This window comes from Alteromonas alvinellae (assembly GCF_902705805.1).
In genome coordinates this window covers 1-43,918 of the sequence record NZ_CACSIH010000046.1, presented here as the reverse complement: position 1 = coordinate 43,918, position 43,918 = coordinate 1, and the positions used below count along the sequence as shown (strand labels likewise).

At 43.1% G+C, this 43,918-nt stretch carries 39 protein-coding genes and 1 pseudogene; 21 read left to right on the top strand and 19 right to left on the bottom strand.

The window, feature by feature from the left end:
* The 3 genes and pseudogenes from ACX5KA_RS03625 to ACX5KA_RS03615 form a co-directional block, all read right to left on the bottom strand.
* A pseudogene (locus tag ACX5KA_RS03625) lies at positions 1–567 on the bottom strand (hypothetical protein); the annotation flags it as partial.
* Positions 568–655: 88 nt separating this feature from the next.
* On the bottom strand, positions 656–1,048 hold the full coding sequence (locus ACX5KA_RS03620) for a hypothetical protein (protein ID WP_168481885.1): 393 nt from the start codon (positions 1,046–1,048) through the stop codon (positions 656–658).
* Positions 1,049–1,100: 52 nt separating this feature from the next.
* On the bottom strand, positions 1,101–1,409 hold the full coding sequence (locus ACX5KA_RS03615) for a hypothetical protein (protein ID WP_110289538.1): 309 nt from the start codon (positions 1,407–1,409) through the stop codon (positions 1,101–1,103).
* 108 nt (positions 1,410–1,517) lie between these two features.
* Between ACX5KA_RS03615 and ACX5KA_RS03610 the strand changes: the two genes are divergently transcribed.
* The 9 genes from ACX5KA_RS03610 to ACX5KA_RS03570 all read left to right on the top strand — a co-directional run bounded on the left by ACX5KA_RS03610 (position 1,518) and on the right by ACX5KA_RS03570 (position 10,795).
* On the top strand, positions 1,518–1,844 hold the full coding sequence (locus ACX5KA_RS03610; protein WP_110289537.1) for a hypothetical protein: 327 nt from the start codon (positions 1,518–1,520) through the stop codon (positions 1,842–1,844).
* A gap of 614 nt (positions 1,845–2,458) precedes the next feature.
* A complete protein-coding gene (locus ACX5KA_RS03605; protein WP_458730430.1) occupies positions 2,459–2,983 on the top strand; it encodes a pyocin activator PrtN family protein in 525 nt (174 codons plus the stop codon).
* Positions 2,983–3,279, top strand: a complete 297-nt coding sequence (locus ACX5KA_RS03600; RefSeq protein WP_110289535.1) for a hypothetical protein — start codon at positions 2,983–2,985, stop codon at positions 3,277–3,279. Before ACX5KA_RS03605 ends, ACX5KA_RS03600 begins: the two co-directional genes overlap by 1 nt.
* Positions 3,280–3,424: 145 nt before the next feature.
* The gene (locus ACX5KA_RS03595) at positions 3,425–4,456 is read left to right on the top strand and encodes a type IV toxin-antitoxin system AbiEi family antitoxin (RefSeq protein ID WP_458730429.1); all 1,032 of its coding nucleotides are present in this window, start codon (positions 3,425–3,427) and stop codon (positions 4,454–4,456) included.
* Complete coding sequence (locus ACX5KA_RS03590; RefSeq protein ID WP_458730428.1) at positions 4,440–5,294, top strand: nucleotidyl transferase AbiEii/AbiGii toxin family protein; 855 nt, start codon at positions 4,440–4,442, stop codon at positions 5,292–5,294. Before ACX5KA_RS03595 ends, ACX5KA_RS03590 begins: the two co-directional genes overlap by 17 nt.
* A gap of 551 nt (positions 5,295–5,845) precedes the next feature.
* Positions 5,846–6,397, top strand: a complete 552-nt coding sequence (locus ACX5KA_RS03585; RefSeq protein ID WP_039216337.1) for a hypothetical protein — start codon at positions 5,846–5,848, stop codon at positions 6,395–6,397.
* A gap of 3 nt (positions 6,398–6,400) precedes the next feature.
* Positions 6,401–8,164, top strand: coding sequence for an OmpA family protein (locus ACX5KA_RS03580; RefSeq protein ID WP_458730427.1), 1,764 nt, complete (start codon positions 6,401–6,403; stop codon positions 8,162–8,164).
* A gap of 15 nt (positions 8,165–8,179) precedes the next feature.
* Positions 8,180–8,665: a Rab family GTPase gene (locus tag ACX5KA_RS03575; RefSeq protein ID WP_458730426.1), complete on the top strand. Its 486-nt coding sequence runs from the start codon at positions 8,180–8,182 to the stop codon at positions 8,663–8,665.
* Positions 8,666–8,674: 9 nt separating this feature from the next.
* Positions 8,675–10,795 carry a putative bifunctional diguanylate cyclase/phosphodiesterase gene (locus tag ACX5KA_RS03570; RefSeq protein WP_039216340.1) on the top strand — a complete coding sequence of 707 codons (2,121 nt, stop codon included), beginning with the start codon at positions 8,675–8,677 and terminating at the stop codon, positions 10,793–10,795.
* A 73-nt stretch (positions 10,796–10,868) separates the two neighbouring features.
* On the opposite strand, the gene fghA is transcribed toward ACX5KA_RS03570, so the two are convergent.
* A complete protein-coding gene (fghA, locus tag ACX5KA_RS03565; protein WP_039216341.1) occupies positions 10,869–11,711 on the bottom strand; it encodes an S-formylglutathione hydrolase in 843 nt (280 codons plus the stop codon).
* A 113-nt stretch (positions 11,712–11,824) separates the two neighbouring features.
* Here fghA and ACX5KA_RS03560 point away from each other — a divergent pair, with 113 nt between their 5' ends.
* Genes ACX5KA_RS03560 through ACX5KA_RS03550 form a run of 3 tightly spaced genes read left to right on the top strand, consistent with a single transcriptional unit; the run spans position 11,825 to position 14,985 of the window.
* Positions 11,825–12,739 (top strand): acyltransferase, encoded by a 915-nt coding sequence (locus ACX5KA_RS03560; protein WP_458730425.1) that lies wholly within the window; start codon positions 11,825–11,827, stop codon positions 12,737–12,739.
* Positions 12,736–13,629: an acyltransferase gene (locus ACX5KA_RS03555; protein ID WP_039216343.1), complete on the top strand. Its 894-nt coding sequence runs from the start codon at positions 12,736–12,738 to the stop codon at positions 13,627–13,629. The genes ACX5KA_RS03560 and ACX5KA_RS03555 overlap by 4 nt, the downstream gene beginning before the upstream one ends.
* 3 nt (positions 13,630–13,632) lie before the next feature.
* Positions 13,633–14,985 (top strand): mechanosensitive ion channel family protein, encoded by a 1,353-nt coding sequence (locus ACX5KA_RS03550; protein WP_039216344.1) that lies wholly within the window; start codon positions 13,633–13,635, stop codon positions 14,983–14,985.
* A gap of 75 nt (positions 14,986–15,060) precedes the next feature.
* On the opposite strand, the gene ACX5KA_RS03545 is transcribed toward ACX5KA_RS03550, so the two are convergent.
* The gene (locus ACX5KA_RS03545) at positions 15,061–15,252 is read right to left on the bottom strand and encodes a hypothetical protein (protein ID WP_014950735.1); all 192 of its coding nucleotides are present in this window, start codon (positions 15,250–15,252) and stop codon (positions 15,061–15,063) included.
* Positions 15,253–15,598: 346 nt separating this feature from the next.
* On the opposite strand from ACX5KA_RS03545, the gene ACX5KA_RS03540 reads away from it, so the two are divergent.
* On the top strand, positions 15,599–16,429 hold the full coding sequence (locus ACX5KA_RS03540) for a DUF2884 family protein (protein ID WP_458730424.1): 831 nt from the start codon (positions 15,599–15,601) through the stop codon (positions 16,427–16,429).
* A 166-nt stretch (positions 16,430–16,595) separates the two neighbouring features.
* Complete coding sequence (locus ACX5KA_RS03535) at positions 16,596–17,408, top strand: NAD-dependent epimerase/dehydratase family protein (RefSeq protein ID WP_458730423.1); 813 nt, start codon at positions 16,596–16,598, stop codon at positions 17,406–17,408.
* 113 nt (positions 17,409–17,521) lie between these two features.
* On the opposite strand, the gene ACX5KA_RS03530 is transcribed toward ACX5KA_RS03535, so the two are convergent.
* From ACX5KA_RS03530 to ACX5KA_RS03520, 3 genes are all read right to left on the bottom strand, one after another.
* Entirely contained in the window at positions 17,522–18,943 is a 1,422-nt protein-coding gene (locus ACX5KA_RS03530) for a sodium-dependent transporter (protein WP_061095884.1), read from the bottom strand.
* 310 nt (positions 18,944–19,253) lie between these two features.
* A complete protein-coding gene (locus tag ACX5KA_RS03525; RefSeq protein WP_458730422.1) occupies positions 19,254–19,979 on the bottom strand; it encodes an SDR family NAD(P)-dependent oxidoreductase in 726 nt (241 codons plus the stop codon).
* Positions 19,969–20,364: a thiol-disulfide oxidoreductase DCC family protein gene (locus ACX5KA_RS03520; RefSeq protein WP_202941886.1), complete on the bottom strand. Its 396-nt coding sequence runs from the start codon at positions 20,362–20,364 to the stop codon at positions 19,969–19,971. Before ACX5KA_RS03520 ends, ACX5KA_RS03525 begins: the two co-directional genes overlap by 11 nt.
* Before the next feature lie 224 nt (positions 20,365–20,588).
* Here ACX5KA_RS03520 and msrA point away from each other — a divergent pair, with 224 nt between their 5' ends.
* Positions 20,589–21,134 (top strand): peptide-methionine (S)-S-oxide reductase MsrA, encoded by a 546-nt coding sequence (gene msrA / locus ACX5KA_RS03515; RefSeq protein WP_318487685.1) that lies wholly within the window; start codon positions 20,589–20,591, stop codon positions 21,132–21,134.
* Between the two features lie 101 nt (positions 21,135–21,235).
* Here msrA and ACX5KA_RS03510 read toward each other — a convergent pair whose 3' ends face one another.
* Positions 21,236–22,357 carry a hypothetical protein gene (locus tag ACX5KA_RS03510; protein ID WP_202941885.1) on the bottom strand — a complete coding sequence of 374 codons (1,122 nt, stop codon included), beginning with the start codon at positions 22,355–22,357 and terminating at the stop codon, positions 21,236–21,238.
* A gap of 271 nt (positions 22,358–22,628) precedes the next feature.
* On the opposite strand from ACX5KA_RS03510, the gene ACX5KA_RS03505 reads away from it, so the two are divergent.
* Positions 22,629–24,491 (top strand): metallophosphoesterase family protein, encoded by a 1,863-nt coding sequence (locus tag ACX5KA_RS03505; protein WP_458730421.1) that lies wholly within the window; start codon positions 22,629–22,631, stop codon positions 24,489–24,491.
* Positions 24,492–24,641: 150 nt separating this feature from the next.
* Here the strand turns inward: ACX5KA_RS03505 and ACX5KA_RS03500 are convergent, their stop codons facing one another.
* Entirely contained in the window at positions 24,642–26,372 is a 1,731-nt protein-coding gene (locus tag ACX5KA_RS03500; protein ID WP_458730420.1) for a DUF5666 domain-containing protein, read from the bottom strand.
* 122 nt (positions 26,373–26,494) lie between these two features.
* Entirely contained in the window at positions 26,495–26,983 is a 489-nt protein-coding gene (locus ACX5KA_RS03495; protein WP_458730419.1) for a helix-turn-helix transcriptional regulator, read from the bottom strand.
* A gap of 461 nt (positions 26,984–27,444) precedes the next feature.
* On the opposite strand from ACX5KA_RS03495, the gene fldB reads away from it, so the two are divergent.
* The 4 genes from fldB (at position 27,445) to ACX5KA_RS03475 (ending at position 30,963) form a co-directional block, all read left to right on the top strand.
* Positions 27,445–27,981, top strand: coding sequence for a flavodoxin FldB (gene fldB / locus ACX5KA_RS03490; protein WP_202941880.1), 537 nt, complete (start codon positions 27,445–27,447; stop codon positions 27,979–27,981).
* A gap of 55 nt (positions 27,982–28,036) precedes the next feature.
* Positions 28,037–28,816 (top strand): CLCA_X family protein, encoded by a 780-nt coding sequence (locus ACX5KA_RS03485; RefSeq protein WP_458730418.1) that lies wholly within the window; start codon positions 28,037–28,039, stop codon positions 28,814–28,816.
* A 142-nt stretch (positions 28,817–28,958) separates the two neighbouring features.
* Positions 28,959–29,369, top strand: a complete 411-nt coding sequence (locus ACX5KA_RS03480) for an ExbD/TolR family protein (protein WP_014950746.1) — start codon at positions 28,959–28,961, stop codon at positions 29,367–29,369.
* 181 nt (positions 29,370–29,550) lie between these two features.
* Complete coding sequence (locus tag ACX5KA_RS03475; RefSeq protein ID WP_014950747.1) at positions 29,551–30,963, top strand: collagen-binding domain-containing protein; 1,413 nt, start codon at positions 29,551–29,553, stop codon at positions 30,961–30,963.
* Positions 30,964–31,002: 39 nt separating this feature from the next.
* On the opposite strand, the gene ACX5KA_RS03470 is transcribed toward ACX5KA_RS03475, so the two are convergent.
* The 8 genes from ACX5KA_RS03470 to ACX5KA_RS03435 form a co-directional block, all read right to left on the bottom strand.
* Positions 31,003–33,426: a cellulose synthase subunit BcsC-related outer membrane protein gene (locus ACX5KA_RS03470; protein ID WP_458730417.1), complete on the bottom strand. Its 2,424-nt coding sequence runs from the start codon at positions 33,424–33,426 to the stop codon at positions 31,003–31,005.
* The gene (locus tag ACX5KA_RS03465; protein ID WP_458730416.1) at positions 33,423–34,529 is read right to left on the bottom strand and encodes a glycosyl hydrolase family 8; all 1,107 of its coding nucleotides are present in this window, start codon (positions 34,527–34,529) and stop codon (positions 33,423–33,425) included. Before ACX5KA_RS03465 ends, ACX5KA_RS03470 begins: the two co-directional genes overlap by 4 nt.
* Positions 34,523–36,799 (bottom strand): cellulose biosynthesis cyclic di-GMP-binding regulatory protein BcsB, encoded by a 2,277-nt coding sequence (locus tag ACX5KA_RS03460; RefSeq protein ID WP_458730415.1) that lies wholly within the window; start codon positions 36,797–36,799, stop codon positions 34,523–34,525. The genes ACX5KA_RS03465 and ACX5KA_RS03460 overlap by 7 nt, the downstream gene beginning before the upstream one ends.
* Positions 36,796–39,021, bottom strand: a complete 2,226-nt coding sequence (gene bcsA, locus ACX5KA_RS03455) for a UDP-forming cellulose synthase catalytic subunit (protein WP_039216358.1) — start codon at positions 39,019–39,021, stop codon at positions 36,796–36,798. The genes ACX5KA_RS03460 and bcsA overlap by 4 nt, the downstream gene beginning before the upstream one ends.
* On the bottom strand, positions 38,999–39,571 hold the full coding sequence (locus tag ACX5KA_RS03450) for a hypothetical protein (protein WP_458730414.1): 573 nt from the start codon (positions 39,569–39,571) through the stop codon (positions 38,999–39,001). Before ACX5KA_RS03450 ends, bcsA begins: the two co-directional genes overlap by 23 nt.
* A 304-nt stretch (positions 39,572–39,875) precedes the next feature.
* Complete coding sequence (locus ACX5KA_RS03445) at positions 39,876–40,364, bottom strand: YgjV family protein (RefSeq protein WP_458730413.1); 489 nt, start codon at positions 40,362–40,364, stop codon at positions 39,876–39,878.
* Positions 40,365–40,378: 14 nt separating this feature from the next.
* A complete protein-coding gene (locus tag ACX5KA_RS03440) occupies positions 40,379–41,140 on the bottom strand; it encodes a tRNA1(Val) (adenine(37)-N6)-methyltransferase (RefSeq protein ID WP_458730412.1) in 762 nt (253 codons plus the stop codon).
* 140 nt (positions 41,141–41,280) lie between these two features.
* Positions 41,281–41,904, bottom strand: a complete 624-nt coding sequence (locus ACX5KA_RS03435; RefSeq protein ID WP_014980341.1) for an NAD(P)H-binding protein — start codon at positions 41,902–41,904, stop codon at positions 41,281–41,283.
* Positions 41,905–41,974: 70 nt separating this feature from the next.
* Here ACX5KA_RS03435 and ACX5KA_RS03430 point away from each other — a divergent pair.
* On the top strand, positions 41,975–43,918 hold a 1,944-nt coding region (locus ACX5KA_RS03430), incomplete at its 3' end, for a S9 family peptidase (protein ID WP_458730411.1).

Sequence of the window (43,918 nt, the reverse complement as noted above, 5' to 3'; positions counted from 1 at the left end):
GGGTGATCGGAATGGGCCGGAACATGCAACTTTCTTCCTTGAGTTTAACGCTTCACTATTTTCAGAAATATCACTGAGCAATTCGTTAAGTATTTTCTGAGTATAGAAAGGAGGTTTAATCAGTAAACCTTCAAGTGTGTTTCTTAATAATGATCTGACTGTCTCTTTATTGGGTGTATGAAGCTCCCGCTTCTGATTAAGAACAGGATGTGCAGAAAGATGTCGTTGCTTCTGTAGATATCTCAAGTTTTCATGCTCGGCACCGTCAATTAACTTTGTTGTTTTGTAAACCTCGTCAATCAATGTTATTTCCCAAGCTGAGGACTTATCATCTTGTTTCTGAACTTTTGTCACTTTCTTTAGAATTTCTTTAGCTTGTGAGTCATCGTATAAGTCCACCAAATGCTCCAACTTATAGATGATATCGCAGACAGCTACCGACCACAGCATCACAACTGACGAGCGATAATTTTCATTCTGATATGATGATAGAACCTCTGAAAAATAGTCCCGAGTTTTGCCAAAATGAATCCTTTCTGAAATCTTCTCTAATGAAAACTCGATCAATCTTGTTTCTCCAAATAACCTTAGGGGCAGTATAAGCGTAAAATGCTAATTATATCGAAAAAGGCGACCTGATAAAGGTCGCCTAGAGTTACTGCGTCAGCTTTTTCCATCTCGCCTTACACGCGTATAGCCAGGTTTCAGAATCCAATCCGAAAATCGCTTCGATCTCATCTGAAAAATAGCTCAAGAACGTTTTTATATGGCTATGATAATGCAATAGCACCTTCAGTGCCGAGGCATTTTCTCTGTACTTGCCGCCCCCATCTGTTAGTTCTGCTTCTACAGCTTTGCTGATTGAGATTCCCAACCAGCGCCCCACCTGATCCCTATGCAGATAAATGTATCTATCGTAACTTACAGCTATCTGATCATTGTCCTCGGTCACGGTTGCTAGCAATAAAATTGTAGAGTCGTCTCCAACAAACGGTGAGCGGGACTGCCGTACATATTTTCTTACGATGCTGTGTTTGCTGTCTTTCATGTAAATATTCCTCTTTTTGACCTCAGGAATAATTAGGTATTCGATAGGGAAATTATTCGCCCCCCTTTTCAAACTCAAAATTCATTTGCCCAGAGAAAAAATCAATATCATCTTCTGTCCATTCCGCATAAAACTCCGGTTCGCTCAGTACAACGCCGATGAGTTCACGTATCACGGGAAAATATGCAGGATTCGACACAATGTGATTTTGCAAAATGACATTCATAATAACGTCTTCGATATGCTGATTGTTTCTGTACTGACTTCCATCGAACTCATCTCGATAAGCCATAAATGCATTTGCTAGGTTATTAAAAACATCGGATACGATTGCAGAGCATAGGTATGTATTCGTAGTCATGAATTTTCCTTTTTATTGTTATTCATAATTACTTAGTCTCTCTATCAGAAAAATTTCCCTACTACTGACTTATTAAAAGATAAGACTAACTAGGAAAGGAAATAAGACATGACGCATCTATCAGTTGTTGAACAGCCAAAGCATTGCATCTCAGATGATGAGGACTACATTGCTTTATACGAGAGCGAAGGCTCATATATCTATTACGTGAGAAATTATGCAGCTCAAACTGAGTTTCTGCTGCTCAGCTTGGATTTGATGATGAGTTTGGACGAGAAGTTCAGAACCGTGGCGGGCGTTTATTTCACACCGCACTTCTCGGTTCTGAAACATTTTGAGTCAGAAGTCACGCAGCACGTTCTCGAAAGCGCCGCGTTGCCTCATTTTCATTATTTGTTCAACTGTAGCGTTTCAAAGTTCATCAAGAGACTTTGAACTACTGAAGCCAGCAATTTGCTGGCTTTATTTCAAAAGGGCCAATCGAAATATAATTTATACCCCTCTGGAGGATTCTTGAGTTTGCTTAATATAAACTCTTCCAACTCATCTCCACTATCAGTAAATAGAGCTGCATAGTCAGGCACATCAGTCATATAGCGTTTATGTTTCCTGCAATCAATACATTCACTGTTTTTTGTATTTCTGATCCAGCCCTGCATATGTGCTTGGCTTAGTTTCACTTGAATCAAAACTGGATCTGGGATGTCAACACGTTGCCGCTCAAGACATTTCTCACACTGGTAGGCTGATTTAAAAGTTTCGGCTCCCTCACTTTCCGCAAGCCTTTTACGTTTACCATTTTCTAGCTGTGCTGCACGATTCAGAATTTAGACCTCACAAACTTACGACAAAAGCCCTGTCACCATACCAATAACTTATAAGACGTTACCTGCCATGTAACGGCAGGATTCAGACTTTTTAATTCCGTTTAACTTTTTTCAAAAAAGCTGAATTCTCGTCTAACCGGAACAACTGAAGTTACCTCAGTCTGAGTAATAATTCACGCATCAAAACCAACTATTTCATCAACATTCTGTGGATAACTTGATATGAATACTTTGTATACCTTGATTAACGAGTTCGGAGTAGAAGACATTCCTCTTCGAAATGAAACTATTAAGAGTTGGCTGGGAGAAACCAACGTAGCTCACTTTCAGCAACGACTGAACAAAGAGCCTTCCTACAAACAGATTCGATCAGAATACAAGGGCTGCATTAGCCTTTTTGGCCTTGCCAAGCTGATAGATTTAAAACGAAAAAAACCGAAAAATGAAGTAATGGAGACAACTATGAATTCTACTACCCTTAGCCTACTTGCCCAGTTTGGTAGCGCAATCATCCCATTCACCGATGTAGTGGAGAAGTACATCGAAGTATCCTACGACACTGCTATCAAGCAAGTTAAAGCTGGCGACATCGAACTTAATATCTTTCGCCTTGGCAACCGTCAGAGCAGCCCGTACTTGGTACATGTTGATGATCTTAGCGCTTTGCTTGAGAAAAAACGTAAGAATGCGATGGAGTCGCTTAAGGAGTGTGCCCGAGAATTGGCTTCTGCAAGAAGGAAACGTTAATGGCGTCATCCTTCCACGAATGCTCAATTAAGCGTTTTGAAGCAATGATTTCCCCTTACCCCAAGCTCGCCATATTTTGGCATTTCAATGGTTCGCTCAGCGAACTCACACTTATTGATGATAGCAAGGTTTACATGAACCAAAATGAGCGCCTTCTTTTCCGCTTTTTTAAAGCGGTATGGACGCAAGATGAGAAAGATATTGCTGCATTCAATTATATTGAAGCTGCATACATGTTTGAGGAAAAAGAGCAAAAGCTCTTACTAAACTTTCTAAAGGCTCCCTTTCTGCCCTAAAAAATGATGGACATGGATGTCTTCTTGTTCATTAAGAGTCAGCGTTCATAAAAAGTGAACATTTAAAAATAATGAACAAAGGTTGCAATTCCGTTCATTTTTTCGTACCGTTCAACAATAGTGAACATAAAAGATAAATGAACAAATGGATAACTTACTAGCTGAAGCTGCGAAACTATTAGCCGCGAATACCAAGCTAAATGTCACTTATACGCATCACAATGCCCGAAGTGCTGAGGAAACGGACGGACAGCTGACGATCACTCACGGAAACCAGAAACATACTTGGTGTGTGGAAGAAAAGGAGGGGCTTACTCGCCACAGACTACACAAGCTTCAACTAGAAAAAATAGTTTTTAACAACAAAAAAACACTTATAGTCACAACCTATATCAATGAGAACATTGCCGAGCTTTGCCAGGAATTGCAAATCGATTATCTCGATCTGGCAGGTAATGCGCACCTCAACATACCTCCCTTTTATATCGATATTAGAGGCAAGAAACCACCTCAAGAGCATCAAATACAACACGCGAGAAAGCTAACAGGAAAGGCGTTTCAACCTAAAGGCATGAAACTGGTCATGATGTTGTTATTGAAGCCTGAGCTTGTTAATCAGCCAATGCGGGTACTTGCGGAGCAAGCTGAAATTGCTTTAGGCACGGTAAAACAAGTTTTAGATGACCTTAAGCAACTCACATTTGTTCTCGAAAAAGGGAAAAAGGGACTCGTCCTCAACGAAAAAGATCTGCTTCTAACGCGATGGCTGGACGCTTATCCACACAACATGGAAGCAAAACTGGAGCAAAAGCTATATGTGCCTCAGAATATAGAGCAGCTTCGTAACGCACCACTAGATAAGTACGGAGCACTCTGGGGCGGAGAGGTCGCCGCTGATGCCTATACTCATTACCTTACCCCCAAAACATACCAGATATATGCTGATACTGAAGCACATAAAACCCTATTAAAAACGTTCAGGCTACGCCGATTACGTGCTGAAGAGACAGACGTTAATATACTGAAAATTGTAGAGCCGCCTGTGGGAATCGATAAAATTAGGGGTGAGTTACCTGGCTATATCGCGCCATTGCTAGTCTACGCTGAACTACTCAACAGCGATGACCCTCGCAACCTTGAAACTGCCAAAAGGATCTACCATGACCACCTCGCTTGATGTATCCGAAAAACTGCCCAAAGGGCTTGTCGAGGTATATAGTCAAATCCACGGTATTGCCGCAGAGCTAAGTGTTCCGTTGCTAATTGTAGGGGCTACTGCACGGGATATTATCTTAGTTCACGGCTATAACGCTGCTATCGAGCGCGGTACGAAAGATGTGGACTTTGGTATCGAAGTGCAGAATTGGGCGCATTACGAAGTGTTACGAACTGCACTGATAGAAGCGGGATTCACACCGCACTCAAAGAAGGCACATCAACTAGACACGACTGACAGTGATGGCTTGCCTTGGGAAATCGACTTGATCCCGTTTGGTGGGGTCAGTGACGATAACGACCAGATCGCTTGGCCGCCAAAACAAGATTTTGTTATGAGCGTGCTAGGGTTCGATGAAGTCTATCAAAACGCATGGGACGTTACCCTGACAAAAAATCCTGAACTTAGTGTAAAAGTAGCACCTCCGGCAGGCATCTTATTGCTAAAACTTATCGCCTGGACTGAACGAGGCCGTGAGTATCAAGGAAAAGACGCCATTGACATCTATTATGTCATAAAACACTACAGCAAAATTCCTCCTATAACAGATGCGCTTTACGACCAAGATTACATGGATGCGCAGGATTACGACATTATGAATGCCACTGCAATGTTGTTGGCGGACGAAGTCGCGGCCATTGCAAAGGAGAAAACTATGACCTACATAAAGCAGGCTTTGCTAAACAACAATAGAGTCTTAGAGCGCCTGAAGGTTGATATAACAAAGTACACTGTCGCAGATTATGACGAAACAAACATACTCATAGAAGTTATAAAAGATAGGCTAAATGAGGGATAAAACCATCGGTTGTTTCTGGATATTTCCGTCAATATCCTTACACTGAGGAACACAATAGGAATACAACGAATGCCACTTTTTAACGAAATCTCCATATATATCAACGCGTTTTAAAATTAGGCGTGACTATCCAGCATTGGAGCGACAGAGAATTTACGATTTAATGGGGTGATAGACACGACAATAACCTCAAAAACAATTGGTACCTTTAGACCTCGCTTACACGAGAGCGGCGTATAGTACCTATGTTCAATAAAAAAACAATGTTGCTTTCTATTATTTAAGAGGCTTAATCGCCCCTCATAAAAGCAGCCTGATTTGCCATACCTTTATTTGATAATCATGAATAAGTTAACTTACTGAAAAGAAAATGTTTTTGCTTAAGGCGTTTTTACAGATATTCGCCATTATTATGCTTTTTGCGTATTTCCAAGTTAGCGATTAGTCGCTATTGTATAAAGCAACAATAAAAATTATTAGCACAGACAAAAATGTGATAGCAGTATGTAGGTATGTACAATCCTAAACACTGCGCCTTCCGGAGACATTTTATGGCGGACAAGAAGCCGAAGGATCAGCACGCGCAAGACGTTTCTAAAACAGAAAGCGCTCCTCAACCCGCTGATGAGCTTGCACAACTTAGAGAAATACTATTCGGTCAAACAAACCGTGCTTTTCGAGCAGATCTTTCTGCCTTGGAATCACGGGTGAACGACAGTTTTACAAAACTAAACGCACATCTTGATGACCAGTTCAATGATATACGTAAGCTTATCGATCAGCAGATCACCGAACTTTCAAACCAGTTAGCCAGTGCTAATGACAACCATAGTAATGTGCAAGAGCAGTTACAGCACACTACAGATAAGCTACAAAGTGAATTAGAAATAGCCGAAACTGCTGCCAAGAATGACAACGACGCGCTAGAGGCGCATGTAGTTAAAGAACTGGAGTCACTGGACAACTTGTTTAGCAAACGTCATCAAGAGTTGTTAGAAAAGCTACAGCAGGTTACTAGCGAACTTTCAGAGAGTAAAACCGACAGGAAAACACTGGCAAACTTACTTTCAACCATGGCAACCAACCTCGCGACCGATCATTAATTAATGAGTGACAAGGTGCCGCCGTCTGAAATGCCGGACAGCTCTCTTGAAAAAGTCAGAGAGCTGCTTATTGGTCGAGATGACAAGTTCGTTCAAGAGAAGCTGCAGCGCGATGCCAAAGGCATCGTGACTAATGTTGTCTCCGAAGCGCTGTTTGATCGAGAAACAAAAGATGGTTCGGTTAACAAGGTACTCGTTCCCCTTGTAGAAAAGTCGCTGCACCGTTCTATAGAAGCCAATAGCGAAAAGATTGTCGGCACACTTTATCCGTTAGTCGGCACGCTGGTAAGAAAGGCGGTGTCTTCATTTCTTGTAGAATTTGTCGAGCGCACAAACGCGCTAATTGAAAATAGCTTCAGCCCTAAAAGTGTATCGTGGCGTTTTAAAGCGTGGCAATCAGGAGTCAGATATTCCGAATACGTTGCATCGCAAATCTATCAATATCAAGTTCAGCAACTTCTTGTCATACATCGAGAAACCGGCACCCTACTGCATAGTATTTCATCTGATCCAGAAAAAGAAAAAGATGCCGACCTAATTTCATCAATGCTGGTAGCCATTAATGACTTTGTTGCCGACGCTTTTGGTGTTACTGCTAACGAGTCTGACAACGAGCTGGGCGAGATAAAAACCGAAGACTTTACGTTATTAATTAAAATTGGACCGCAAGCTTTGCTTGTTGCAGCTGTTACTGGGAGCATCCCGCCAGAGGTACGCGGAAAACTGCAGCAAGCCCTAGAGGAGTTTCATCGATTTTATCAGCAGCCGTTAATTCATTACGATGGTGACAACGCTCCGTTTGATGGTTGTGAGGCTATTCTTTCTGATTGCTTGATCAGTGAAAGAAAAGAAGGTGAAGGTAAAAAATCAAAACGCATAGTAGGCGCTGCGGTGATAGTAGTTATCTTTGCCGCACTAGCAATATTGTCGTTTATGCGATTGTCACTTAGTATTTTAAAAAGTGATTTGCACGAGCTTACTCCTCCCCCAGGTATCATAGTAACAGACACCTATATTTCTAACGGCAACGTGCACGCCAAAGTGCTGCGCGACCCCGTAGCCATCAACATAGAAGAATGGCTAAATGAAAGTGCCATTGATGCGGACAAAGTCACCATTATTGAGGAGCCATTTGTTTCTTTAAAACCGAGTGTAGTCGAGCGCAAACTTGAGAGGCTAATTGACGACTATCCACTTAGTGAATCAGAAAGCATTTCAGTTGAAAAAGGTGATAATCGCCGCTTTGTTATCTCAGGCACCGTATTTACTCCTACCGCAGTTAACCTTACTCAGCAAATAAGCGCGATACCAGGTATTTCAGCGATTACCGTTGATACAAATACACTTGATGTACAAGCGGCTTATGAAGTCGATGATGCAGTCCTTCAAAAAGCTGCGTTAAATCGACTAGTTAACAAGGTTTCTTCACAAAATGTACTTTTTGCTACTAACCAAGAAGCGCTTTATGAAGTACAGTTAGCAAAACTAGAAGCACTTGCAAACGACATAAAACAATTACTAACGTTTGCAGACAAGACAAGTACTGTGGTTAGTATTGTCGTGATGGGCGCCAGCGACAATTCAGGGTCAAGCGCCCGCAACCGCGCTTTGAGCCAAAAAAGAGCAGAGAATGTTGTGAATTCATTAATTTCACTAGGCATAGAAAGTGATATTCTTATACCCGTAAGCTTAGGAGAGCTACCATTGCAGAAAGCATCAATGGGGCGTTCAGTTATGTTGAATGTTTTAATATCCAGTGAGCAGTAGTAAGGAAGCTATGCGGTGATACAGAAAAAAGTTTGTATTTTAGGGCCCACTGGCGTTGGCAAAACAAGTCTGGTAAAGCAGTTCGTTGAAGGTATTTTTTCTGAAAAGTACAAGACGACTATTGGCGTGAAAATTGACAAAAAACAAGTCAATAAAGAGGGACGAGGTGTTCAACTTCTGCTTTGGGATTTAGAAGGCATCGACAGATACTGTGGCTTTAACCCTCGCTACCTTCGCGGAGCCAGTGCTTATATCATTGTAGTTGACCAAACCCGCTCTCAATCCCTACTTGAGGGTATCGAAATTCTAGATCTTGCCAAAGAGCATTACCCCGATATTCCCGCATTTTTTGTTGTGAACAAAACCGATCTTCCTACAAGCTGGCATTGGAGTGAAGAAGAGTTAAATAACTACGCACAGAGGTTTGCTTCACTTACCAAAACAAGTGCGAAAACCGGTGAAAACGTAGAAAAGTTGTTCAGTACAATAGCGTTTTGGTAGGAGAATGGCATGGATATCCATTTGTTGAATGCGTTGGGCATAACTAACTGTGCGTTGTTTAAATATAACCCCGAAGATGACATCACGTGTTTAACACCGGAACTTCCATGGTTGGCAGACGTGGTTTCACTTGACGACAACAACAAACTGCAAAGAAAGCACATACCCTCTATTTTTTTAGACGACTTCTTTATTGACGTTGATGAAGTATGGAAAGGCGACACCTCGTTTACACTTTCTTCAGGCTTTTGGACCGAGCAAACCGAAGATGAAGTTTTGCGTCTTGAAGCCTTGGCTATAAATAGCGCATCAGGCTCTCGCTATCTTGTAGTGAAGAACGTTGAAGAGCAGTTCGACGAAAAACAACAAACGCTGCAAGCTGCTAGAGAATTACTGCTAAGCCACCATGAAATTGTGGGGCAGCACGAATATATTAGGCATAGATTGAATAGTGTACTGCGCAAGAATACCCGCCTGCAAAAGTTAGTACCGCCCATCCAGCAAGCTATTCATAATATAGAAACTGGCGTTGTTATTTTAGATAGCGAGGGCGCGTTAATTCTCGACAACAAAGCTTCTCACAGACTGCTTCTTTGCAATAGCACTACCCCAAGCTCTATTCGCATAGGAGAACTGATAGAAGACATTGATGCTCCATCGACTTTCCTGCCTGCATTAGTTCAACGAAAAGCGCCGTGGCAGGGAGAGATATACTGGCAACCGGTAGATGATTATAAAGTTTGGCTTCAGGTAACAATCCATCCGGTACTGCATGGAGATGAACTCACTCACTGGGTTTACTTGTTTACCGATATTACGCACATACACAATAGAGAAGAAAGCGTATTGACTGCAAGCGGCATGGATTCACTAACAAAAGTGGCCAACCGCAATTTATTTACCGATACGGTAAGGCGACTAGTACAAGAAGACACCCCGTTTAAGTTATTTATTATTGATATCTGTGACTTTAAAAAGATAAACGAAACACTTAGCTATCAATCCGGGGACGAAATATTAAAGTCTTTTGCATTACGCCTACAGACCTTTATTGGTAACAGCGGGTTTATTGCAAGGATAGGCAGCAACGAGTTCGCGCTTGTAAAACGACTAGATACCTTTACAGATGTAAATGGCGCTGACTACGTCCACCAGCTGCAGAGCAAAGTAACTCAGACATACACCGTACTTAACGGTAGCGAGCCAAATTTAGGCGTAAATATTGGCGAAGCAAGTTTTCCTGAACACTGTTCTTCAGCGGAAACGTTACTTCAGTGTGCAGATATTGCTCTTCAAGCGGCTAAATATCAAGGTCGAAATGTTGCGCTGGTATACAGTGACGAATTGCACAAGCAGCATCATGCCATTCACGAGCTTGAAACAGAGCTTCGCAATGCCATTAAAAATAATGAACTTAAACTATTCTTACAGCCCATTGTCGACCTATCTTCTGGGAAAGTAGTGAAATGTGAAGCACTGGCAAGATGGATAACACCTGAGGGTAAGTTTATTTCACCGGAAATATTCATCCCTCTAGCGGAAAAAAGCGAGCTCATTTTCCCTTTTGGCGAGTGGCTTATAAATGAAGCTTGTGATGCCATTGAAGCGCTAAAGGCATCTAATTTGGATATTAGATTGGCAATTAATATATCGGGCCGTCAAGTATCAGATTTAGCCCTACTTACACAAATAAAAAATGCGCTAGAGGATCACCAGCTACCTGGGTCCAATCTGTCTATAGAATTAACAGAGAGCGTTTTTGTCGAGAGCCTAGACACAGTGTCTGTCTTGCTTAATGAGCTAAGAGCTATGGGTATAACTGTGTCGATTGACGATTTCGGTACAGGTTTTAGTTCACTTGTTTATCTAAAGAAACTGCCAATTGATGAACTTAAAATTGATCGCTCTTTTGTGAGTGAACTTGAGAACAACACCGACGACCAGGCAATTGTGCAGGCTATTCTTGGGTTGGCAAGTAATTTGAACATCAAAATTATCGCCGAAGGCATTGAAACTCAACAGCAGCAGCAATTTTTACAAAACCATCACTGCACATACGGACAAGGTTATTTATATCAGCGTCCTGTGGAGATTTCTGAATTTATCTCGCTTGCACAGAAGCTCAGGTAAGCTCAGGGCCTTCTTTTTTTACAAACAAAAAAGCCGGAGCAATTTCCGGCTTTCTTCCACCTACACTTGGCGCTTAAATCAAGCCCATATGCCCAGCATGAAACTCTAAATGTTCTTCAATAAATGATGCAATAAAGAAATAACTGTGGTCATAACCTTCATGCATATTGAGCGTAAGTTGCGTATCTGATTGCTGCGCAGCATGAACCAGAGACTGAGGCTTTAGCTGTTCGTGCAAGAACTCATCCTTTGTTCCCTGCTCAACCAACAAAGGCACGCTATGGGTTTTGCTCGCTAATAGCAGAGATGCGTCGTAATCTTTCCACGTTGTCTTGTCTTCACCCAAGTAACGCCCTAATGCTTTCTCACCCCAAGGACAATCTGACGGATTTGATATAGGGCTAAATGCCGATACCGATACAAATTTATTGGGGTTTCGCATACCAATGACGAGCGCGCCATGCCCGCCCATTGAATGTCCGCTAATCGCACGCTCTTTGGTTACGGGGAATTCGCTTTCGATAAGCGCTGGCAGTTCATCAACAATGTAGCTATACATGTTGTAGTGTTTGTTCCACGGAGCTTGAGTTGCGTCTACATAAAAGCCAGCTCCTAAACCGAAATCGTAAGACCCTTCTTCATCATCTGCTACACCATCACCACGAGGAGAAGTATCCGGTGCAACAATGGCCATACCCAATTCTGCTGCAAGCTTCATTGCCCCCGCTTTCTGCATAAAGTTTTGGTCGGTACAGGTTAGCCCTGATAGCCAATATAATACCGGCACCGGCTTTTCTTTAGAGGCAAATGGGGGAAGAAAAATTGCAAAAGTCATATCGCATTGAGTGGATTCCGCTTTGTGGGTATAGCGCAAATGCTGTCCCCCAAATGCTTTATTTTCGCCAATAAGTTCCATTTCAGCTCCTTAAATTCATAAATTTGCACCTTTATTGTGGAATCAGTAAAGGCTCTATCGGATTTTAGATCAAGTTCGTTTACACTAAGCCCCTAATTTTTGAGGTAAGTACAATGGTAAAAGCCCTGTTGCATCATATTGTTGGCACTATTTCGGTTATCTGCTATTTCCTGAATACAGTTTTGTGGTCAACGCCTATATTCATACTAGCAATTTTTAAGTTAATCCCTTTTGCCCCATGGCGTCGCTTCATCTCCTATTTGCTTGATGCATGTGCCACTGCGTGGATTGGTGTTAATAATCTTAATCAGCGCATAAGTGGGCGTACCAAGTGGCAAGTTAACGGACTTGAAAAGCTTACTCGAGATGACTGGTACCTCGTTGTTGCTAATCATCAATCTTGGGTCGATATCCTCGTTCTTCAACGTGTTTTTAATCGAAAGATACCTTTCTTAAAGTTTTTTCTTAAAAAAGAACTGATCTATGTACCAATACTAGGCCTTGCTTGGTGGGCGCTGGACTTCCCATTTATGCGCCGTTATTCAAAATCATTTTTGGCTAAGAACCCTCATTTAAAAGGGAAGGATATGGAAACCACACGCAAAGCGTGTGAAAAATTCCGGAATAAACCAGTAAGCATAATGAATTTCGTTGAAGGTACCCGTTTCACGCAGGCAAAGCACGATAAACAAGCTTCACCTTTCAATCACTTACTAAAACCAAAAGCAGGCGGCGTTGCTTTTGTTTTATCGGCCATGGGAGAGCATTTACATAAGCTTATCGATGTAACCATAGACTATCCGAACGGCGTACCATCTTACTGGGACTTCGTATGCGGTAAAGTACGCGACATTCGGGTGAACATTAAGGTTATGCCTATCAAAGACATTATGGAAAATGGGGTATTTAACGACAGTTATTTTGACGACCCACAAGTTCGTGCCCGTTTTCAAGCATGGCTCAATGAGCAATGGCACGCCAAAGATCAACTATTAGATTCACTTAACGCAACTCAGAAACCATTATGATACGTGTAGTACTCGCGCCCTTTATTTTTATATTGCACACCACGCTGCAAATTCTTAATCTCGCCCTATGGGGCGGCCTTATCATTGTTTTAGGCTTGGTAAAACTGCTGTTACCAAATGGAAAAATACGGACTGCATGGAACAAAGTAATGCATGCGCTTATGTTTAGCTTTGGCCGTATTAGCGTGATATTGATTAGGTTGTTCAATAAAGTTGATATTGAGTGTTCGGTTCACGGTGAGCTTTCAAAGAACAGTTGGTATTTGATTATCGCCAACCATCTGAGTTATTTAGATATTATTCTGCTCATCGAGTTCGCCACACACCGCATTCCAGCACCAAAATTCTTTCTTAAAAAAGAGCTTATATGGCTGCCATTTGTAGGACTTGGAGCATGGGCTCTCGATATGCCATTTATGCATAGATACACCCGTGCCTATCTAGAAAAACACCCAGACAAAAAAGGTAAAGATTTAGAGACGACTAAAGCCTATTGTGAGAAATTCCGAACGGTTCCGACTACCGTAATAAACTTCGTTGAAGGAACCCGCTTTACTACGCAAAAACACTTGTCTAAGCAAAGCCCGTACGAAAATCTACTTCCACCAAAAGCCGGTGGGGTCTCTTTTACACTGTCTGCTATGGGTGAACTCTTTACTAATGTGTTAGATATCTCGCTGCTTTACCCGGAAAATAGACGTCACCCGATGATGGCAATGCTTAGCGGTCAAATGACTAAAATCGTCATCGACGTGAACGTAACTCCTGTACCCGAGCTGCAACAAGAATCAGAACGCACTGAGTCTGAGTTTCGTCTTTATTTTCAAAATTGGTTAAATGGTCTATGGGAAAATAAAGACAACCGTATTAAGAAACTGTTGGAGTCGTAAATAATGGAAGTTAGTGCTTCAGTACGCGATCACTTCATACATTTGGTAAAAGACATTTTTCCAAATTTAACCACCGAAGATCCGCTTTACAGTGTCATTGCACTGGGGTCTATTTTGTTCGTTGCCGCACTTATTTACATTGTAGCGCGCCTGTTAGTGCGCCCTCAAATTGCTAACTGGGTGTATAAGTCGAACAATAAGTGGGATAACGCGCTGCAAGAACATGGCTTCTTTAGACGCTTAATGCACCTCTTCCCTGCTCTCTTTATTTACATTGCCACCCCGGTACTTATTGATAACGAAGCTGTGATGCACGGAATGGTGATTAAAAGTGCTCAATTGTACATGCTGTATAGCGGGTTATTGGCCCTGTACGCCATGCTGAGCACGGTAGAAGACGTATACAATGCATCTGCGCTTTCACGGCGCGCACCAATAACAGGCTTCATTCAGGTTACTAAGTTAGCATTTGCTATTGTCACCATACTATTAAGTATTTCCTTAATTGTAGACAGAAGCCCACTACTTATTGTGTCTGGCTTGACCGCCATTGCCGCTGTTTTACTATTGATATTTAGAGACACCATTCTAGGCTTTGTTGCCGGCATTCAAATAGCCGCTAACCGCATGTTTAATACGGGCGACTGGATTGCCATGCCTAAGTATGAAGTAGATGGTGAAATACTCGAGATAGGCCTTACCAACGTCAAAGTACAGAACTGGGATAAAACCATTTCTACGCTGCCGACTTACAGCCTCACTACAGAAGCAGTTAAGAACTGGCGCGGTATGCAAGAGTCTGGCGGACGCAGAATTAAGCGCGCCATTTATATTGATGTGCACTCTATTAAGCTTTGTGACAACGATATGCTAGAGCGCTTTTCGAAAATTCGCTATATCAACGAATATATCGATAAGAAAAAAAATGAGCTCCGCGCTTATCACCGAGATTACTCCATTGATGAGTCGGATCTGCTAAACAGCCGCCGCCTTACCAACATCGGCACTTTTAGAGCTTACTTAGAGGCTTACCTGCGCAAGCACCCGGATATTAACCAAGAACTAACCCTAATGGTTAGGCAGCTACCGCCTAACGAGCTTGGTTTACCTTTAGAAATTTACTGCTTCAGTGCACAAAAGGAATGGGTGAGGTACGAAAAAGTGCAGGCGGATATTTTCGACCACGTTATGGCTATGCTGGATTTGTTCGACTTACGCGCATATCAACGTGATGGACATTTGTCATTGCTTGCTCATCGTGAACACAGCGCTTATGGAAACAGTAACGAAAGTCATAGTACGCAAAAAGATGCTCAGGAAAAGAGCGAGTCTAATCAAAAAAGTAACGACGAATAAAAAGACTCAACATTAAGGCTTAATTTACGCGAAAAAAAACCGGCTGATATAGCCGGTTTTTTTAATGCTTATCGCTTAAGCCAATGCGTAGGCCATCAGTAAGCAAAGTACTAAACCTGTAACGCCAAAAAAACCGTACTCGATTTTTTCCTGCATACCTTCAGCACCTGCTTTAGCAGTCATAAAGCCCATAACGATGCTGCTTAGCCCTAGCGTAAAGGCAATTAGCGCAACACCAAACATAATTGCATTAATCCAATCAGCCATTGTGATAACCCCTTAAAAATATTAGCGGTATTATGCACCAATAAATAAGATTTAACCATGCTTGGATTGGCTTTAATGTACCGCTATTGGTATTAATTGATCTTAGTCAAAACTACTAATTAGTTGGTAATCTCACTAAATAGTGTATTTAACAGAGCATAAAGAAATCACCAAATATAACTAACTATTTGAAAGATATAAACTTTAAATATTGGCAAGGCCATTGCTCTACCTTAGGTATAACAGCGAGTATCGTTAACGTCTATCTGACAGTGACACTACAACGCATTGCAGTTTGCTTCGAGCACTTTCGTTAACGCGTCACACGTAAATTAAGGAATGAACAATGTCTAAGAAACTATTACTTTCAGTTACCCTTACCAGTGCTTTAATGAGCGGCCATGCATTTGCGCATGACAGCAGCTATCAAAACAACAGTTGTGACATGGAGCTTGATGGTCATATTCAATATTACCAAGGTGATCTAACGGTACAGATGGACAATGGCTCAGTGATGACGATTGACTCCCATCACAATATGACCATTAACGGCGAATCAGTATCGCTTGACAGCGAACAACAGCGCTGGGTAAGTGAATATTACAACAACATTGATATTGCCATCCCTATGACCTTGAATATCGCCAGTGAAGGGCTGCAAATTGCCAACGTGGTAGTAACTGAAGTATTTACTGAACTGTTAGGCGGCGATCAAATGGGTGACGATTTTCGTGAACTGTTCGACTCCCTTGAGACCAAACTAAACACTTCATTCTATGATGACGCAGGGAATATTCGCGTTGATTCAACTAAATTCGATGAGCCAGGTTGGTTTGACGAAAGCTGGGAGCAAGAATTCGAAGCACAAATTGAGTCTTTAATCAGTGAGTCTATGGGTAGAATACTTATTGCCGTAGGAACACAAATGTTGTGGGAAGGCGGTGATATGTCTGAGTTTGAGCAAAAGATGGAGCGCTGGGGTGAAGATTTAGAATATCGCTTAGAAAACCAAGCGGCTGCGCTAGAAGAAAAAGGTGATGCATTGTGTAAGGTACTAAAAAAAGCGGATTATGCCGAAGGCAAGATGCAGGCATCCATATCGGGGCTAGATGACTTGAACCTGCTAGATATTGATCAAGACAACCACCATGACCACAACGACGAAATGAAAATGTAGTTGGAGCATTTAGCTAACTAAACGCGCAAAACGAAACGACTTACTACTCTAACCACTCACCTTAGAAAACCGACTGTAACCCAGTCGGTTTTTCATTTTTTCAGTTAACGACAACCGCCCTCCAATTAATGTACTCTTAAGCCCTAAACAAAGGGGTATTTAATCGATGACTCAAAATGTAGTAATTAGTGGCTACGGCTGGTTAGCCAGCTATGTGGGCAAAGCACTTTCAGGTAAGGTCAATATTGTTGGCACCACTCGAAGCCAACAGAAACGTCTCGCGTTACAAGACCAAGGTATCACCGCAATTGAATATGCCCTGGGCGAAGATACATCAGCGCTTTGTAACCATTTGCCAAACGCTACCTTGTTGCTAAATATTCCCCCTGGCAGGAGAAACAAAGATCTCGCGTCATACACCAACAATATGCTGCAGTTGATAGACGCAGCCATCAGCGTAAAGGTGGCGCATATCGTGTTTATCAGCACCACGTCGGTTTACGGCGATGCAACAAATGAGGTAGTGTCCGAAGTCAGCACTACACAGCCGCAAACAGCCTCGGCCAAAGCCCACGTGACTATTGAAGACTATTTATTGTCTAAGCGAGGTCAGGTTGATATCAGTATTGTTCGCCTAGCCGGTTTAGTAGGCCCAGACCGTCACCCCGCCCGCTCGTTAAGTGGAAAACAGTTAGATGCAGGAAATAAGCGAATAAACCTTGTACATGTGTACGATATTGTATCTGCGCTGACGACCATCATTTGTGGCAAGCCGCTTAACGATGTTATTCACCTTTGCAGCTTGTCTCATCCTAAGCGCGGTATTTATTACGTGGATGCAGCGAAGGCGATGGATATTGATGCTCCTCGCTTTTCTGATACTGAAGCGGAACCTGCTGGCAAAGTGATTGACGCCGCACAAAGCTGGGCAAGGCTAAATATTACACCAGAGTATAGCGACCCCTATCGCATGTTTTAGGCTTTCACTTAGTGAAAATACATACTCTGACATAAACAAAAACGGCAAGCTTTAGGCTTGCCGTTTTTAAGTTGAGCTCACTGCTAGCTCACGTCATTGCTTGTAAAACCTGACTATCCGAATAGGCTCAACCCGAAGTATTTTACCGCTACCGTGTTTACAAAAATCACGAGTAAAATAAGCGGAATAAAGGTTTTAAGCGAAATATCCACGTACTTTTCAAACCAGCTGCCTTTGTAACCACTGCTGCCCTCTTCCAAAGAAGCATTGAAGTTTGCACTCTTCCAACGATAAATAACAAACAAACAAATTAGCAAGCCGTTTAAAGGCAAAATCGTGTCGTAGAACACATCGTAAATGACATCAAATAGTGATTTATCTGCGCCAGCGTAGTGCATAAAGGACGTAAGCATATCAACTTTACCGAATGACAACGCACTTAGGATGGCTAGCAAAATCATAATGCTTCCTAGCGACCCAAGCGCCCATTTACGGCTTACACCTTTTTCATCCATAAGCGCCGCAACAGGTACTTCAAAAATAGACACTAGCGACGTAATTGCCGCAAAGAACACTAATAAGAAAAACAAGCTAGCGACAATCGATGCGCCCATATATCCAATAGAGTCTTGTAATGCTAGAAAGATACTAGGCAGATAAGTAAAAATCATGCCCACTGACGATTCACTTAAATCATCAGGGTTAATGTCTGGGTTAAAAGAGAAGATGGCAGGAAGGATCATCAAACCCGCTGTGAACGCCACGGCCGTGTCTGTTAACGCCACCAGCTTGGCAGCGCTCGGTACATCTGCACGCTTATCAATGTAGCTACCGTAGGTAATAAGAATACCCATACCCAAAGATAGAGAGAAAAAGGCCTGCGATAGCGCACCATTCACCACTTCAGCAGTAATTTTTGAAAACTCAGGAACGATGTAGAACTCAACACCAGCCATCGCATTTTCGCGGGTTAATACGAAGATAACGAGACCGATTAGCATCACGAAAAGCGCAGGCATGAGCAGCTTTGCCGCTTTTTCTATCCCTTCTTTTACCCCGCCTTGAAGGATGAGGTAGACCACACCAACAACGGCTGCCATGTATACAAAGATGGCTTCTGAGTTAATAAACAGCCCAAAGGTTTCTGGGTTAGCTAACTTATCTAGATTCCCGCTTACTGCTTCGAACAAATAGCCGAAAAGCCACACGGTAATAACCATGTAGAAAACGGCAATCATGAATGGCGTAGCAATAGCTAGCCACCCGGCGACTTTCCATTTCTTTTCATTACCGCTTATATCACTGTATGCACCAAGCGGGTCTTTGTTAGCATGGCGACCTACTGACATTTCCGCCAGCATTACCGGTAAACAAATGGCAAAAACGAAAATAGCGTACATTAAAAGAAATGCACCACCGCCATTTTTAGCTGCACCGACAGGAAACCCTACCAAATTACCTATGCCTACCGCAGAACCTGCAGCAGCCAAAATAAAACCTATGCGCGATCCGAACTGTTCTCTGGCCCCGCTCATATCCCTTCCTCTTGTTGAGTTATTGTTATAGCAGTTCGCCGTATCACGCTTTGTGATACACAAACACGTTGTGTACTCACAATTCAAGTTGGTTGTCGTTACTTACTATTCGTAAGGATCAAGCCGAGCGAACTGGTATTATTTATTATCAGGATGGCGTTTGTTGTTATGACTCACGTGTGGCGTCAACGCGTTGTATTGCTACCTCTATGGGCTTATCAATACGCTGCACCATTCCCAAAATAGCATGGTAACAGCAGTGAAATAAAAAGTCTTGATGTTGGACTTGCTGAAATGATGTTAGACCGTATCACCAAGTTACCACTTCGCCATTCCAGTCGATAAAATGACAAGTTTGGTCTCGATTAAGCGCCGAAAGGTGATGAATAAGCTGTTTAGCGGTAAACTCAGGCGTGAACAGTTTCTTGGCAGCGACGTTTTTTTGAAAAGGCTTAGAAAGCCCCGTATCAACCGTCCCAGGGTGATAACAAACAAGCATCACGTCTTTCAATCTACGCTTGTATTCTACCGACGCCGTTTTAACCAACATGTTGAGCGCCGCTTTCGACGCGCGGTAGCCGTACCACCCGCCAAGTCCATTATCTGAAATGCTCCCTACTCTCGCGCTTAAGCAAACAAGGGTTGAGCCTTCTTTACTCATAATATTCACCAAATGCTTGAGCCACATTGCGGGAATAATGCTGTTAATCGAAAAATAAGCCGCTAAGGCCTGCTCGCTGATATCTTCCAAACGTTTCTCAGGATGAATGCCATCGCTTTCGCGGTGTAGAAAGCCTGTTGTGATAACTACCGTAGTTAACACAACCTGCTGTTCAGCCAGCTGTTCAACAAATTCGCTTATGTGCCTATCGTCCTGTTCGGCCAGCTGATGATAGGTTACATCCCCAGAATGACTGGTGTCAGATATAGGGGCGCGACTAACCGCTAACACCCTAGCACCTTCACTGCTATATTGCTCAATAAGCGCGGACGCAATCCCCCCCGACGCGCCCACTATTAGGACGTTATTTTTCACTGGCTTCTCCTGGTATGCAGCGATCGCACTGGCGTTTTTTACCTGTTAACAGGTATGAAATGGTGTATCTATGCTTTGCGAATACATTGTAGAAAGCATCGGCCACATGACGAATAACAGGCCAGCGAAGCGGTGCATATAGCCAACCCATGCCCACGGTTTTCCATGCTTCATGAGTGACATCAAGGCCAGTTATCAACGTCCCATCTTCGCGAAGTCCGTGAATTCTTGCATTGAGTGCATGCCAATCCATGGTTGGATAACGGTTCGAAAAATCGGGGGCCTGAATATCTACCAATGTTAATTTGTTGTGCTTGTCTCTTTTTCTTAAATGACGCATTTCAGCGATACACAACGGACAATACCCGTCATAGAAAATAATCACGACTGAATACCTCTGCCAAATTTTGAACACGCTTATACGCATTCTTACCAGTTGCAAACTGCTTGAAAGAAAGCAGCTAACCTCACATGTTAAAACCTTTCACTCAGCTCGCACATTATTCTTATTTAATATTCGTTTATACGATAAAAAAACACGCTTGGATGACTTGTGTTGTGACCTACCCGCACCCACACTACAGTCAGAGATTAAGAGAGGTTTTTACTATGGCAAATTTACAAGTCGCCACGTTGGCAGGCGGATGCTTTTGGTGTATCGAATCAGCGTTTAATAGCGTTGAAGGCGTGGAAAAAGCAATTTCTGGCTATGCTGGAGGAGAAAAGGCCGATCCAACCTATGAAGAGGTATGCAAAGGAAATACTGGCCATGCTGAAGTGGTACAAGTGACGTTTGATGCCGACAGCATTAGCTACCGAGAGATACTAGAAATTTTCTTTGCGCTGCATAACCCTACACAGCTGAATAGACAGGGCAATGATGTAGGCACACAGTATCGCAGCGCGGTTTTCTATCACGACGATACACAAAAAGCTGAAGCAGAAAAAATTATCGCAGAAATTACAGAAGAAGAGGTTTGGCCCGACCCAGTAGTGACTGAAATAGTAGCTGTAAATAACTACTACGACGCCGAAGACTACCACCAAGATTACTTCAAAAATAATCCACAGAACCAGTATTGCTCTATGGTAGTGGCGCCTAAGCTTGCGAAGTTTAAAAAGACCTTCGCTTCTCGACTTCGCAGCGACGCATAGATAAAACCGCGATATTAAGCGCGCTTTCAACAGCGTGAGCCAACAATAAAAGGGGTTGCTTAAAAGCAACCCTTTTGTTTTTCAATCTATTCGTTTTCTTATTATTCAAACCAAACGCTGTTAATTTCTAATGGGAATAATAAAGGCGCTAAGTCTTCATAACGCTTCTTATGCGCTTCACACGTCGCGTTTTTAAGGTAGTTTTTTTCCCAAGGATCGTTAATGATCCACAAGGTATTTTCAATGGTCACTAGTCCTTCCATCGACGAATTATCCATTGTGTACTGTTCACAATTCTGGTCGCCGGCAACGTCGAAGGTAATAGGGATACGCTTTGTTGGCTTACTGCCACTCACATCAATTACCCACAGTTCATTGTCGTTTCTTGCTGCGCCAAACAAATAGGATGCGCCCGTTGAATGAGTATATAACGCCAGTCCATTGATAGGGTGATTGCCTGAAGTAAACGAAGGAAGTTGAAGGTTAGGCTCGCTCACTGTGGCAAAATCATTCGACGAGAAAAAGTCTTCATCAACAGTCAATGTAAAAATTCTTGGCTGTCCTGCTTTATCTTTCTCTAGCGCCAGATATAACGTGCCGTCTTCAGCCATCGTCAACCCTTCAATGCCGTCGTTAGGAAAATTACCTACTTCAAAATCGTTGGGAAACTGAAGAGGTCGCACGTCCGACATTTCAACCGAGCCATTGTCTTTTCGCGTCAATTTTACCAACAAGGTGGGGTAATCTGTTGACCCTGTTTCCTCGTATTTGGTTTCACAACGAGGGCTTAATGCGCCGGTACGGGTAGCATCTTCGGTAACCGTATAAATTACGTTGGTGTCTCTGGGGTCTACGGCTAACGCTTCTAAATCAGGTTGCTCGCTTAAATAGCTATAAAAGCAGCTTCGGCGCACGGTATTGGAAAATGAAAAACGTTCGCTCGATGCGCTCAGCGTTGCGGTATCAGGTGAAATGCTATGAAGTTTCAACTGTTGAGTAGTATCAGCGCTAGCATCTGCGATAGTGACAAGTTGACCGTCTAACACCACTAACCCTGAGGTTTGAGGGTCAAACATAACGTTGCCTTTTTCATCAAGGATCCATTTACCCACAGTGACTTCTGTTAAGTCTTGAGGTTCAGGAGTAATAACCACGTCTTTCGGCTCGCTACAGGCGCTTATCAGTAAAGTGGTTAGCACAGCACTGGTTAAATATTTTAGCATAGTGTGAAGTCCTCTCTCCGTTTATTAAGATGAGAGCAAAAGGTAAAACTGAAAAAATTGTAAGGGAGTATATCGAGCATACCGTTTATTCACAAAAAAGAGTAAGGTTATGCGATAGACATCAGGTTTGCTGAGTACATATATGATTTGGCAACGTTAAATAGCCGTGCTGTCATCATGTTTTCAATTAATGTGCAGCATATTTAGTTAACACGCTTACGTGTATTAATATTGACGAAAATTAAAGGAGAGCGTCATTTCTACGCAGCACTTGCCCCAAGTTATTGCAGGTCCAATAGTACGAAAGGTGACATCTACAGAATGTCATATTTGGGTAGTAACCAGTAACGCCGATTCACCTACGCTAAATCTATCTGCAAATGAAGTCGTCAGCGGCAGTTGTCAACGCGAAACCGTACGCGTAGGTAAGTACGCATTTATACACTTGCTCTCTTTCACTTCGTCAGAGCCCTTCGAAGATACTGCGCGGATAGGTTACTCGCTATCATTTAGCGACGACGCTCAGCAGGCTTCATGGGAAGATGAACAACGCGGGCTTCTTTACGATGGACAGTCTTCCTTATGTTTCCATTACACCGAGACTCCCGAGACCATATTGCACGGCTCATGCCGCAAGCCTCACTTTCACAGTGATGATGCCCTAGCACAAGTAGATGTACTCCATAAAAATGCGTTCAAAAAGCAAAATGATTTTCCCGATCTCCTGTTGATGACGGGCGATCAAATTTACGCTGATGATGTCGCAGGTCCTATGCTTAAAGCCATACATAGCGTGATTGACCGTTTAGGCCTTTATCATGAAGCACTGGAAGGAGCAGTAGTAATCAACACTAATGAACTTGCCACACATGAACATGGGTATTACGAACGAGAGCAGCTTCTTCCTCAAATTGCGACCAATACGGTACTGTCTTCAATATTCTTTGGTGCTAAGAAAAAACCGGTATTCACATCAGTAAACGCGCAAAACCATTTGATTGGCAGTGCGGAGATCATCGCTATGTATTTACTAGTGTGGTCCGACACGCTTTGGGCTGATATCAATATAGATAAAGATGGGATCCCCCCAAAATACCACGCTATTTTCGACAAAGAACACGAGGCGCTTAACGGCTTTGTAAAACAGCTACCGCAGGTACGTAGGGCGCTGGCACACATTCCTACCTATATGATCTTTGACGATCACGATGTTACCGACGACTGGAACTTAACCCGGGGCTGGGAACAAGAAGTCTATGGAAACCCTTTATCAAAACGCATGATCGGCAATGCGCTTATCGGCTACTTGCTTTGCCAAGGCTGGGGAAATGCACCAAAAAAAGTAGCGCCATTAATTGCTAAAGTACAAGAATCAATGGGAGAAAGCGGTTTAAACTCGCACGATGAAATCATTGATGATCTTTTGGATTTTGATCAGTGGCATTACCGTTTAGATACCACACCACCTATTGAGGTTTTAGACACCCGCACGCAGCGTTGGCGCAGTGAATCTAATATGAATAAGCCCTCGGGGCTAATGGACTGGGAAGCACTGTGTGATTTTCAGCATTCTATAATTGGCAAAGAATCTGTCATCGTTGTCTCTGCCGCTCCCATTTATGGTGTAAAGGTTATCGAAGCCATTCAAAAGGTGTTTACGTTTTTTGGCAAGGCGCTTACTGTTGATGCTGAGAACTGGATGGCCCACAAAGGCACCGCGAACGTTATATTAAACATATTCAGGCATTACAAAACGCCTCCAGAGTTCATTATCTTATCTGGTGATGTGCACTACTCGTTTGTTTACGATGTGCGTCTGCGCTTTAGACGTCATAGCCCACATATCACCCAATTTACTTGCAGCGGACTAAAAAATGCATTTCCCGACGGACTGATTAAATGGCTTGATAGGTTAAATCGTCTGCTATATCGCTCTGCATCGCCGCTTAATTTATTCACACGCCGTAGAAATATGTCGGTTAAAGCGCGCGAACCAAGCACCGGGTATGGTGAATTATTCAACGGATGCGCTTTGGGTGTATTAAAAATTTCACACAAAGATACCGAAGTGCACTGCAAAGCTTTGTTGAGCAACGGTAAAGAGGTAGTGTTTCCGCTAGAAAAGAGAAATTAGTCAACATTTACTTAGCAATTGTTGATAGAACAAGTAATAAAAAACTCGGATATACAAAGTGCTGTGTATATCCGAGGTCATGTTTTCATCTTAAATTGTATAATTTAGAGGTCTAGAAACGCTATTTAGATAGAACGTTCTACTTGTAGACTAATCATTGTCAATTTCAGCTTCATAAGCGTTTATCGCAGTGCTTGTTATCCAGCTCCCTTCAATTTCAACAACTTGATTTACCTGAACTGCATTCATAAATTCAACAAGTGATACTCTTCTGTCGTAAAGCTCAAGTTTTGTTGCTTCTTTTAATTCAATCGTATACGAATTCAGCATGAATGACGTATCTGACAAAATGGCAGTCACTCTTCCTTCTAGTTCAACATGGCCCGTTCTTGAACCATCGTCACGATCATCATCGTCATTTCCATCATCACCTTGAAATTCAAGTTCAAATTTGGTTGGTAAGAAAAGACCATTCGCATCGAATGTTCCACTAACTTCAACATAAAGCCCATTTGTTACATTACTTACAAATTGAGCAAGGGAACTACGAGTGTCATCAATGAAATAAAGAGCATCTGCCGGTAAGTCAATACTTAGACCTGCGACTACTATTGATGAGCTAGTAAAGCTAGTTATTTGCCCTTTAATTTCTGACTCTTCAAAACGCTCGTCTTCACGTTCACGTTCGACTTTCAAAATGACATTTTGAGTACCTTCTGTAACATAAACCACTTCGATAAATTCATTAAGTTGCAGTGAGTCAAAAGAAAAATATTGGTCGTATTCATCTTCATAGTGGGTTTGCGAATTTGCAAAATAGGTATTGCTGCCTATTGTGAGCGATTTAGCGCTGTAATCAATAGCAGCTATTGCTCCTTTCATAACACCGTCGTTGTAGTAATCATAGTGCTTGAATTCAATATGCGTAACAGTAAATCCACCATTAACAATTGACAACTTTAGTTCAACCTGTGCTCCGGTTATCAAATCCAGTGAAGAACCATTAGAAAAAGAAACAGAGCTGCTTAGTTCAAATTGCTGCCCATTAACTTCTACAATTCCGGCATTATTATCGTATGCTGTAATAACGCCTTCCACTTCAGCCTCATCATAATTGTCATCATGATAGCCTTTGACTTCAACCTCAGAGGCAATCAAATTACTGCCTTCAGTCATACCTTCAACTTTAACTAGGATTTGATTAGAAATAACACCTTCTACTCTAGCACTGGAGTAATCTACAGTGACATTGCCTATCGAAAATTTCTGTTGTCCTGTATCTAAATTCTGAATTAACCCGCTGATGTGCTCGCTCTGTTGACCGTCATTATCAAGTTCCTTCCCAATATAGGTAGCTTGAAACTGTCCCCCAGCAAGCGGGTATCCACTTACTTCAACTCGCTCTCCTACACTCAACGAAACTGAAGAAGTCGCAATAAAATGCGTCAAATCATTGTAAAAAACCTCAACTCCTGCAATGTATATTATTCGGTTGACACGGTCGATTGATTGAACTACTCCCTCTACCCCTGAGTCGTACTCAATGCGCTGGGCATTGGGAGTATCATCTCCATTTTCGCTAATTAAATTTATAGTCATGCCCACTTTTAACTGATCGATTGCTTGGCCTTCAATGCCATTAATTATGATATTGGCGTTATCGGTAAGATAACGTTTCCCATCTAAGTAAACACTTCCAAATCCGGTGATGACACCCTGTTTAACCGTAATAGCAGTGGATGAAGATTCATCTGGAAGTGGAGTGGTTTCTGACGGTGCAGTAGTAGATGGTTCAGGAATTTCATTTGATTCCTCACTACTGCCACCGCCACAAGCGACAAGTGCAAATGGTAATACTGATAATGCAATAAGCTTTTTCATGAATAGATTCCGACGTTTATGTAAGTTCGAAACCAGTATTGCTGAAAGCGGCGTAAAATCTATAGAACATAGGGCACAAAAGGCATAGGACATATGCCCTAAAGCTAGCAATTTATACAACCTTAGTTTAATTCTTCAAAGAAAATCGCGGCGAGTTCATGCCTTCCTTTACAGTCTGCTTTTTTGTAAATAGAAGAGGCATGGTGACGAACAGTTTTTTCTGAAGTATTTCTAATCATGGAAATTTCAGCCAAACTCAATCCTTTTAATAGCAGTAAGCCTATTTCAGATTCTGAATTGGTAAGTTGCCATTGTGCAAACTGATTATTTACAGCGGTGAAAAAGTCGCGCTTAGATGATTTAAGTTCTTCTGAAATTTCATGAACTCTCAACTTAGAGTCTGATAGTTCACGTTTCAGTGCAGAAAGCGAAGATGCATTCTTCTTTATATCAAGTACTAGAAAGATAAAAACAGCGCCAGAAAGGATAATAAGAGAAACTTCCTGTGCTAGATGAATAAAATTCACTTCCTCTGAAAAGTCTACGTAGAGATCTAAGATTTTAAGAGTAATTATAATAAGCAATGTGACTGAAATAATTTTTTCTTTCATATTTGAATCTGACTTCTTTTATCAATTTACTTCTTCATATCGACTTAGTGGGTGTTTGAGGGTTCAGTAAGTATCCTACTGTAGCAACAGAACGCACCTTGAGATTAACTTTGCTAAAACAGACCGACCTCCTAATAATAGATGTTGCTCAGCTTGGTGCAATACATGTTAAGTATCAATGATGTTATAAGGTATGCATCTTCACCATCAAAAGAGGGTATTGAAGTTTAGTGTGACAATACCGTAACTTTTTTAGCGCCACAATAAAAATATCAGTGATAGCAGTCGATAGTGCTTGAGGTAGGAATTTCGTTCTCTATGCCACCCTATGCAAATACTGATATGTAATAAGTGTGATGAAATTGTAAAAATTACCGATGTGCACTACTACTCTTTGTAGAACAACAATAAAGAGGTAGAATTCCCACCAGTGAAGACGATTAGTTAAAAAGAGGTTTCTAATGAGTAACGGCGCGCTGTCAATTGGTTTGTTTTATGGTTCAACAACCTGTTATACCGAAATGGCGGCAGAGAAAATACAAGCCCAACTCAACAGCCTTTTTGATGAAGATATCGTCGCACTTCACAATATTAAAGACGTTAGCCTTTCACGCACCGCTGAATACGACATTGTTATCTTTGGTATTTCCACATGGGACTTTGGCGAGCTTCAAGAAGACTGGGAGTCACATTGGGAAGACGTGCACGCCTTAGACCTCTCAGGCAAAACTGTCGCCTTGTTTGGCCTTGGCGATCAGCTAGGCTACGGAGAATGGTTTCAAGATGCATTAGGCATGCTTCACGACGCACTCATTCCGACTGGATGTAAGATTATTGGTTATTGGCCAAATCAAGGCTATGACTTTACTGCGTCAAAGGCGCTTACAGAAGACAAAAGCCAATTTGTTGGCTTGTCGCTAGATGATGAAAACCAATACGATGAAACAGAAAGTCGCATTGAAGCGTGGTGTGAGCAACTTCTTGTGGATATGGCGTAACGCAACTTAAGTTTGTGTTAAACGCACTGCTGCCAATTGAGCCATTACCGATAGCATGAGTCGAATCCATCAACATTTCTACCGCAACGGACCAAGTCATCGGGACGGGGCAGATGTATCATTTCAAGATATTCGAAAGCTATTTAATTTTTCAACGATCACAGTGGGTCGCTGGGTTACCAAAGAAGAGCAGCAGATCGCGGCCAATTTGTTTTTTGATGCGTTGTACGATCTAGTTGCGATCTTAAATGTAAATGAACAAGTTTTATCGCTTAATGGCTCACTTTCACTGGCATTTGGCAGTGGGGGGCAAAAGCATAGTAGCGCCCATTACAACAGTGCCAAAAGACAACTTGCCCTTGCTAAAAATGCTGGCGCAGGCGCCTTGGCACATGAGTGGTTTCACGCCTTCGACCACTATATTGCGCCTCGTATGTTTGAAGATGTGCCCTCGGGTAGTTTCGCAACACAAGCATGGTTAGACAATGCGCGCATTAACACACATCCACTTAATCAAAAATTGAGCGATTGCTTCTCTTTATTGTTTTTAAATGATCAAAAAAGGCCAAATGAGTACTTTGTGCGATCCGTAGAGGCTGATCGCGCGTTAAAAATGTATTATTATGCTATGCCTCAGGAGATGGCTGCCCGCGCATTTGAAGCCTGTATTCAAGATCACGAGATCAAAAACGCATTTTTGGTGCAGGGGACAAAAAAATCAACGGAAGCTAGACTTGGCATTTATCCTCATGGTAACTTGCGTACATCACTCAATCAGGCATTGATGTTGTATTTTTACCAATTAGGTGTCGCTATTTCACATAAACAAACCTAGTTTGTTGTTTTATTACTGTGAAACTGAGTATTTTTTCAACAACAAGTGTTAATGAGCACACTGTTTTTGTACAAAACCCTGTATATTTTTGTAACAAGCAGTATACTAAAGCGCTCGAACGTAACAGAAGAAAGAAGACGAGATGAAAAGAAAGAAGCATACCTCGGCTGAAGACGAGGCTCAGATTGATATGACCCCCATGTTGGACATCGTGTTCATCATGTTGATTTTCTTCATCGTAACGACCTCGTTCGTGAAAGAGAAAGGTTTGGACGTAAACCGTCCTGAAGATAATCAAGCGAAAAACGATAAGCCTTCAAAAGCGCTTTCTATCCGTATTGATGCTGATGGCACAATTATGATGGGCGGCCGCGAAGTTGATATTCGTCGTGTGGTTGCAAACACGCAAACATACCTAGCGGAAAACAACACGGATTCAGCTGCTATCCAGGCTCACGAAGACAGTGAACACGGTACTGTGGTAGAAGTTATGAACCAAGTTAAAATTGCAGGTATTGATAAAGTATCTGTTTTGGTTAAAAAGAGCAGCTAAAACGCCTTTCTGACCACGCAAAATAAAGAAAGCCACCTTCGGGTGGCTTTTTTCGTATAAGACCTTATACCAAAGTATCTCTTGTGCTATCGCATGAATTTTGTTCAGATCGTACCATTCGGTGTGTCTGGAAAATCCATGTTGAAACTCGGTTCCAGACTCTGATGTCACTGGAGCCATTATGCACAAAAAAATACTCTATACTGCTGTACTTGCAGCGGTTATGTCAGCACCACAAGTGTCTGCCGCCAAAATTGAATTAAGTGAAGCGTTTGAATACAACGCATTCATCTTCGATAGCTTTACCGGCCAATCTTCCGATGTTGAAGGAAGACTAGCTGTCGGTGGCGAAATGAACGTATCCGATTTCAATGTCGGCTTACTGCTATCGCCAGATATGTCTGAGTCTGCTCTTGCCGTAGGCGGTAACCTTCATTTCACGCGCGGTGATGTTCACGGTGGTTCAACTACCGTGTCAGGTATGGTGTTTGGCTCTGAACTCACATTCGATAAAGCGGTTAACGCTCAGCAGACTGTAAATCTCATTAATTCTACGGTGAAGTCTGGCGGTATCTCATCCAAAGGTGATGTCAAACTAGGTAACTCAAATGTTGTATCAGGTGATGTGCACGCCAATACTGTGAAACTTGGTGGGCCTAATAGTGTTTACGACAGTGTGAGTAACCCTACTTTATATGGCTCCCAAGTTGAAAACGGAAACGTATTTGCTGAGTCTAGCGTTGAACTTGATAGCAGCGAAGTTAACGGTACCGTAACGCTTAACGACGTTAACAATTACACCGCTATCAATGGTTCGACAGCAACATCTGTTGAACAGGGCAGCGTGAGTAAGGCTAACGTTAACAATATCGACTTTAATGCTATTGCTGCCGAAGTAACAGCGCAGTCTCAGGAGTTTGCGTCAATGTCGGTGAATGGCACAACAACATTGTCGTGCACTGACGCTAACGATTCGGATCAAGCGGTTGCTTGTACCGACGCTAGCAAGGATGTATTAAATACCATTACCTTCTCTGGCTCTGATGATATCAATATCTACAATATTGACGCTAGTTGGTTCAGCGCTGCTGATAAAGGCATTGTTTACGATTTCTCAACCACCAGCTACAACATCATCAATGTGTACGGTGAATCAGTTGAGTTATTTAACACTGGCTTCTTTAATACGGCCTTTACGCAGGAAAATGAATATTTCAGAGAAAATGGCCAGTACAGAGACAATGACAACAATGTAGGTCAGCGTCATGATGGCCTTTATACCAACAACATCTTGTTTAACTTTGTTGATGCTGATTTTCTTACACTACATAGTGTGGGTGTTAAAGGTAGTGTACTGGCGCCATATGCAGAGCTAAGTTTCTACAATGGTCATGTAGACGGTAATGTCATTGCTAATAGATTGGTCACTCCGTTGGTGCAACTGATTAATGACGACGGCGAAACCTACAATGCGCCAACAGGCCAAGTAAATAACTATCAGTTCGGCGCTATCAACGTAAGTGAACCTGCATCAATTGCTCTTTTATTTGGCGCTGGATGTTTCATGCTAGCTAGACGTAGAAAAGCGAATTAACGCTTTAAAAAGAGAGTGAATCTTCAGGCAAAAGCGGCTTTATAGTGCAAAGCCGCTTAATCTTGGCGAAGACAGCAACAGTTCATCGCTTGTTACACCAGCACCTCGCCCTTCTCGCCACCTTATCTGAATACCCGCTTCAAATGCTTGGTACTCAACCGCAAATGCTTTTCCTATATACCCAGCCACAATCCAGTTGTGATTGATTCGATACTGACCTTCAGCCATAAAATTTCCGCTTAAACCCGTATCTGAGCTTTCACCAAGGGTCGCGTTCTCGTCTGCCGTTGGAAATGCACCTCCAATCGGAAAGCGCAGATCATCGTCTTGTTCAACACGTGAAAGCGCAAGTGAACTTCGAAGTTTAACTTGCCAGTTTAACGCCTCAAGCGTTAACAGCTCTGAATAGCCCCCGATGCTGACAAACTGACTGGGGCTAAAGTAGCCACCATTGCCGACCGTAAAGCCGCTTAGATTTTTATCATAGCTTGTATAGCTCAAGAATGGCCCTACGCGCCAATAATCAAGCATGGGAGATATCATGGTAGCAATATCGTAACTCACATCACTCCGTAGAGAGAGTGCGCTATTATCGGCAACCTGCTCGCCTTCTAAGCGACTAACCTGAGCAGTACCTGCAACAGACCAGTTGTCGGCCACTGCATGCGCTACTAACCCTCTTATGCCACTTTCTATCACGTAGCCCCAAGGTTTCGCGTGATCAGCATTGAAGGTTCCGGTTTGGCTTAATAAGCTGTCTTCTTTTGCCTTTCTAAATAAGGTTGCAGCTACCGTTGTACTGGTAAGAAATTTGGTTGCAGATATCTGCCCCGTTACTTTAGCGCCAACGGGTTGATCGAACATGGCATATTCAAGGTTTGCATAAAAATTGAAATCAGGTGCCTGATAATGCGCTTCGGCGCGAAGCCCCTTATCTTCAAAGCCGCTTATTCCCGAAAATGCTCCACTCAATTGGTCGTTACCAAACCAGTCACCAACTTGAGGACTACCGCTGTAGAATTGCTTATAGTCGAGTGATACTTGCCACAGCCAGTTTTCATAACCGCTGCCAATACCAATATATTGCGACAGAACATCGAAATTACCGAGCCCCTCACTTCCGCTTCGACTGCGAGTATTAATACCGTAGACTGCACTTAGGCCATCTTTTGTTTGTGCTGTAACTCCCCTCGCATCGCGATTTTGATAGGCTAGCCAAAACTGTTTTCTGGGCCAGGCGTTACGTGTGGTGCGTTCTTGCAATATGCTTTTTACCGCACTGTATCTCAGCGCCAATCGGTTCAGTGTGGCTTCGTCGTTTTGATTAATTGTAACCAATTCATTGGCAATTACCGCATCGGTTGGCGTCTTCGCTAGCACTCGCTCGAACGCTGCAGTAGCGGTTGTGGTGTCTTGTATCTCTTTAGCAGCCCACCCAATTAGTGCTTGCTCATCTACACTTAACGGTCTCAAACGGGCAAGAGCTTCGCCTGACTCAATACTTTGCTTATAGCGACGTGTATCATAAAACTGAGCCTGTCGGCTAGCCAGACCATCAGCACAGCGTCGAATGAAAACTTCGGTATTGATACTACATGCTAGGTCGAAAGCGCGCTTCTTTGCAGTGTCGCTGCTCTGCGCGCTAAGTGACAAATACCTGCCTTCATAATCGTTCACCAAACTAAATAGCGCATCGGCAAAGTCGTAATTATTCAAGTCATATTGTTGCCATGCCGCGCCCTGCAGCACTTCTTTCACGTAGCCGCTGTTATCAGATTTGAGAAACTGCTCCAGCGTTGTCGTATCCCGCAGAGACAATGCCTGCTGCAGCTTAATACCAGTGACACTGTTAAGGCCTTGCTGAGCAGATTGTTTATCGATATCCCGAACTGCCGATTGTTTGGCCTGAGAGAACTGCTGCGTTGCCATTTCTAACATGCCTTTATCAATGGCGGTCCACCCCATAAGCAAGTAAAAATCAGTACGCTTAATTTGATTGCTCAATGCAATAAGCGTTTCTACTTTTTGCTTTGGCGTGTTTGCTCTGGCTTTAGGCGTTAACTGAGCAAATTGTTCGAGCGGGAGGGCTTTAGAAACGGGCTTATCTGGCTGCTTTTTTAAAGCCTGAAGCGATTCTCTTGGCGCTGAAACTACAGGCTTGATAGTACCTTTTAAGCGGCCGTTTATTCTGTTTAGTTCGGTTTCGACTTCTTGTGGCACCTGCCACGTAGGGTAACGAGCTTTTAAGCGCGTAAACTCTTCATTGGCCTGCTGAATCTGTCGCTCATTAATATGGTACCAAAGCCCTGTTAAATCCGGCTGATCTTGTTGTGCAGGTAATATACCCAGATCTTTTTCTTTGTACGTTGTTTTAGCTTGTCCGTATGCCTGCACCGATACAAGTGACGTGGCCAAAGCGCCTAGTGCCAGATACAAAGACGTGCGAGTAAACCGAGTTTTCACGATGCGTTATCCAAAACTGCTAGCATAGAAAGCAGCGTTAAACTTGCCGAGTAATAATCCATGTTTCGATTGATCTCAGGCCACTCTGGCCTTTGCTTTTCTTCTGATTTCATCAAGCTGTTTACGGCCATCTGCACTGAACGCATTCCCTTAGACATTTCGTACTCAGCTGTTTCCTCGTTTAACAGGTTGATGGTAGCTGGCGTAGGCGTTATCGCCCACCATGCATAGTAGGGAGAAAGTAGCTTCTCAGTTAACCTAGCGTTTTGGCGAAAACGTGGGGACCATGCAAGCTGAAGCGGTATACGGATCGCATTAAAACCAAACTCAGGCGATATCACATTATCTAAACTTAACGCACCAATTATACTGTTATCGGACTCAGCACTATTAGGGGTGAAACGCACCCAATCACTGGGCAATTGGTAGGTAGAAAACTGCATATTCGACAGCAAGATCAAGCCCGACTCGAACAGGCTTTCCCAACGTGACGGTGTATCCGACAGCGAAGACAGGTCAGTTATGGCGGGAAAAACCCAATAGGACAGATTTAGCTGAAGGCTGGCATTTCCGGTTTGGTCAGATGCAAATCCGTATTCCCCCGGCAAGAGCACTACACTGTTATTATTCACCACCAAAAGTTTCCGTTCTACAGCACGTACGATATTTCTGGCGTCCTCCTCATACCTATCAACGCCCCACTTTTCACTGGCACGCAATAGTGCCCAGGCAATAAGAATCTCACCATCAGAAGCATTATTAGGGTCATCGATACAAGAAGATGAATTATCCACACAAGGTCGGTAGCGCCAGCTAAATAGCCCGTCTTCGCGCATGAGCGTACGTTGGGTCCAGAGCCATAATGCATCAAAGGTGTCTTTGTCGTTGGCGGCGACGGCAAAGAGCATACCGTATCCTTGCCCTTCGCTGTGAGACACATCATCATTTCCTGTGTCTACCACGCGCCCGCCGTCAACAAACAATGCCTTATAAGCTATGTACTGAGACTTGAATTCGCTATCTTCCTTGGTAGAGCACGACGCCAACAGGAACAAAAAACCTATCACTAGCGTCGCTTTTGTTGCGTAATGCAGCTTTACCATGAGTCTTGCACTTGTTTATTTCTGCGTTTAAGCAACAGATAAATAAGTAGGCTTACAACAAATACAACCAATATAAAGCCTATTAACCAATACCACGGGTTGTTAGACAGCCATAGTCGTAAATGCAGCCAGCTGTCGTCGGCTTCACCCACTTCATATTTATCGCTTACCTGCATGATGAGTGATGGCGAAAGACCATCTTTCCATGCGAAGAAATCCCCTGCCATCTGCCCCCACATCGACAAACTAACCAGATCCTCGACTCTAGCTTTAAGAAGTTCTGGCGTCTGTGCTGCAATAATGAACAAGGTATCAGTTTGTGATGAAACTGGGTTTACCTGTGCAGTAAGCACAGCTTGCTCACCTAAGTCGCTTTCTTGAACGGTATGGCCGTCTATGCGCATTTCTTTGAAAGACTGATCGTCAGTCAGGTTTCTTACGCGATTGTAAAGATTGTTCTGTAACCGATAAGACCAGCGTTTGGTTGCCTCAATGGCCGTACTGAATTCAGCCTGCTCAATATTCGTTAAGCTTTCAGGGGTGCCTAGAACAATCACAGAACCTTCGGTTGTAATGTCGTTTCCAGTTGCTATTTTCACATTTAGTAAAGGCACTTGAGCTACTTGCGCTAATTTTGCTGAAAGAGTCAACGCTGTATCTAAGTAGTCATCTGAAGGAATCGCAATGGTTGACGTTGGGGCTGACTTAAAGCGCACAAACGGGTAAGCCGTTTCTGAAAGCAAAACAAGACTGGGCTGAACTGCCACGTTTCCTGCATCAGGGAGCTTTATAGCCGAAGAATCATCAAGTTGGAATACGAGGTGGGAACCAGGTATATCATCACAAGGCACGCCTGCCAATGGCGCTCTCATGGTTACCGCAAAGTCTAAATTATTCGTCCCGCCTTTGAAGAACCGTGCAGGTATTCTTAGCTGATAGTCTCGGTAAGATTGTCCGTTAACATTATTAAGAGACAAACCGTGTACAAGTTCATCGTTCACGCTGACATTCATAACCGACCCTGGCCCAAAACCTGCGCCATATCCAAAGTCTAAGAGCAAGCTCACGCTCGCGTTCTCAGGTACATAAAAATCTGCAGGTAATCTGAATGACACCCGTTTAGTGAAGTTCCCCTCATCCCTAAATTGAGTGGTCGCCACACCAAAGTCTTGGAATGTGTAGTGATTGTCAGGGTTCAGAATGCGATGACGCTGCAGTGTTTCCGCCTGCATTTGTGACTGTGAAAGTACGGTGACTTGTGAAATAGGGTTGATCGCATCGTCCATTACCGCCAAGGCTTTCGCTGCTTCAAGTACTTCATCTTGCGTAGTACCGCTGACAATAAGGCGGTAGCTAGCCGGTACAATAACCTTGCTGTCCTGAACGAACGCTGGGGTGCGCTGTGCTTTTAGAAACGCGCCATCAATGTCGTTAATCACTTCGTCAGATAGCACAGGTGATAACGCGTCGACTGTACCAACTAGAATATGAACAGGCTGCTTTTGCTTGGCTTTGAGATACCATGCAGCACGCTCGTAGCGAGCAACATTTTGGTCGTTCCAAAAACTATTTTCTGTGTCTTCTAGCTGGGGCAAAACGTAACCATCATCAAAGCTGTCATGCTCGATAATAAGCGGCTGATATTGATTCCTAAGAGACAGTGCTTGCGAGACAATGGGAAGTGTCTGATATTTAATTTGATCATCAGCTTCTCGCGCCGTGTAAAGCTGAACGTTTCGTTGTCCGCCAATTCCTGGATTAAAGAATCCGCTCAGCTCATCTAATGTGAAGCGCTTTTCATTCACCGACGTCGCAATTTTTAGCGTTGAATTGTATGCATTAATTTCGCTCCACAACTCAGGTGCACTGCCGTCAACACATTGCTCGGCGTAGTGCTGACTTACCGCTAGTGTCAGAGAGTTAAACCCGGCTCGCCATAATGAAGTAGGGATCGCAATTTCAGATACGAGAGAAGGTCTGTCTGGGTCGAACGCAATCTGTCCAATGGTCGCATTATTAAATCTCACATACAGCTTAGAACGCTTTTTGATTAACGCCTGCGAGCTAACCACTTCTAATGTTAATAACGCGCTATCTACATCAGTGACTGAGCTCAGGGGGATTGATATATCAATAGAGGCGGATTTTCCCAACAACCGTACGGTACTTTCACCGCCAAAGAAGTCAGTTAATCGGTACGTGTCGGTTTGCGCCGCCAGGGTAAAAGGCATGCACAAGCACACGATAAACAAAAGGTATTTTTTTATCATTGTTTTTCCTTTGGCAGTTTAACAAGCAAGCCTAATTTCATAGCGAATTTCCCAATCAATACAAGCAAATGCAATAAAACAGGCTTTAACCCAACTTTCAATACATGTTTTGCGCCGAACCAGTAAGAAATAGCTCTAGTTCTTCTTCGTTGAAACGACATCCAGCGCAGACTATCGCACAGTGAATAAGCGACGACTTCGTTTTCCTGTTCTTCGGTTTGAGGCATAAAGCGTACACGGAGCATTTTTGACTTACTATCGTAATGCAGCACATTTATAGGAATATGTACGTTTCTACTTAGTGCGTGGCTCCATGAGGTTAATATCGCCCCCTCGGGCACGTAAGCGCCTTCTCCCTTTAATCGAAGCCGAGCCCCGCCAAGCGACATGTCTACTAAATCACCCACCCATCCTTGACCGTTCTCACTCTTGATAACCACACTATTGGTAGCGGGCAAGCGTGCCTGGCTACGAACTTGCTTTCTTTCTAATAATACACTGAGTACAGACAGCAGTAATATTAAATTGAACACGTTCCAAAGCATTACCACTACAGTTAATTCTCGGGTGATCGGCTCAGTGATAAATTTATAAACACCAGAGCCTAGTGCGAAAGTGATGACCAGAATAAGCCAATAAAAGACGGTTGAAAGTGGCGACACAAATGTCTTTTCCAGACTTTCTCCTTTGGGCGTTACAACGAAAGAAGGAGCACGAGGTTTTAGGAAGACTTTTACCAAGGCATTCAACGTAAAAGCACATTGTAATATTTCATATAATTCTGAGACCAACGGCCACCGCGTTCGACCAAAAAGCATGGTTGATATCATGTAGGTAGCGATAACGTGAGGTATAGTGAAGGCAAAAATTTCAAGTAATGACGCGTGATACACCTGAAGCCCAAAAACCAAGTATGCCAGCGGCATTAGCAAGAAAATAATACGGGCGAAAGGAAACAGCCAAAACATGATTGAACTCATGTAACCCACCCGCTGGTACCATTTCAGGCCTTCCGCTTTGAATGGTTTTTTTAGTAATAAAATTTGCGTCATTCCCTGCGCCCAACGCATACGTTGCTGAATGAATGCATCAAATGTTTCAGGGGCGAGTCCGCTTACCATTGGCCGATCAACATATACTGACTCATAGCCCATTTTATGCAAATCAAGCGCAGTTTCTGCATCCTCTGTAATAGAATCGCCCGAGATTCCACCCACCAAGTCCAGATGCTTCCTTCGCATTAAAGCAGCTGAACCGCAAAAGAATGAGCTCCCCCAATAGTCTAGCCCCTTTTGGATGGTGCCATAGAACATGTCATTTTCAGACGGCATACGGGTAAATGCCGAGAAATAGTTTCGCTCTACAGGATCGGGATTAGCCATAAAATGAGGGGTTTGGACCAAGAACACTTTTTCATTTCTAAGCATCCAAGGAACAGTTCTATCTAGAAAATCTGAAGTGGGCACATGATCTGCGTCAAGAATTACAATTAAATCACCCGTCGTGTTTTGTATTGCGCTATTAACATTACCCGCCTTGGCGAATTCATTTTTTTCACGCGTGTGATACGTTACACCAAGGCGCGAACAAAGCGCTTGGAGGTCCTGTCTTCGCTGCTTTGCTGAGGCCGCTGAAACCGGATTATCTGCATTGATTTTTTGATCTGTTCCGCCGTCGTCAAGCAAATGGATGTAAAGCTTATCCTTTGGATAATCCAGCATTTGTGCGGCACGAATTGTGACCTCTAGTATCTCTTCATCTTCGTTATAACTTGGGATCATTACGTCAACGCTCGGCAACGTAGATTTGTCTACGCCTTCCAATGTCAGAAGAGGACGACTTAAAGGAAAAGCATTCACGATTGCGCCCAATACGGAAGTTATCCCAGCGTAAATTTCTGCGCCAAACAATAGCCAAACTGCAATCATTGAAAGCACATCAGAATACGTGAGCGTGTAAATACCACGCCATAATAAATACCTCACGCTAAGTGCTATAGCGAGAACGAGCGCAAGTACTCTGAATAAGTTCTGGTATTTTTGAGAATGCCTCGCTTCTTTACTGCAAAGCGATATGAAAATGAGAATAGTAATGGAAGCTAGGAGTTGCCCGAGTGCATCCATCGGAGCCAAAAGTAGCGCCCCAAGAAAGAGCGACGCTACTAGTAGAACAGCAGTAAGGTGTGACGTGTAGTGATGTTTATGTGTTTGCGAATGATCCAACGTTGCGATCCAGTATGTGTATGTGCGTTACACTTGCATAGTTCGCCCTGTTGATTAAGGTCATCTTTCCGTCTGCGATCTCTACCTCATGATTGCCCTTGTAAAACAAACTAGAGATATGATCTCTGCGCTTTCTGTCGCTCTTAGATACTAAGAACCACGCTGGGTACGTCGCAATTCCGAAAGCGGCGACCGCACTTAGAACATAGAAAACGACTGGCGACATAGACGGTGCTAAATACAGGGAAAATAAAAACATAGCCATGCTCAATACCGTAAATATACCAGTAATTTTACGTAAACGTATAACTTTAATAAGTTTATTCTCTGCATCAAGTAGCAGGTTGAGACGTTTCTTCCACAGGTTTTCAGTTTCTAGACTTGTTCGAGTCTCAACTAGACGAGGTTGCTCGCTTGCCGAGACAGCATTGCGAAAATGCCTTGCGCGCTCAAATACGTTAACCGCAGTGCCTTTGTCTATCGCACTTTGAAACGATTGCTCAAGCAAGTCAGACTGATTAGATTGTTGTGTATTTTCCACTAATTTCACTGCGCATACTCCCCTCATTACTACACGTCGAGTTTACTTCCACATATTCAGAGGAAAAATTGCTGAAACCATACTTACTGATAGGAAATGATACGCTTATATTAGGAATATGATATTGAACTTTAGCCCATTGAACTTTGGTATCCCCCTTTAAAAACGCGGCATAGAGAAACAAAACAGAAAATTAACTGACCATTTGGTTAAGTAATTTCAAGTATTCTAAACGCAAAAACACGTTCTTTTTTTGAGCAAAAAGAGAGGAGAGTTAGACTAATTGATAAGATAAGGGTATTGAACGGTATATTTATGGCTTGCGAAGCTTACTAATAATGCTGATCAAGTTGCTTACGTTGAATACTGTGCCAAAAATACTGCCTACAGATATGGCGTACAGCAGCCCCAAAGTTTCAGCTAGAAGAAAGACTTTTCTAATAGTATGTGTGTTGCGAATAACCAGTGATCCCACTGTAAAAATAAGTGACGACGCATAGGCAATGAAAATGATCCAGCTGTGATCTAGTACAAACCATTCATAAGCCAGAAAGCCTAAATTCACCGTAACAAAGAAAAATAAAATAGCGTTGCTTCTGTGTTTGATAGCAATGAAGTTACGAACGCTGGCAAGTAGAGTACCGATGCCTGCGGCCATAGCGTCTAGCATAAAAAAGTGCACGCTAAGTGCGCTTAAGGCAAAGGCAGAAATAAGCAAATATCTGTCTACATTGGTTTGGCGATACCCAATAAAATTCAATACAACGGCTATCGCGCCAAAGCCTTCTGCGATTATGTTCATTTATATAAGCTCATTCAAAATTTAAGGTAAAAAGGCTGACAAAGGGCTTTGTATTCAAATGTGTAATTGCCCTGCGCGTCTCTAATCGTTAATGTCGTCTTACTCGCCTCTTCAGTAATTACCCCGACATTTTCAATTGGCGAAAGTGTGGAAGTTAACGCTAGTTTTCTAAAGTGGAATGCACAAAGGTAAGGAGCGCTTTTAGATTCATGCTTGACGTAAAGCTGCTTTTCCAACACCAAGCCATAGGAAGCGGCGATCTGAATTATCCTTGCTTCTAGCGAAAAAGGATAAACGCAATACAAATGCCCGTTTAATTCAAGCATTTCTTGGCTGACCTCAAAAAACTCTTCTGCACTAAGCGCCAAAGTCTGTCTTGCCAAATTTCGAGATTGGCTCTGCTGGTTGTAAGCATTTGAACGTTTGGCGGGCGAATCGAAGTAAGGCGGATTTGAAATGACGACATCGTACAGATAGGGCGATGTAAAACTATTTACATCACAACAGCGGGCAAATAATTGGTTAGCCCACTTTGAATTTTTAAAATTCAACGCGGCCTGCGCCGTTGCATCTTCATCAATTTCTATCGCATCTATTCGAACGGCTCTCTGATTGTCAACACGCTGTTCATCGGCACTACTATGAAAACTATGCTCCGACTTTTGCGCCATCATCAGCGCAAGAATGCCACTACCCGTTCCAATATCTAGAATATGCGTCGCCGGACCTGGCTCAGCCCAACTTCCTAAAATCAGGCTGTCGGTGTTCACTTTCATGGCGCACTTGTCTTGCGCTACTGTGAATTGTTTACAGCGGAACATAAGAAAGTCGTATTACCTAATGCGTTAGAAGGCGCGCATTTTATACCAAGTCGGGTTGTGCTTCACGTTAACGTTGTGACATTTACTACGAGCGCTTATTTCCAGCGCTGCAGCGACATCATGTTTCTAGCCACGTCAACGGCATGAACGGGGCGGTATTTCTTTAGCGGCCCTTTCATAATACTTTGCCAAATAGGCGCGGTTTTCTGCGCTATATCTTCCAACGTTCGAGATTCATCGCGCTCGCCCAACAGTAATGAAGGACGCACTGCAGAGGCATGGGGTAATTGCGGCATTCGCATGATCGCGTTTTCTAGCTCACCTTTTACGCGCAAATAAAAGTTACTGCTTTTAGCATCAGCGCCAACCGAAGATATCCATACAAAGCTGTCTGCGCGCTGTGCACGGGTAAGCTGTGCGGCAACATGCACATACTCAAAATCAACGCGGCGAAAGGCTTGTTTGGACCCCGCCTTTTTAAGTGTAGTTCCTAGGCAGCAATACACATGGTTTACGCTAAAGTAGCCTTGATAGTCCTGTAGATTGTCGAAGTCGATAACTACAGGTTTTAGGCGATTGTGAGGGTCGTTAAACATACTGGAGGAGAGCGGTTTTCTGACTAAGCAGGTTACCTCATTGTACCGTCTATCCTGTAACAGCATATTTACAAGCGTTCGTCCCACTAAACCTGTCGCTCCTAGCACCATTGCGGATTTCATATGTCGCACCTTGTATCATAAATTGATATAACTACAATCAAACCTTCGACAGTCAAATATGCAGATAAAAATGAAAAAAGCCCTTTTAATTGGAGCCGCTATGCTCTCTACTGCTTTAAACGCTGAAACGCTCACTATTGAGCGTATTTTCTCTTCTCCTTCACTCGATGGCAACGCACCCCGTTCGTTAAAAGTATCACCTGACGGTCAACGGGTAACATTTCTTAAAGGTAAGCAAACCGACTACGAGCGCCTAGATCTATGGGAATACCATATTGAAAGTGGCCAAACTCGCATGCTTTTCGACTCAAACGACCTACAAAGCGGCGAAGAGGTGCTTTCTGATGAAGAGAAAGCGCGACGCGAGCGTATGCGTTTATCTGGCAGCGGTATTGTAAGCTACCAGTGGTCGGACGATGGTAAAGCATTACTTTTCCCATTAGGTGGCGATGTGTTTTATCACAAGCTGGGCGAAAAAGGGGCGAAGCAACTTTTAGATACTGACGCTTTTGAAACTGATATTAAATTATCACCAAAAGGTAACTACATCTCTTTTATTCGCGACCAGAACCTTTATGTAAAACACATTGAATCGGGTAAAGAAACGGCAATTACCAAAGAAGGTGGCGACAACATTAAATTTGGTATGGCCGAATTTGTGGCGCAAGAAGAAATGGGCCGTATGACCGGATACTGGTGGTCGCCAGATGAAACTAAAATCGCTTTTACCAAAGTTGATGAAAGCCCGGTAGATGTGATCACGCGTTCTGAAATCTATGCTGACGACATCAAACTTATCGAACAAAAATACCCGAAAGCGGGTACGCCAAACGTATTGGTGGAACTTGCTGTTCAAGACATCAACTCTGGCGATCGCACCTGGGTTGATTTAGGTAAAGACAAAGACATTTATTTTGCCCGCGGTAAGTGGATGCCAAATAGCACCACCTTTACCTACCAGTGGCAGACTCGCGACCAGCAAACACTGGAGCTTCGCGCGTTCGACCTTAACAGTAAAAAAGAAAACGTGCTGCTTACAGAATCAAGCAACACGTGGGTAAACCTGCACAACGACCTTTACTTCCTAAAAGACAAAGGCCAATTTATTTGGGCGTCTGAGCGTGACGGTTTTAAACACCTTTACCTATTTAACAACAGCGGCAAGCTGGTTAAGCAATTAACCAAAGGCGACTGGGTAGTGGACAGCGTTGAAGCTATTGATACTGCAAACAACCGTTTGTATTTCTCTGGCCGCAAAGACACCCCACTAGAAAGCCATGTTTACAGCGTGCCATTAGATGGCGGCGAGATTTCGCGTATCACTGAACTAGGCGCGTATCACAGCGCGGCATTCAGTAAAGATGCCTCAATCTTTATCGACCGTTTCTCAACCATTAACTCTCCTGCACAAGTTAGCCTGAATAGTGCCACCGGCGAGCGAATTACCTGGCTTGAAGAAAATAAAGTTGAAGAAGGCCACCCTCTGCACGCTTACATGGATAGCTGGACGGCACCTGAGTTTGGTGACATCACTACAAAAGATGGCGCAACCCTTAAGTATCGAATTTACACGCCTGACAGTGCCAAGCAAAATCCTAAACAGAAGCACCCTGTTATTGTTTACCTTTACGGCGGCCCGCACGCACAGGTTGTAACAAACAGTTGGGCGGGTAACCGTGGTTTGCTATTCCAACACTGGGTTGACCAAGGTTATGTGGTATTTACGCTAGATAACCGCGGCTCTAATTATCGCGGCAAAGGCTTTGAAGATCCTATTTATAAAAAAATGGGCTTTATTGAAGTAGACGATCAGGTTGCAGGCGTTGAGTTTTTGCGCACACTTCCTTTCGTTGATGCTGAGCGTATTGGTGTTCATGGCCACAGCTATGGCGGCTACATGACGCTAATGACCATGTTCAAAGCGGGCGATTACTTCGCAGCGGGCGTGTCAGGTGCGCCGGTTACCGACTGGCGCCTATACGATACCGGCGTTTTTCAAGGTAGTTGTCGCCTG

Excerpts from the sequence above, each read along its gene's own strand:
- ACX5KA_RS03620 (WP_168481885.1), bottom strand. The coding sequence starts at position 1,048 with ATGAAAGACAGCAAACACAGCATCGTAAGAAAATATGTACGGCAGTCC.
- ACX5KA_RS03615 (WP_110289538.1), bottom strand. The coding sequence starts at position 1,409 with ATGACTACGAATACATACCTATGCTCTGCAATCGTATCCGATGTTTTT.
- ACX5KA_RS03610 (WP_110289537.1), top strand. The coding sequence starts at position 1,518 with ATGACGCATCTATCAGTTGTTGAACAGCCAAAGCATTGCATCTCAGAT.
- ACX5KA_RS03605 (WP_458730430.1), top strand. The coding sequence starts at position 2,459 with ATGAATACTTTGTATACCTTGATTAACGAGTTCGGAGTAGAAGACATT.
- ACX5KA_RS03600 (WP_110289535.1), top strand. The coding sequence starts at position 2,983 with ATGGCGTCATCCTTCCACGAATGCTCAATTAAGCGTTTTGAAGCAATG.
- ACX5KA_RS03595 (WP_458730429.1), top strand. The coding sequence starts at position 3,425 with ATGGATAACTTACTAGCTGAAGCTGCGAAACTATTAGCCGCGAATACC.
- ACX5KA_RS03590 (WP_458730428.1), top strand. The coding sequence starts at position 4,440 with ATGACCACCTCGCTTGATGTATCCGAAAAACTGCCCAAAGGGCTTGTC.
- ACX5KA_RS03585 (WP_039216337.1), top strand. The coding sequence starts at position 5,846 with ATGGCGGACAAGAAGCCGAAGGATCAGCACGCGCAAGACGTTTCTAAA.
- ACX5KA_RS03580 (WP_458730427.1), top strand. The coding sequence starts at position 6,401 with ATGAGTGACAAGGTGCCGCCGTCTGAAATGCCGGACAGCTCTCTTGAA.
- ACX5KA_RS03570 (WP_039216340.1), top strand. The coding sequence starts at position 8,675 with ATGGATATCCATTTGTTGAATGCGTTGGGCATAACTAACTGTGCGTTG.
- fghA (WP_039216341.1), bottom strand. The coding sequence starts at position 11,711 with ATGGAACTTATTGGCGAAAATAAAGCATTTGGGGGACAGCATTTGCGC.
- ACX5KA_RS03560 (WP_458730425.1), top strand. The coding sequence starts at position 11,825 with ATGGTAAAAGCCCTGTTGCATCATATTGTTGGCACTATTTCGGTTATC.
- ACX5KA_RS03555 (WP_039216343.1), top strand. The coding sequence starts at position 12,736 with ATGATACGTGTAGTACTCGCGCCCTTTATTTTTATATTGCACACCACG.
- ACX5KA_RS03550 (WP_039216344.1), top strand. The coding sequence starts at position 13,633 with ATGGAAGTTAGTGCTTCAGTACGCGATCACTTCATACATTTGGTAAAA.
- ACX5KA_RS03545 (WP_014950735.1), bottom strand. The coding sequence starts at position 15,252 with ATGGCTGATTGGATTAATGCAATTATGTTTGGTGTTGCGCTAATTGCC.
- ACX5KA_RS03540 (WP_458730424.1), top strand. The coding sequence starts at position 15,599 with ATGTCTAAGAAACTATTACTTTCAGTTACCCTTACCAGTGCTTTAATG.
- ACX5KA_RS03535 (WP_458730423.1), top strand. The coding sequence starts at position 16,596 with ATGACTCAAAATGTAGTAATTAGTGGCTACGGCTGGTTAGCCAGCTAT.
- ACX5KA_RS03530 (WP_061095884.1), bottom strand. The coding sequence starts at position 18,943 with ATGAGCGGGGCCAGAGAACAGTTCGGATCGCGCATAGGTTTTATTTTG.
- msrA (WP_318487685.1), top strand. The coding sequence starts at position 20,589 with ATGGCAAATTTACAAGTCGCCACGTTGGCAGGCGGATGCTTTTGGTGT.
- ACX5KA_RS03510 (WP_202941885.1), bottom strand. The coding sequence starts at position 22,357 with ATGCTAAAATATTTAACCAGTGCTGTGCTAACCACTTTACTGATAAGC.
- ACX5KA_RS03500 (WP_458730420.1), bottom strand. The coding sequence starts at position 26,372 with ATGAAAAAGCTTATTGCATTATCAGTATTACCATTTGCACTTGTCGCT.
- ACX5KA_RS03495 (WP_458730419.1), bottom strand. The coding sequence starts at position 26,983 with ATGAAAGAAAAAATTATTTCAGTCACATTGCTTATTATAATTACTCTT.
- fldB (WP_202941880.1), top strand. The coding sequence starts at position 27,445 with ATGAGTAACGGCGCGCTGTCAATTGGTTTGTTTTATGGTTCAACAACC.
- ACX5KA_RS03485 (WP_458730418.1), top strand. The coding sequence starts at position 28,037 with ATGAGTCGAATCCATCAACATTTCTACCGCAACGGACCAAGTCATCGG.
- ACX5KA_RS03480 (WP_014950746.1), top strand. The coding sequence starts at position 28,959 with ATGAAAAGAAAGAAGCATACCTCGGCTGAAGACGAGGCTCAGATTGAT.
- ACX5KA_RS03475 (WP_014950747.1), top strand. The coding sequence starts at position 29,551 with ATGCACAAAAAAATACTCTATACTGCTGTACTTGCAGCGGTTATGTCA.
- ACX5KA_RS03465 (WP_458730416.1), bottom strand. The coding sequence starts at position 34,529 with ATGGTAAAGCTGCATTACGCAACAAAAGCGACGCTAGTGATAGGTTTT.
- ACX5KA_RS03460 (WP_458730415.1), bottom strand. The coding sequence starts at position 36,799 with ATGATAAAAAAATACCTTTTGTTTATCGTGTGCTTGTGCATGCCTTTT.
- ACX5KA_RS03445 (WP_458730413.1), bottom strand. The coding sequence starts at position 40,364 with ATGAACATAATCGCAGAAGGCTTTGGCGCGATAGCCGTTGTATTGAAT.
- ACX5KA_RS03440 (WP_458730412.1), bottom strand. The coding sequence starts at position 41,140 with ATGAAAGTGAACACCGACAGCCTGATTTTAGGAAGTTGGGCTGAGCCA.
- ACX5KA_RS03435 (WP_014980341.1), bottom strand. The coding sequence starts at position 41,904 with ATGAAATCCGCAATGGTGCTAGGAGCGACAGGTTTAGTGGGACGAACG.